The organism is Flavobacterium sp. JAS (genome assembly GCF_020991455.1).
Taxonomy (GTDB): Bacteria; Bacteroidota; Bacteroidia; order Flavobacteriales; family Flavobacteriaceae; genus Flavobacterium.
The window spans coordinates 288,358-346,028 of the sequence record NZ_JAJMOX010000005.1; the positions used below are offsets into that span (position 1 = coordinate 288,358).

Annotated in this window: 40 protein-coding genes and 1 pseudogene; 21 read left to right on the forward strand and 20 right to left on the reverse strand. The window is 36.0% G+C overall.

Going from position 1 to position 57,671, the window contains the following annotated elements; translation table 11 throughout:
• Positions 1-31 precede the first annotated feature (31 nt).
• Complete coding sequence (locus LPB88_RS09225) at positions 32-433, reverse strand: DUF5958 family protein (protein ID WP_230714811.1); 402 nt, start codon at positions 431-433, stop codon at positions 32-34.
• A gap of 1,476 nt (positions 434-1,909) precedes the next feature.
• On the opposite strand from LPB88_RS09225, the gene LPB88_RS09230 reads away from it, so the two are divergent.
• Entirely contained in the window at positions 1,910-3,805 is a 1,896-nt protein-coding gene (locus LPB88_RS09230) for an FAD-dependent oxidoreductase (RefSeq protein WP_230714813.1), read from the forward strand.
• 233 nt (positions 3,806-4,038) lie between these two features.
• Here LPB88_RS09230 and LPB88_RS09235 read toward each other — a convergent pair.
• Positions 4,039-4,685, reverse strand: a pseudogene (locus LPB88_RS09235) (IS6 family transposase).
• Positions 4,686-5,125: 440 nt separating this feature from the next.
• Here LPB88_RS09235 and LPB88_RS09240 point away from each other — a divergent pair.
• From LPB88_RS09240 to LPB88_RS09280, 9 genes are all read left to right on the forward strand, one after another.
• Positions 5,126-5,596, forward strand: a complete 471-nt coding sequence (locus tag LPB88_RS09240; RefSeq protein WP_230714814.1) for a hypothetical protein — start codon at positions 5,126-5,128, stop codon at positions 5,594-5,596.
• Between the two features lie 67 nt (positions 5,597-5,663).
• Positions 5,664-7,109, forward strand: coding sequence for a hypothetical protein (locus LPB88_RS09245; RefSeq protein ID WP_230714816.1), 1,446 nt, complete (start codon positions 5,664-5,666; stop codon positions 7,107-7,109).
• Positions 7,110-7,179: 70 nt separating this feature from the next.
• Positions 7,180-7,650: a hypothetical protein gene (locus LPB88_RS09250; RefSeq protein ID WP_230714818.1), complete on the forward strand. Its 471-nt coding sequence runs from the start codon at positions 7,180-7,182 to the stop codon at positions 7,648-7,650.
• A complete protein-coding gene (locus tag LPB88_RS09255; RefSeq protein WP_230714821.1) occupies positions 7,640-9,520 on the forward strand; it encodes a GMC family oxidoreductase in 1,881 nt (626 codons plus the stop codon). The genes LPB88_RS09250 and LPB88_RS09255 overlap by 11 nt, the downstream gene beginning before the upstream one ends.
• Before the next feature lie 4 nt (positions 9,521-9,524).
• Entirely contained in the window at positions 9,525-10,781 is a 1,257-nt protein-coding gene (locus LPB88_RS09260; protein ID WP_230714823.1) for a ferritin-like protein, read from the forward strand.
• Between the two features lie 47 nt (positions 10,782-10,828).
• On the forward strand, positions 10,829-11,191 hold the full coding sequence (locus tag LPB88_RS09265) for a putative quinol monooxygenase (protein ID WP_230714825.1): 363 nt from the start codon (positions 10,829-10,831) through the stop codon (positions 11,189-11,191).
• 60 nt (positions 11,192-11,251) lie between these two features.
• Complete coding sequence (locus tag LPB88_RS09270; protein ID WP_230714827.1) at positions 11,252-12,271, forward strand: heme-binding protein; 1,020 nt, start codon at positions 11,252-11,254, stop codon at positions 12,269-12,271.
• A gap of 18 nt (positions 12,272-12,289) precedes the next feature.
• Complete coding sequence (locus tag LPB88_RS09275; protein ID WP_230714834.1) at positions 12,290-13,027, forward strand: Dabb family protein; 738 nt, start codon at positions 12,290-12,292, stop codon at positions 13,025-13,027.
• 40 nt (positions 13,028-13,067) lie between these two features.
• Positions 13,068-14,528 (forward strand): FAD-binding oxidoreductase, encoded by a 1,461-nt coding sequence (locus tag LPB88_RS09280; protein ID WP_230714835.1) that lies wholly within the window; start codon positions 13,068-13,070, stop codon positions 14,526-14,528.
• A 774-nt stretch (positions 14,529-15,302) separates the two neighbouring features.
• On the opposite strand, the gene LPB88_RS09285 is transcribed toward LPB88_RS09280, so the two are convergent.
• A complete protein-coding gene (locus LPB88_RS09285) occupies positions 15,303-16,421 on the reverse strand; it encodes a serine hydrolase (RefSeq protein WP_230714836.1) in 1,119 nt (372 codons plus the stop codon).
• Positions 16,422-17,265: 844 nt separating this feature from the next.
• Between LPB88_RS09285 and LPB88_RS09290 the strand changes: the two genes are divergently transcribed.
• The 4 genes from LPB88_RS09290 to LPB88_RS09305 all read left to right on the forward strand — a co-directional run bounded on the left by LPB88_RS09290 (position 17,266) and on the right by LPB88_RS09305 (position 20,099).
• Entirely contained in the window at positions 17,266-17,604 is a 339-nt protein-coding gene (locus LPB88_RS09290) for an MmcQ/YjbR family DNA-binding protein (RefSeq protein WP_255673688.1), read from the forward strand.
• Between the two features lie 401 nt (positions 17,605-18,005).
• Complete coding sequence (locus tag LPB88_RS09295; protein ID WP_230714837.1) at positions 18,006-18,587, forward strand: Crp/Fnr family transcriptional regulator; 582 nt, start codon at positions 18,006-18,008, stop codon at positions 18,585-18,587.
• An 88-nt stretch (positions 18,588-18,675) separates the two neighbouring features.
• Positions 18,676-19,644: an MBL fold metallo-hydrolase gene (locus tag LPB88_RS09300; RefSeq protein WP_230714839.1), complete on the forward strand. Its 969-nt coding sequence runs from the start codon at positions 18,676-18,678 to the stop codon at positions 19,642-19,644.
• A gap of 65 nt (positions 19,645-19,709) precedes the next feature.
• Positions 19,710-20,099 (forward strand): nuclear transport factor 2 family protein, encoded by a 390-nt coding sequence (locus tag LPB88_RS09305; RefSeq protein WP_230714841.1) that lies wholly within the window; start codon positions 19,710-19,712, stop codon positions 20,097-20,099.
• A 67-nt stretch (positions 20,100-20,166) separates the two neighbouring features.
• On the opposite strand, the gene LPB88_RS09310 is transcribed toward LPB88_RS09305, so the two are convergent.
• From LPB88_RS09310 to LPB88_RS09320, 3 genes are all read right to left on the reverse strand, one after another.
• Positions 20,167-21,213 carry an alpha/beta hydrolase gene (locus LPB88_RS09310; protein ID WP_230714961.1) on the reverse strand — a complete coding sequence of 349 codons (1,047 nt, stop codon included), beginning with the start codon at positions 21,211-21,213 and terminating at the stop codon, positions 20,167-20,169.
• Positions 21,214-21,306: 93 nt separating this feature from the next.
• Complete coding sequence (locus LPB88_RS09315) at positions 21,307-21,903, reverse strand: DapH/DapD/GlmU-related protein (RefSeq protein ID WP_230714843.1); 597 nt, start codon at positions 21,901-21,903, stop codon at positions 21,307-21,309.
• A gap of 85 nt (positions 21,904-21,988) precedes the next feature.
• On the reverse strand, positions 21,989-22,867 hold the full coding sequence (locus LPB88_RS09320; protein ID WP_230714844.1) for an AraC family transcriptional regulator: 879 nt from the start codon (positions 22,865-22,867) through the stop codon (positions 21,989-21,991).
• A gap of 184 nt (positions 22,868-23,051) precedes the next feature.
• On the opposite strand from LPB88_RS09320, the gene LPB88_RS09325 reads away from it, so the two are divergent.
• Genes LPB88_RS09325 through LPB88_RS09340 form a run of 4 tightly spaced genes read left to right on the forward strand, consistent with a single transcriptional unit; the run spans position 23,052 to position 29,276 of the window.
• Complete coding sequence (locus LPB88_RS09325) at positions 23,052-23,669, forward strand: TetR/AcrR family transcriptional regulator (protein WP_230714845.1); 618 nt, start codon at positions 23,052-23,054, stop codon at positions 23,667-23,669.
• A 57-nt stretch (positions 23,670-23,726) separates the two neighbouring features.
• A complete protein-coding gene (locus LPB88_RS09330) occupies positions 23,727-25,061 on the forward strand; it encodes a TolC family protein (RefSeq protein ID WP_230714846.1) in 1,335 nt (444 codons plus the stop codon).
• 16 nt (positions 25,062-25,077) lie between these two features.
• On the forward strand, positions 25,078-26,199 hold the full coding sequence (locus LPB88_RS09335; RefSeq protein WP_230714847.1) for an efflux RND transporter periplasmic adaptor subunit: 1,122 nt from the start codon (positions 25,078-25,080) through the stop codon (positions 26,197-26,199).
• An 8-nt stretch (positions 26,200-26,207) separates the two neighbouring features.
• Positions 26,208-29,276 carry an efflux RND transporter permease subunit gene (locus LPB88_RS09340; RefSeq protein ID WP_230714848.1) on the forward strand — a complete coding sequence of 1,023 codons (3,069 nt, stop codon included), beginning with the start codon at positions 26,208-26,210 and terminating at the stop codon, positions 29,274-29,276.
• 624 nt (positions 29,277-29,900) lie between these two features.
• On the opposite strand, the gene LPB88_RS23850 is transcribed toward LPB88_RS09340, so the two are convergent.
• The 9 genes from LPB88_RS23850 to LPB88_RS09380 all read right to left on the reverse strand — a co-directional run bounded on the left by LPB88_RS23850 (position 29,901) and on the right by LPB88_RS09380 (position 44,850).
• Positions 29,901-30,107, reverse strand: a complete 207-nt coding sequence (locus LPB88_RS23850; RefSeq protein WP_370635826.1) for a DUF1254 domain-containing protein — start codon at positions 30,105-30,107, stop codon at positions 29,901-29,903.
• 84 nt (positions 30,108-30,191) lie between these two features.
• Positions 30,192-31,097, reverse strand: coding sequence for a carbohydrate kinase family protein (locus LPB88_RS09345; protein WP_230714849.1), 906 nt, complete (start codon positions 31,095-31,097; stop codon positions 30,192-30,194).
• A 23-nt stretch (positions 31,098-31,120) separates the two neighbouring features.
• Positions 31,121-32,677 carry a glycoside hydrolase family 32 protein gene (locus LPB88_RS09350; protein WP_230714851.1) on the reverse strand — a complete coding sequence of 519 codons (1,557 nt, stop codon included), beginning with the start codon at positions 32,675-32,677 and terminating at the stop codon, positions 31,121-31,123.
• A gap of 21 nt (positions 32,678-32,698) precedes the next feature.
• Positions 32,699-34,096, reverse strand: a complete 1,398-nt coding sequence (locus LPB88_RS09355) for a DUF4960 domain-containing protein (protein WP_230714853.1) — start codon at positions 34,094-34,096, stop codon at positions 32,699-32,701.
• 20 nt (positions 34,097-34,116) lie between these two features.
• On the reverse strand, positions 34,117-35,808 hold the full coding sequence (locus tag LPB88_RS09360) for a RagB/SusD family nutrient uptake outer membrane protein (RefSeq protein WP_230714855.1): 1,692 nt from the start codon (positions 35,806-35,808) through the stop codon (positions 34,117-34,119).
• Between the two features lie 21 nt (positions 35,809-35,829).
• The gene (locus LPB88_RS09365; RefSeq protein ID WP_230714857.1) at positions 35,830-38,934 is read right to left on the reverse strand and encodes a TonB-dependent receptor; all 3,105 of its coding nucleotides are present in this window, start codon (positions 38,932-38,934) and stop codon (positions 35,830-35,832) included.
• 18 nt (positions 38,935-38,952) lie between these two features.
• Positions 38,953-40,560 (reverse strand): glycoside hydrolase family 32 protein, encoded by a 1,608-nt coding sequence (locus LPB88_RS09370; RefSeq protein WP_230714859.1) that lies wholly within the window; start codon positions 40,558-40,560, stop codon positions 38,953-38,955.
• Positions 40,523-41,881 (reverse strand): sugar porter family MFS transporter, encoded by a 1,359-nt coding sequence (locus tag LPB88_RS09375; RefSeq protein ID WP_230714861.1) that lies wholly within the window; start codon positions 41,879-41,881, stop codon positions 40,523-40,525. The genes LPB88_RS09370 and LPB88_RS09375 overlap by 38 nt, the downstream gene beginning before the upstream one ends.
• Positions 41,882-42,111: 230 nt before the next feature.
• Positions 42,112-44,850: a substrate-binding domain-containing protein gene (locus tag LPB88_RS09380; RefSeq protein WP_230714863.1), complete on the reverse strand. Its 2,739-nt coding sequence runs from the start codon at positions 44,848-44,850 to the stop codon at positions 42,112-42,114.
• A gap of 305 nt (positions 44,851-45,155) precedes the next feature.
• Between LPB88_RS09380 and LPB88_RS09385 the strand changes: the two genes are divergently transcribed.
• From LPB88_RS09385 to LPB88_RS09395, 3 genes are all read left to right on the forward strand, one after another.
• On the forward strand, positions 45,156-45,731 hold the full coding sequence (locus tag LPB88_RS09385; RefSeq protein ID WP_230714865.1) for a Crp/Fnr family transcriptional regulator: 576 nt from the start codon (positions 45,156-45,158) through the stop codon (positions 45,729-45,731).
• A 62-nt stretch (positions 45,732-45,793) separates the two neighbouring features.
• Positions 45,794-46,810: an NAD-dependent epimerase/dehydratase family protein gene (locus LPB88_RS09390; RefSeq protein WP_230714866.1), complete on the forward strand. Its 1,017-nt coding sequence runs from the start codon at positions 45,794-45,796 to the stop codon at positions 46,808-46,810.
• A 254-nt stretch (positions 46,811-47,064) separates the two neighbouring features.
• Positions 47,065-47,700, forward strand: coding sequence for a LysE family translocator (locus LPB88_RS09395; RefSeq protein WP_230714867.1), 636 nt, complete (start codon positions 47,065-47,067; stop codon positions 47,698-47,700).
• 182 nt (positions 47,701-47,882) lie between these two features.
• On the opposite strand, the gene LPB88_RS09400 is transcribed toward LPB88_RS09395, so the two are convergent.
• The 5 genes from LPB88_RS09400 to LPB88_RS09420 form a co-directional block, all read right to left on the reverse strand.
• Positions 47,883-48,695 carry an alpha/beta hydrolase family protein gene (locus tag LPB88_RS09400; protein ID WP_230714868.1) on the reverse strand — a complete coding sequence of 271 codons (813 nt, stop codon included), beginning with the start codon at positions 48,693-48,695 and terminating at the stop codon, positions 47,883-47,885.
• A gap of 551 nt (positions 48,696-49,246) precedes the next feature.
• Positions 49,247-50,866 carry an alpha-L-fucosidase gene (locus LPB88_RS09405; RefSeq protein ID WP_230714870.1) on the reverse strand — a complete coding sequence of 540 codons (1,620 nt, stop codon included), beginning with the start codon at positions 50,864-50,866 and terminating at the stop codon, positions 49,247-49,249.
• 523 nt (positions 50,867-51,389) lie between these two features.
• The gene (locus tag LPB88_RS09410) at positions 51,390-52,643 is read right to left on the reverse strand and encodes an alginate lyase family protein (protein ID WP_230714872.1); all 1,254 of its coding nucleotides are present in this window, start codon (positions 52,641-52,643) and stop codon (positions 51,390-51,392) included.
• 338 nt (positions 52,644-52,981) lie between these two features.
• Positions 52,982-55,075: a T9SS type A sorting domain-containing protein gene (locus LPB88_RS09415; protein WP_230714879.1), complete on the reverse strand. Its 2,094-nt coding sequence runs from the start codon at positions 55,073-55,075 to the stop codon at positions 52,982-52,984.
• 719 nt (positions 55,076-55,794) lie between these two features.
• Positions 55,795-57,381, reverse strand: coding sequence for a glycoside hydrolase 43 family protein (locus LPB88_RS09420; protein ID WP_230714881.1), 1,587 nt, complete (start codon positions 57,379-57,381; stop codon positions 55,795-55,797).
• Positions 57,382-57,671 lie beyond the last annotated feature (290 nt).

Genomic DNA, 57,671 nt, shown 5'->3' on the forward strand with positions numbered 1-57,671 from the left:
AAAATCCGTTGTAGCTGTTGGCGGTAGTGCTTTAATTTAGTATTTTGTCTATGTTATGCCATTCGTGATTACATCCATCTTTGCACCAAGTATTTCTTCGTACTATATCGGAAACTTTAAAAACCGAAATTAAAGTTATAAATACTTTCTTATTCTCATTTTCTGGAAGCAAAACAATTTTTTGTAAAGCAATTTTAAACCCTTTAGTTTTTAATAATACAATTGGAGTTACAGTTGGTTTTAATGGAATCAATTCTAGGGCTTTTTCAATAGTTTCTGTATTCGGATGCGATTGATCTAAACACAATCTTGCTCTAGAAATTGTTTCGCTTTGTTTTTCTAGATTTAGATTTTCAAACCAAACTAAAATCTGTTCAAGACTAATTCTCTCTTGAGCAAAACTGTTTATCATTATTTCATCTTGATATAGCAAATCGTATGTTTTTAGGTTCTTTTTCGAGGAATTTTGTTGCGTTACCGCCAACTTATTTATAGGCATGATAAAACCACGCAAATTGGGGTGGATATATGTGATAATTGTTACACATTATTTATTTCAAATATATCTTTTTTTTATTATAAATCCTCAAAAAGATATTATTGGGCTTATGAAATTATTATTGAAAAACTAAAAGCCAAAACATAAAAAATGGATTCAACTTTTTAGCCCCGATAGCAGTGAAAATCCTTTTGTGCCGGGGTTCGGCACAAAAGATTGCAACGGATAGCGGGAAAAAGCTCCTAAAAAAGCATTAAGAAAGTAAAATATGCAGCACCGGTGTGAATTCCAAAAGAGACACCGCAAGACCAGGAACGGCAGAAAAAAGAGATTTTAAAAAGTAAAAATAAAATCAACAGGATAATTCTGTGACTACCAGTACAGTTGGAACAAAAGCAGAGAATACACCTAAAAACACTGACCCAGAAATTGACCTCACCCCTTGACAAATCAGCGATTTTTACCTATTTTTGCCCCATGACCCCCGAAGAAATAAAACGCTATTTTGAAGCCACTCCCCCGCCCCAGGAATTGGGCTGGAAGCCCTGGTCCAAAATCACAGATTCCCAGTTTTTCCTAAGGGCTGTTACTTAACTATAGACAATTACAAAGGTAGTCTTGATATGTGCCCGGCGTGGTGGCATCTGAAAGAGTTTTATATACTTGTAAGACGAGGTTCTCAGGAAGCCAAAAGCGAGAATCACTCGGAATAAACTTTAAATTTCAGCCCTGCTTTAAGCGCATCTTTCCCAGCTTGTCCCCACTGTGCCCTTTCTCTGCTTTATCTCCGAGGCAAGCAAAGGTGTAAACTTATAAACTCAAGACTCAATAGTGGCATGACGAGCAGAAACTCCTCGCTTTTTCATGATCTCTTGAGCATCCCGATAGGGTAATGTAAACCTAAGCCTTAAAAATGTACTGCCCTTGAGTATAATAGACTTCGCATAGCAATGCCCTTTGGTGCTGATGAGTTTTAAGAATTTAAAAAAGGCAAAGATAAAACTTAGCTTTAGATGCGACACAACCTGATATTACTTAGAAGCAGATTCAATTAGCAAAAGCTTCTGGAAATCTTTTTAAATCTAATTAAAAAAAGTAAAAGGCTGACAAAATAATTGTAGGCTTTACTTTTTATATTTTAATCTTCTTTATCAAGCCGCATTCATACAATAACCTTAAGTAATTTATTTTATTGGAATAAATCAATTTTATTCACAACAAAAAAACATCCATTCACGACAGAAAAACCTTCATTAACGACATCTTTTTCATTTTTTTTATTTTCAATCATTAATTTCATTTCAGAAAATAAAATCTAGAGTTAGAAAGCGTTTTCCAGATTAACCCAAAGAAAATACGAATACCATAGAAATCAAAATTTTTTATTTTTTAACATAAAATTTATACAAAATGGGACAGTACAAAAGTCGTCAGGAATTTTTAAAAAACAATCCAAGATCAATTGCATTCGCCGCATTGGCTGAAGCAACAAAAATGCAAGACAAGATTACCAATCAAGCGATTAAACTTAGTCCAAATCAACTAGAAGGAAAGGAGGTTATAATCATCGGGTCTGGTGTTGGGGGACTTACAACCGCGTATGAACTACTCGCTCAAGAGTCTGGTGCAAAAGTAACCATTCTGGAAGCATCTCATAAAACGGGAGGACGCTGCATGAGCTTACGCACAGGGGATACACTCATCGAAGATGCAAACAGTGATTTGTTCGATTCGAAACCTGGAAAACCACAAGTTGTTCGATTTAAACGCCCAGTGGGAGACTCAGAACCTTACCTTAATGCAGGTCCTGGTCGTATTCCAAGCAGTCACAAACGACTCCTTTCTTACTTAAAACGTTTTTCGGTAGACGTTGAAATATATGTAATGAACTCTGAATCTAATTTGGTTCAAAAGAACGAAAGTTTTGGAGGTAAGCCTATGGTTTACCGTCGTTTGGATCATAATACAAGAGGTTGGTTGGCGCACATGGTATACAAAAATGCGGAAGAATTACTTCGCAATTCAAAAGTGGGAATTAGTGAAAGTAATCTTAAAACACGCGCTAAAGAATTACAAAGTTTGATGATCAGTTTCGGAGAGCTTGATGTAGATGGGACCTATAGCGCAACGGCTGGATCACCTGGCTTCGAAGATGGAAAAACACGCGCTGGATATGAAGTATTACCTGGTGTTGCGGCTGGAATTGTAGCCGATGTTTTGAGTTTTAATAAATTGCTCGAATCAAAATTTTGGGAAGGCACGAAATTCTATCAACCTACAGATTTTCTTTGGCAACCTACTTTATTTCAACCCGTTGGAGGAATGGATCAGGTGCAACACGCTTTTGCTCAACAAGTGGCAGCTTTGGGAGGAAACATTCTTTTGAATAGTCCTGTAAAAAAAATAAAATGGGACTCAACTAAAGAGAAGTACATCATTTCGGTTGGACAAGTTGGAACAGAAGAACCGATCTATTACGAAGCTGATTATTGTGTTTGCAACCTTGCGATGCCTTTTTTGAAAAACATTCTAGATTCTGATCTCCTAAAATCGGGACTTGAACCTGAATTTAAAGATGCATTAAAAGCCGTTTTTGTGGCACAATTTGAACCAACACAAGCTCCAGGTTATAAACCGCGAGAAGACAGATACGTTCCGCGTTTTTTAGCCTGTACCTCCAAAGTGGGTTGGCAAGCAAATCGATCTTTATGGCAAGGAAGCCCAATAAATCTCAAGACAATGGCAGTTGAAAAATCCGAAGTGGGAGTTGTACCTATTTTTGGAGGAATCTCTTGGACAGACAATGAAATTCAACAAATTTGGTATCCATCTACGGCGTATCAAGACGAAAAAGGCGTGCTCACAGGCGCTTATAATTTTGATAAAGTAGCACACGATTGGGGAAAATTACCCGTTGATGAGCGACTTACCAAAGCACGAAATGATGCCAGTAAATTCGGCAAGAAATTTGCCGAAGGCTTGGAAGAAGGCGTTGCCATAGCTTGGCAAAATATGCCAAATATCAAAGGTGGCTGGGCATATTGGCAAGCCGTTGGAGATGCGAACTACTCAACGAAACAATTTAACGCTATTGCACAAGGATCCGGAATTATAGATCCGAAAACAAAAAATGCGAGCAATGCTAACTTTTTTATTGTTGGTGATCAAATTTCCTCCCTTCCTGGTTGGCAAGAAGGCGCTATTGCAGCTGCATTAAATGCAATTTCGAGAATGGCAAAACCAGAGGTTAAAATACAGCCATTGAAAAATTTACCAGACACTCGTTTGATGGTGGAAGGTATCTAAATCAATTAAATAGAAATGAATGGAACGACGTGGAAGGAATTCTACGTCGCTTTTTTTATTATACTGTTTGATTCGAAATTATTACTCTAAACAACAACCTGCTAACTCATTCATAAAATTTGATACTATATTATTCTAAAATATCTGTCACTTTCATATAATTTTATTTTTGTTCAAAAAAGGTTCTGTCGTATCTGTCAGAATCAAATGTAAGAATTTAAGTAATTTAAAATTTAGGCCGCCAATTTACAAAATGATCTAAACATAGTTATCTCTGGTCTAACCATCTGATTCTTCCTCAGCATATGTACAACTTCAATTCCGCTCAATGTTCGTCTGGCCGATTCAAAACTTTTAAAACCTAATCCATTTTGTATTCGCCACTTGATAAAACAATGATCCTGTTCTACAATATTGTTAAGATATTTACACTGCCGGATTTTAATCTTTGACAACGAACGCTTGTTATAGACTTTGATAGCGGCAGTATTAGAACCACTTTTATCAATATTTATTACTCTTGGCCTGTAGTGATAATGACTGCGCACTCATTCTCTGTCTTTTTCTGGTCAAAAGAAAGTCTACTGTATTGCCTAATTTATCTACTGCTCGATATAAATAACACCAAACACCTTTTACTTCTATATAAGTCTCATCCAATCTCCAGCTTATCCCCACTCTAACCTTTCTCTTCTTCATCTCTGACTCAATGATAGGTGTAAACTTATAAACCCAGCGCTGAATAGTAGCATGATCAACATGAACTCCTCGCATTTTCATTATTTCTTCAACATCCCGGTAACTAAGTGTAAATCTTAATTTGAAATATACTCCCCTGAAGAATTATGTATTTTGGATAACAATGACCTTTAGTATTCATTTTTTGATCGGTTTAAAATTCTAAAGATAAAAGTTATTCAAAGATGCGACAGAATCGACATTTTTCATCATCTTCAAAATTAAAAAGGAATTGTCTTTTTCCTGAAAAAATTTCATCAAATAAAAATCTACTTTAAGCCAGATTAAGTTGTTCAAACTTAGTCTGGCCATTTACTTTTATTCTAAATAAAAAGCACTTATTACACTTTAAAAGGCGAATCATTTTATTAGAAAAAATCTTACCCTCTATTTAGGTTCTCTCATGACTAATAATTCCGGTTTGGTGTCATTTTTTCATAATTGATTTTGCATCTCCAGTAATTTAGATTAGTAAATTTCAATACAAAAGTCAAGGCTATTGTATTGAATATTGGCATTTATATTACCCCGCGTCGCTGAAAACGGGATCAAAGAGTAAGCAATCCCTAAAAACAAATTACTATGCAAACCGTGAATCCATTAACCATGTATGTCCCTATTTATCAGACTCCAGAAGCACAGGCGGCGGCTAAATATGCTCAAGCGAATTTTAATAATCCAATAACTAAGGCTTCTTTAGATAATATGGCAATTGTTCATTATGCCAGAATTGCTCTTGTACCAAATAATGATAATAAAGGTATCGCCGGTATATTGGTGATAACCGAATTTGATGGTGATATGAATACGTATCTGAAGGCCTTTTTTGATAATTCGGATACGATTAAAGCTGCCTTTCTTGTTCTTATCAACTTATGGGCAAACAAGCCTGCTGACTTTCCAACCGACCCGAATAAAATTGACTTCGGTCTCTTTTCAAATTTCATTAACGACCGTAATATAAGCCAATCTAGTGACCTTTATTACGCTTATTCGCAATCAGTAGAGCAGATTGTAGCTACATTTTCAGAAGCAGAAGAAGCTGCAGAATAGAACGCATAAAATACTACAGCTGAGTCAAATGACTCGGCTGTTTTTCTATAATTAAAAACTTAATCTCATGACTTATACAGAATCTCCCCAAGCTGTTAAACCGGATTTACAGGATATACAAGGACTTATTATTAATGGCTACACGCATCCTTGTTCTGTACATATGCTTTTTAAATTCAGCGATAAACCGGATAATTTAGATTCCATAAGAGGTTTTGTTAGGGATTTGCTTCCACATCTGCAAAGTGCAGAAGACTGGGGACCTTTAAAACCTGACATAATGCTAAATATTGGTCTTACAGCCGGAGGAATTGCAATTGTGAAACCCGAACTCGATATCTACAATTCAAGTTTTCCACCAACCTTTAAAAAAGGCCCTTGGGATCCTAATGGTGCACAGCAATCCTTATTCGATGTTGATGATAAAAGCGTTCCCTCTAAATGGTGGAATGAAAAATTCGCAAACACCGATGTGCATTGTGTTGTACACGCTTATGCAATGAACCCTACTGCACAGGAAAGAATCGTTGACATTATAGTTACAGCAGCCCAAAAAAGTAATAAAGCAGTTACCGAGTTAAAACCAATAAATTCAGCATCAGGTCGATTAGAGCAATATTTGTTAGTACCATCTGATTATGTTCATTTCAGATATAGAGATTCTATTGATGAACCTGAACTTAATGATAATCCTGTCAGTAAAGACCAGCAAGATCTTAATAACTTTCTGATTGGTTACAGTACGCTTGAAAATCCTACGCCCGGTCCTCTTTTTGGTCCTGAAGGTAAGTTTGCTAAAAACGGCTGTTATAATGCGTTTCGAATTCTTTACCAGGATGTTGAAACATTTAATGATTTTTTAGAAGAACAGGCAGAACTGATCACTCCAAAAATTAATCAAACAAAAGAATATACAGTTGAATGGCTTGCTGCCAAAATGTGCGGCCGTTGGCGAAATGGTTCTCCGTTAGTTCTTTCTCCGGATAATCCAAGCCATGACACTTCAAAAAGTACTGATTTTGGATATAAGGCAGATGATATGAAAGGCGCTAAATGTCCTTTTTCGGCACATACAAGAGTCTCAAATCCAAGGGATGAAGGCGTGAAAGTTGCCGGTTCAACCCTTGTACCACGCATTATAAGACGAGGAATGCCCTACGGAGCACCAATGTCTGTTGATCCAAAAGCAGACCGCGGTTTGATTGGTTTATTCTTGTGTGGCGACATCAGCAGCCAGTTTGAAACCATTTACGGATGGATTAACAAAAACAATTTCAGCCCTGTATTTAATCCAAGAGCCAAAATAGCTCAGGATCCTTTAATCGCCAACCGCATTAAAGATAACAGTTTTGATCCAAACTTCACGATTCCTATGGAAGACGGTACAAAAATAGTGGTTCGCGGCCCTTTACCTCAATTTGTGGTCACCCGCGGAACGGCTTATTTTCTCCTGCCTTCTATTTCATCTCTTAAAGAAATTGCAGGTGTTATTAACCAAATCCCTGCAGAATAATTTTCTGAATACCCTTTTTCTCAAAAAAATAAATAAACAAATGTCTAACCCCTTAACACCAATGTAAATTATGGAACCCAATTCACATTCGAAGCTTTTTTTAAAAGTTTCGGCAATTCTTACTGGTTTCACTGAAACCGAACTGAAGGCAACTGGAATGCTGGAAAGTTATTACAACACCATTCGTCAGAATGTAAATAAAGTAGATATAGAATTCTTCTTTATTGATCTTCAAAAACTTTTTTCGGATCCGAAAGAAACGCCACAAAGTATCGAAAGCACTTTAGCTACACAATATTTGTCTGATTCGGCTTACGGCGGACTTACTAAAAACATCATTATACTTTGGTACACAGGAAACTGGAACGGTGATGTCATATCATCAGCATCATACATACAAGGCCTGATGTGGGATGCCGCACATGCACATCCGCCCGGAGCAAAACAGCCCGGCTATGGTTCATGGGCAGATCTTCCTCTTTCAGTTAAACATTCACCAGTAAAACAATCACCAGTAAAAAGCAAACCAAATGGAAAATAACAATTATGATGTAGTAATTGTTGGCTCCGGAATTGCGGGGTCAATACTAGCTAAGGTTCTTACCAATGCAGGCAAAAAAGTTTTAATGCTCGAAGCCGGTCTTGCAGCTGGTATAGCAATGGATCAGGAAGCTAATTATAAAAATTATCAGGACTACCTGACCACTTTTTATAATGCTTCGGCAAAAGTACCCAACGCTCCTTATCCTAATATAAAAGATGCTCAATCTATAAACGTTCTGGACATAGAAGTAATTGAAAAAAATGTTCCTGCTACTAAAGGATATCTGGTACAAATGGGGCCAGTGCCTTTTGCAAGTGACAATACAAGAGCTCCGGGAGGTACTACTTTGCACTGGCTTGGAACAACACTAAGAATGCTGCCAAATGATTTTAAAATGAAATCAAAATACGGTGTTGGTGTAGACTGGCCTATTAGGTATGAAGACATGTCCCCTTATTACCAAATGGCCGAAAATGAAATTGGTGTTTCCGGCGATGTTAAGGATCAGCACTATCCTATCGAACAGAAAAACATCTTTGGTAAAGATTATGTATTTCCTATGAAAGCTATTCCGACCAGTTACATGGACGGGGTAATGAAAAAAGTGATCGATGCAAACAGCAAAATTATACTGAATGGCGAACCTTATAAATTGTATTGCATCAGTACGCCACAAGGACGAAATTCAATTCCGAATACAGAGTATGATATTACTGGTGTCAAATGGAACCTTGCTACAAAAACATTAGACATTACCAGAAATGATTTAAAAAACTACAATCCGGTTGGATCAAACTGGGATCCTTATACAGGACAACGTTGCGAAGGAAATGCAAGCTGTGTGCCTATTTGTCCCGTACAAGCCAAATACAATGCGCTAAAATCACTTCGAAAATGTGATATGGGAAATCTGGATATAAAAGTACAAGCCGTAGCTTCGAAATTATTGATCAATGAAACCTCAAACTGGATTAACGGAGTTGAATATAAGACTTATGTAAAAGGTAGTTCCAAAGAATATGAAACACACGTAGCCAAAGGAACCATATATGTAATGGCTGCCAGCGCGATCGAAAATGCCAAGTTGTTGCTCGCCTCAGGAGCTGCAAACAGCAGTGATCAGGTGGGTCGTAACCTGATGGACCATATGACAGTTTTAAGATGGGGACTTTCTAAAGATCCTATTTATCCGTATCGTGGTCCGGGTTCTACTACTAATATTCCAACTTTCCGTGACGGGGAATTCCGTAAAAATCATGCGGCATGGATTCTTCCTCTTGATAACTGGGGTTGGGCGTGGCCTACAAATGCTCCGGCAACAAATGTTATTAATGCTGTTAATGAAGGACTTATTGGTAAAGCATTGCGTAGTAACATAGAAAATATCGTAACGCGTCAGTTCTTTACACATTTTGAATGTGAGCAGGCACCAGACCCAAATAACCGTGTTACTATTGATCCGGCTTATAAAGACAATATTGGCAACTACAGACCTGTAATACACTACAGCGCAACCGAATATATGCTAAAAGCTTTTGAAGCATCAGGAATTGTTTCTGAGCAAATGTTCAGCCAGTGCGATATTGAGGATTTCACATCCTATAACCCAACAGATCCTGACTATGTTACCTACAAAGGCAAGGGATACACTTTTGCCGGTGCCGGTCATATCGTAGGAACTCACCGTATGGGATTTACTAAAGAAGATTCTGTAGTAGATACTGATATGCGTACCTGGGATCACGAAAACCTGTTTCTGGTAGGTTGCGGTAATATGCCAACGCTGGGAACTTCTAACCCTACTCTAACGATGTCTGCCTTAACTTTTAAAGCAGCCGAAGCCATTCTTAAACAACTTGAACAATAACATCATGGGAAATAAATTCTTTCAGGAAAACAATCCAAACCGTCAAAAGCTAATTAAGCCACTTACCGATACGAGTATTGGTGCTGATGACATTACCTCATTTATTGCAGAAAATTTAGAAACAACTTCTGCCATAAATGCTGCGTTGCTCAAAAGCGATTCTAAACCTTTCAGTTTAAAAGCAATGCCTCAAAAAGATGTAGAAAGTTACATCAAAAGCATTGATCACCTTCAGGAATGCCTTAGAACTGCATTGCAATTAGAACTTTCTACAATTCCTCCTTACTTGTGCGGACTTTATACCATCAAGGAAGGCAGTAATGTAGAGGCAGGCGCACTTATCAGGAGTGTTGTAGTTGAAGAAATGCTGCATATGGTTTTGGTTGCAAATATTCTTAACGCCATTACAGATCCAAAAACGATAGAAGGCAAAAAACTTTTTGATGTAAAAAAAATTATTCCAAACTATCCTACTCCTCTTCCCGGCGGAATCGTTCCGGAAGTGCCTAAAGGATTTCCTCCTTTTGAAGTTCAGCTTCTTAAATTTTCAAGAGAAGCACTTGATGAATTTTCTACTATCGAAAGACCTTCTGACCCAAAAGCGCCAATCACCAAGCATTTTGACAGTATAGGTCAATTTTATGAAGCGATTCGTTATGGTTTACTTCGTTTGAATAAAGCAACCCCAGGCGGAATTTTTATTGGAGACCCAAAACGTCAGATAGGCCCTGAACATTATTACGGAAGCGGTGGCAAAATCAATAAAGTCACGAATTATGACGAAGCCGAAATTGCTATTGGAGAAATCGTTGGTCAAGGTGAAGGTATCGACGGAACTATCGCTACTGATCATGTGATGTTTGGTGAAGATATCGAATATGCACATTACTTTAAATTTCAGGAAATATGCTACGGACGCATGTATAGTGCGAACGACACCAATTTCCAGATGCCGGTAAGAAGCATTCCTACAGGCCGTCCTTTTACCGTAAGCTGGTCATCTGTTTATAATATGAAGGCAAACCCTAAGATGAAAGATTATGAAGGTAATCCTGAATTATTACAAAAAGCCATCGAATTCAATAAAGTATATGTAGCACTGCTTAACGGCATAAACGACGCAGTAAGCGGTGATCCTGACCTGCTTATAAAAGGAATTACAGTGATGTATGAACTTAAATACAAAGCACTGGAATTACTAAATATTCCATTAGGAAACGGAGAATGTGCAGGTCCAACTTTTGAATATGTAGACTTGTAATAGCTGACATCAATTTTAAATTATTTAACCAATAAAAAAACAAAATTATGTATTATCCAATAGAAGCAAAATGGACTATCCTGCCCGGAAATGAAGAAAAAGCTACAGCAGCTTTAATACAACTGGCAAAAGATGTGCAGGAAAATGAGCCTGAAACATTACTGTATATGGTACATGTTCCCAACTTTAAAGAAAAAAGTTTGCCTACACCTCCTCAGGGCGAAGTTCTTTTCTGGGAAGTTTATGAAGACCAAAATGCATTTTTTAAACATGTTAATGGTCCAATATTTACAGAATTTGTAAAAACCTACGGAGACTTATTCTTAAGTGATTTTAGTACGCCGCCACAAGTTTTCATGACTACTGAGGTACTTACTCATATTCAAGGATTTAGCCGAAAAGCACTTTAAGGCAAAACCTTCAAATATTTTATACTACATCAAAAACAAATCAATTTAAAAACAAATCAAATGGCATTAGAGCAAAATAATCCGTTAGCGAATCTAAACCTGTCCGGTTTAAATAAGCTAGAAGCAAAAATAGAAAACAAGGGACCTCAATCAAAATTTAAAGCTTCGGCTTTTGAAGCTGCGCCTGTTAATCTTGGTGTATTAAAATCTCTTATAGGAACCTGGGTTGGCCCGGGTTTTAACCTGATTGAAGTACCCAACATGAATCAGGCTAAACCAGGTCCGCCACCCACAGACAAATTCAAAATCATATTAAATTCAACAGCAGAAACTTTTACATTTTCTAACATTGGAGGCGATATTATTAACCGCGGAAATGCACAATCAGATATTGCATTCCAGGGATTGCACTATTTACAACAAGTAGATGATGTTAATCTTCCAAGCGGTCAAAACGGAATTCACCTAGAAACCGGTTTATTCTTAAATCTTCCAAGCGGTTCTGATCCTTTGGTACAGCCAAGTATTGCAAGATTGGGCTCCATTCCGCATGGTGATTCCCTTTTAGCACAAGGAACTTTTTTTACTGTTCCGGGACCTCCTGTATTTGAAGTTGCAGATCCTACACCTTTTTTTATTATAGACGGCAAAAGAGTAAACGACGTAAGCGAAACGTATTTGTCGCAATTAAAAAATGCTGTTCCTCCTCCGGGAATTCCGGCCGATGTCATTATGAATCCAAATATTCTTCTTAAAAATGCTATCGAGGGACAAAATATTATCGAAACAGTAGTTATTCTTTTAGATGCAAATCCAATAGACGGAGTGGCTAATACCGGAGTTACAGCTCCTGTTGGTGGTATTACCAATATTCCTTTTGTAAATGTGAATGCTAATGCGAATAGTCTTTCGGCTATTTTTTGGATTGAAACTGTTCAAAATCTGGACAAAACTACTTTCTTTCAATTACAATACACACAAACTGTAATTCTGGACTTTCCTGTTTTTGCTCCTGACGGATCTGTTGTCGAAATTAAATGGCCTCACATTTCTGTAGCAACACTTCGCCTTCAGGCATAACCTTAAATAAAAAATCAAATGAAAAATAATAATAAAGCCCCCATGTTGCTGCACAGTACTTATTTTAATTTAGGTACAAGCAATACTCCTGGTATTGTGGAAGCTTACATGGCCGAAGCCAGACAGTACCTTTCTGAATCACAAGGCATGATTTCTTTCTGGATAGGCACAAGAGCCGATGATATGACCAGACCTGAAAATGATCTTAAATATGATATTGCCATGCATCAGCTTTTTAAAGACGAAGCATCCTTTAATTTATACAATGCCAATGATCAAGCACACAATCAATTTGTAATAGATGTAAACAGATGGGTTCCCGGCACAACAAGACGTGTTATGGATGCAAATGTTAGCCATCTGATTATTGGAGGAAATTCTTCAGAACCACAATCTATTGGTGCCGATGGTAATTATCCGCAAAGTTTGTTTCACGATCTGTATTTCTCCCTGACTGATAAATCAGAAGAAAATATTAAAAAATTTACAGCGATCTGCGAAAAATATCTTTCTGGACATCCGGGCATCCAGCAATTTGTAACAGGCGGACTTACTGATATTAAAAGAGATGTATCGGTACGAAATTTTGAAGTTGCTGTTTCTATCATCTACGAAAGCAAAAAAGCCTACGCTGATTATCTTACGAGTAAAAAGCATGAGGAATTTTTTCCTGCAACTGCCGGAATGATTGCCAATACGTACATTTTCGACTCTTATATCAAATACCAGTCAAAAGTGTATTCCCTTACCAGATAATTTCTACTATTTCAAAAACATAACCTAAAAAAATAAAATTATGATAGGTACAGCAATACAGGAACTAGCTCGTGAATTAAGCGGTTATGTAGTTCAGCCCGGTGATGCCGAATATGAACAAACCGTACATATAGATAATGGACGCATCCAGTTCAGGCCTCGCCTTATTATTTTTCCGGCCGTAGTCGAAGACGTCAAGTTTGGGCTCAAATTTGCCATTAACCACAATCTTCCTTTGTCGATAAAAGGAGGCGGACATAGTGCTGCCGGATATTGTCTGAATGAAGGAGGTGTCGTAATCGCTATGAAAAATTTAAACAAAATTACCTTTAATTCTAAAAAAGAAACAGTTGTTGCCGAGATGGGCGTAATCTGGTATGATGTTTATAAATTCATGCAGGCGACAAATACAGGACTTATTCCTGTTGGCGGAGGCTGTCCAACTGTTGCTCCTCCCGGTTTCATGCTTGGTGGAGGATACAGTTTTGTTTCCCGTTCTTACGGAATGAGCATCGATAACCTTGAAAGTTTAAAAATCGTTACTCCCGATGGCGAATTAAGACATATTGGTGTACACAGCAAATCTCAGGATGATATTGATCTCTTTTGGGCATGCTGTGGTGGCGGTGGAGGAAATTTCGGAATTGTTGTCGAAATGGAAATGAGGGTCAGAAAACCATTAAGCAAAAAAATGCTGGTAGGACAAATTCGATATCCACTAGAAATGGCCGAAGATGTACTGGGCTATTACAATGAATGGGTAGAAACCGTACCGAATGCAATGGCTGTATATGGTTTTATGGGAAATCAAAAAGACTTAATAGATAAAACTACAAATGTAAAAGTATTAGGTCTGACCCCTGTTTTTAATGGTGATGGTGCTGAGGGCATTGATCTTTTGCAAGGACTATTGAAATTAAAACCTATTAATGCCGACTTGTTTAACATGACACTTCCGGACTGGGAATTCTACAATGGTTATACCACAAGAGTTGACGGAAGAAGTTCATATATACGTTCTACCGTTTTACCAAAACGCGGGATGAATAACAAAGTAGCCAAGGTAATTATTGAGTCAATGAACAAAGCTCCGTCTCCTGATAGCTTTGCTGTATGGACACATGCCGGAGGTGCTATCGAAAATGTTGCTTCAGATGCGACAGCTTATGTACACAGAAATAGCCGTTTTATTCCTGAAATTAAAGCTATTTGGGATCTGAATAAACCAGGTGATACACTCAAAAATGTAGAATGGGCTTACGAATTTTTCGAAAGACTGTCTGATGCCGGAAATGCTACTGGTGCTTATGTAAACTATATAGATCCATTACAGCACAACTGGACAGAAAAGTATTACGGTATTAATTACAAACGACTGTTAGCGCTTAAAAAGAAATTTGATCCCAACAACTATTTTAATTTTCAGCAAAGTGTTGGTTCAACTTTCAACCCAACTAAAGAACTTACCGATATCAGTCCGATAAACAGGACGAGAGTATAATTTAGAGTGGAAACTTAAAATCCCTGATACTGTTTCAACAGCTGTCAGGGATTTAAAATAAAAATGTACTCTTTTGCAACATAAAGTCAACGTCGTTTAATTCTTTAAGTTTAACCCTAATCTGCGCCACCATCAACACTATTAAATGTCTCTCGCTCCTTTGGTTTTATAGTATATTTTACCGATACCATTGGGCCGTAGTAAATATCGAATTGAGTTCCATTTGTACGAAGCTGCATCTGCCCAATAACTCCTGCCAAAAAAATGAATATTTGAAGTAATTCCCGCTGTATAATAAACGGATAGCCTAAAAACATCAAAATTCTCCTCGGCGTAATAGCCTATTCGGTGCCAGAAAAATCGATTTACTTTTACTTCGTAAAAAAAAGTAATATAAAATAAACCGAACAACTAATATAAAATATCAAACAGAGAATCGAGCTGATACCTTTTTACCACAATAGTTTAAATTGTTTCTTTTTCATTAAGTGAAATTTATCCGATTAAAATTTAGAGTAAAATTAGATATAAATTATATGCGTTTTTCCATCAATCCCCGACAGGACATCCAAATCAAATTCATAAAGCCAATCAAAGACAGGACCTACCAGTAGTAAGCCAATCTCTTCAAATCTTCCATAAAATTTCTAGAAATTTGTCCCGTCGAGGTCACAAAAAAATCCCATTTCTTGCGAAATGGGATTTTTTTTTAATTTTTGAAATGCAGGGTTCTAATTCACAAAACGGCTTTATATTTAAGGTTTAAATTAGTTTTTACTCAAGCAATATTTCTATAATTTGCTCCCACAATGCCAGTAACTGTTCCTCTTTTATAGTATCGGTAAGCGTTCCCACGTTTGTACACAGGACGACGCTGGTATTTTTAGAAGGAAAATAAAAAGCATAGGCACCGGCTCCGGCTCCACTACCCTCGTGGCCGATTGCCTGCAGACCACCATTGGATTTATAAAAATGCAACCCTAAGCCATATATGGGCGTACCCTGATAATTAACTGCAACCTTCATTTCTTCCAGCGATATGGGTGATAGTACCGTTTTGTCATGGAGCAGCTTGTAGTAAAACCCAGCTATATCCTGAACAGAAGCAACAATACCGTCATCACCAATGAAGGTAAGTACTGTACCAAACTGCAATTCGCTCACATCGGTAAAAGTGCCGTCTATTTCTAGATAGTTAGCCGTTGTACCTTGTGGAGCAGCAGTGCTTGCCGAGCCCGCTATGTAATAGGTGTTGGAAAGTCCAATGGCGTTAATTATTTTGTCGGTAATATACCTTCGATGTCCGTTTGGAGTGACACTATCAATAATAATTGCCAGCAAATGATAATTTATATTGCAATAACCAAATGACGCGCCGGGTGCAAGTTTTGCGGGTTGATCATATATATAGCTCAATACCTGTTCGCTTGTCATAGGCAGTGGCCCTGCAACAAGATCATTTAAAAACTCTTCGCTATCTAAATAATCAGGAAGACCCGATGTCATATTAAGCAGTTGCCTTACCGTAATGATATTTCCGTTTGGTAGCTTATTACAAATATCAGGAAGATAGGTACTTACTTTGGCATCGAGATTGATTTTGCCCTCCTCTTTCAGTTTGAGTACAGCAACTGCGGTAAAGGTTTTTGAAATACTCTGCATATAGTGAAGAGCAGAAGTGACCATCGGCTTTTCATTAATTACCGCGTTTCCTGCAACTAGGGCATAATTCTCGGAAGCTGTTTTTACACTAAGGCTTAGTCCAGGGAAGTTGGACAAAGCTGCTTCAAGTTTTTGTTGTGCCAGCGCTTTTTTATCAGGTGAGGGTTTGGAATCGTCATTGCTGCATGAGGTGATAAAAGTAACAACAGCTAGTAATAAAAACTTTTTCATAAAATGTGATCTTAATTATTTGAATGCAAACTTCAGATAAGAAAAACTAGAAAAGGTTTCAAAAGCTTAAAACTGTATAAATTGGTACTTATTTGCTAGTGTTCTTATATTCATTTGTTGTCTGACCACTAACTTTTTTGAAGGCTGCATAAAAACTCATTTTTGAAGTATGGAAACGAATATACAATTTACAGATAACTTACAGTCTATTCAACTATAAGTTACATGAATTCATATTTTGAATCGAGGTAAATAATTATTCTAATCACTTTTATTACAAAATAATTTAAACTAAATGAATTCTTACATCAATTCCCAACAGGACATCCAAACCAAATTCATTAAGCGAATGAAAGACAGACCCTACATCCAGTAAGCCAATAACTTCAAATCTTCTATAAAATTTCTAGAAATCTGTCCCGTCGTCACTTAAGGAGACAACTAGTAAATAGTTGTCTCTTTTTTTATACACAAATTTGTAGATTTTTCAAGCCTTTACGATCTAATATTTTTATGGTTCGATTTTTTCACAAGGAATCCTTAGTCTATTTGAAATAAACAGTCTAAAAGTTGCTTTATTTGAGATTTAATCGAAGCTGAACGATGGTTCGAAGTCCCGCTAAGGATACAGGATTTTTTTCTCTTTTGGTTTATTTTAATTTTTTGATACTAAATATAGTAATTCCAAAATAATTTTAGCTTCCTTCTCATCTACCTGAATGCCGTTCTTGGAAAGAATAATAATGGCTTTTTCTACTGATTTTTTTTACCTTTGAGTTAACTCTTAGGTCTGGCTGATGTTAGCTGCTAACAATTTTCACTCAAATATTTTTAGATTATTAGTATGAATGTAGAAGAGTTTAGAGATTTCTGTCTGTCCTTCCCCAATACGCGGGAAGGAATGCCGTTCGAGGGATTCTTTCGGAATTCTCGATCTATCCTTGTATTTTATGTCAACGAAAAGATGTTCTGCTTGTTCGACCTTGATAAGTTTGATCATTGTACCTTAAAATGTGATCCCAAACGCATTGATGAGCTTATGGGAGAGAAAGGCATCGACAAACCTTTTAACTTGAGTCCAAAACACTGGATAAGCGTTGCTTTAAATGGGGACATCTCCTGGGAAATAGTCAAAGATCTCGTTACTCAGTCGCACAAACTTGTTGTAGCAGGTATATCATAATAATAATACAGAAAATAGATAATCAAAGATCTACTGTTTTGTTAACATGTAAGTTCTTATAATTAATCCATAGAAAATGACTAGTATAAAATTTAAATGTCTATGAATAAAAAAAAACTATCACTACCCAAGCGATTTAAGAAAGCAGGAAATTGGTAAAACAGCTTTAGAACATATTCGTATTTCTTTCGTGGCAGGCGCTAAAATCTATTATTCAGCACAAAAAATCAAGTAGCAGAAACTGCTTATCAATTACGATTTGAGAATTTGCCCTGTTTTTCAAAATTATTCAAAACTACAAAATTCAATGTAACTGCCTTTTATCAAGATCAACACTTTATTTAAATATTTACGTACTTTAGCTAAGCTAAAAAAAATACCAGCCTTTTGCATATTGTTAAATGAAAGCACTTTTAAAACAAAATATTGCTAAACATATTTCTCTTTCAGAAAATGAAATAGAAGATTTTTGCAATTTATTTGAGCAAAAGTTAATCCCTAAAAAAAACTTTTTACTCAGAGAGGGCGAAATTTGCAAATTTGAAGGTTTTGTTACCAAAGGGCTTTTTCGGGTTTATCACATTGACAAAAATGGTTTTGAACAAATACTCTATTTTGCTATTGAAAATTGGTGGATTACTGATATTGACAGTTTTACTAATGAAGTGCCATCACAACTTTTTATAGAAGCTCTCGAAGACAGCGAAGTACTTGTAATTTCTAAAAAAGATAAGGAATTTGCCTATGCTAACTTACCTAAAATTGAAAAACTATTTCGGGTAATGACCCAAAAAACCCACGTTGCCCTTCAACGAAGAATGATAGATAACCTTAGCAAGACAGCAGAATCCCGTTATATAGAATTTACAGAAAGATATCCTCAGCTAACACAAAGGCTTTCTAACATACAAATAGCTGCTTATCTGGGCATTACCAATGTTTTTTTGAGTAATATTCGAAAGAAAATTGCTGTCAAAAAATAAGATTTCCCTTTATTTATTAAACTAGTTTAATGTTTTAAGATCGCATTTCGTTTCATCTTTGCAGTGTTAATTTAAACCAACACAAGAAATGAAATCGAAGATTATTTCATCCGTTCGCCTTACAGGCTTGGGTCACGAACACGGAAAAACAAATATTAAAACCGTGAGTAAACACACTATCTCGAGAGTATTTATAACAATTTTAATTTTATTGAATATGGAATCACAAGCACAAAGTTTCAAAACAATTGAAACTAAAGATTTAAAACTTCAGGTTTACAACGCATCAGAAAACAGCTTTGGTGTAGCATCGGTAATTGTATCGGGAAAAACAGACGCAGTTTTGATTGATGCGCAATTTACTTTGGCGGATGCCGAAAAAGTAGCGCAGGAGATTAAAGCAAGCGGTAAAAAACTAACCACAATTTATGTATCTCACGCAGATCCTGATTACTATTTTGGATTAGAAATATTTAAAAAATATTTTCCAGATGTAGTTGCTTATGCATCACCTTCTTCAGTAGAGTCAATTAAGGCTACAGCTCAAAAAAAATTAGACGTTTGGGGCGAACGATTAGGTAAAGCAATTACGTCAAATGTTGTTTTGCCGCAGGTTTTGAAGGGAAACAGCATTGAATTGGAAGGCCAGAAATTAGAAATCATTGGTTTGGAAGAATTTCCGGGTAAGACTTTTGTATGGATTCCTTCTATCAAAGCAGTTGTAGGCGGAATCAATGTTTTTGGAACTACTTTTCATCTTTGGATGGCTGATGCTCAAACTACTGAAGCCCGTAAAAACTGGATTGCCGTTTTAGATAAAATCTCGGCTTTGAAACCTGAAATTATAATTCCGGCTCATGCTAATTCCAATTCTCCATTTGATATCACTGCTGTAAATCACACTAAAAGTTACATTCAATTCTACGAAGAAGCTTTGAAAACTAATAAAACATCAGAAGCTTTAATTACGGCTTTGAAAACAAAATATCCAACACTTACTTTTGAAACTGCCTTAATGATTGGTGCAAAAGTGAATACTGGAGAAATGAAATGGTAAAATCAATCATTTACAGCCTGACAATACTCTTTGCATTGTCAGGCTGTTCTTTAAATAAAAAGACAATGACAAATCTTGAAATAGTTAAAAGTACTTACGAAGGAAAAACTTCGAAAGAAAATGGTCAAAATTTGGCTAAATATGTTGTCGAAGATATTTCGTGGACAGAAGCTAAAGGTTTTCCGTATGCAGGAACTTACATTGGTTTAGAAAATATAACCAAAAATGTCTTTAGCCGATTAGGAAGCGAATGGATTGATTACAAATTTACTCCCGAAGATTACGTTTCAAGCGATGACAAAGTAGTCGCTTACGGAACTTACACAGGCACTTATAAAATTACAGGCAAATCATTCACCGCCAGAGTGGCTCACCTTTGGAAATTGAAAGACCGAAAAATTATCAGTTTCGAACAGTTTGTAGATAGCCAAACTGTAAATGATGCTGTGAAATAAAGCCCTGTTTTTAGTTTTTAAATATAGAAACCGTTGACATTCATCAACGGTTTTTTTGATCTGGCTTTTATTTCAAATATTTTTTAAAAAAATCATCTAATTTATTAAACGGAATCACCTCTACTTTGTCATACAAATCGACGTGAACTGCATTTGGGATAATTATTAACTCTTTTGGTTCGTTTGCCTCTTTAAAAATATCTTCGCTAAAATATCTTGAGTGCGCATTTTCTCCTGCAATTAAAAGCATTGGCCTTGGCGAAATTTCTTTTACATAAGTAAGTATTGGCATATTCATAAAAGATATCGGATTGGTTACTAGCCAAGCTCCATTTGAGTTCACAGAATTAACTTGAAAACCACGCGGCGTTCTATAATAATCAAAATATTCTTTTACAAATTGCGGTTCATCGCCTTTCAATTTTTCCGGCAAATTTCTTGGTCCATCTGCTGGTTTTCCGTTTTCGGCATCTTTCCGACGCTGCTCACCTAAAGCTTCCAATGTTTTGGTTCTTTGTTCTAATGTTACGGAATCATTGTATCCTTTTGATATTACTCTGGTCATATCATACAAACTTGTTGCAGCAACGGCTTTTACACGTTTATCAATAGCAGTTGCATTTAATGCAAAACCGCCAAAACCACAAATCCCAATGATACCAATTTTATTTCTATCAACGTTCTTCTGTAATCCTAAAAAATCAACCGCAGCGCTAAAATCTTCCGTATTGATTTCCGGAGAAGCCAGATTTCGTGGTTCGCCTCCACTTTCTCCTGTATAAGATGGATCAAAAGCCAAAGCTATAAAACCACGTTCTGCCATTTGATTGGCATATAATCCAGATGATTGTTGTTTCACCGCTCCAAACGGTCCGCTAATGGCTAATGCAGACAATTTTTCGTTTCCTGCATTTTTTGGAAGATATAAATCTCCGCTTAATGTAATGCCGTAACGGTTTTTGAAGCTCACTTTTTGACGTATTACTTTGTCACTAAGCTGAAATGTATAATGTTCTTTTGATGTGTTCATTTTTTCTAAATTTGATTGTACTTTTTGTGCAGATACTTGCCCTGATATCAGAAATAATATTGCAATTGCGAATGTTTTTTTCATTTTCTTTTGAATTGCTTTCAATTTTATATTTTTCATTTGATTTTAATTGTTTTCAAATTTCACAACTACAGTTCAGCTTCATAATTATCTTTTTTAAGGTTGAACATTTTTAATGAATTTTGCAGGAATTCCACCAACGATGTTATTATCGGGAACATCTTTAGAAACTACAGCTCCTGCTGCGACAACTGCATTTTCTCCAATTGTTACGCCGGACAAAATCGTAGCATTGGCACCAATCCATGCATTTTTTTTGATGAGAATTGATTTAGCTGTTAGTCCTTTTCTTTCCTCAGGATTTAGCGGATGATTTTCGGTAATGAGACTGACTTTCGGACCAATTAAAACATCGTCTTCAATGGTAATTCCGCCCAATGCCAAAAAGGTGCAGTCAAAATTGATAAATACATTTTTACCAATTGTAATATGTTTTCCGCAATTGATATAAAGAGGTGTAAATACGGCAACATCCTGAAGTTCTTTAGCTAAAATCCTACTTAGTATCTTCGTGATTTCTTCAGGATTTACAACATTATTCATCTGATTAAGTAATGCTTTCACGGCAAAGGCTTCTTCTCTCAATCTGCCAATTTGCGAATCGTTGGGAAGTATGGTTTCACCTGCTAAAAGTCTCTCAAAAATATCTTTTTGAAATGGTGCACCATCGGAAATAAGGTTTGAATCTGACATAATATTTGAATTAAATAACCAGATACAAAGGTAAGACTGCCTTTAAGCAAGGCAGTAACGATTATCAAACCAAAGATTAAGAAATTCAAACTTCCGATTGACGAAATGCAGAAGGATTGGTGCCGGTATTCTTTTTGAAGAAATTATTAAAGTAAGTTGGATATTCAAACCCAAGCGCATAACCAATTTCAGAAACACTCCAATCAGTATGGAGCAATAGCGCTTTGGCTTCTGTTATAATCCGCTCGGCAATATGAGTTGTTGTCGATTTTCCTGTAACTTCTTTTACGGCTCGATTCAGATAATTGACATGCACATTCAAATGTTGTGCATAATGTTGTGCCGTTCTTAATTGAAGTGGATTGGAAGTTGTTTCAATTGGAAATTGTCTTTCGAGTAATTCCAAAAATACAGATGACAATCTGGAAGATGCATTCTTATTATGTTCGAAATTTTCAGAAGGTTCTATCTTTAGAGATTCGTGTATAATGAGACTGATATAATTGCGAATCAGCTCATCTTTAAAAACATAATCACTTTTTTGTTCCGAAATCATTTTATGAAAAATAGTATTAAGAAAACCTCTTTGCTCTTCTGTGATTTTCAAAACCGGTGTTCCTCCAATTTTAAAAAAAGAAGATTGCTGCAGACTTTCAGAACGCTCGGAGTTTTTAAAAAACTCTTCCGAAAATAAGATTGTATAACCAACATAAGTCGTAGAAATGGTTTCCCATGAATATGGAATATGTGGATTTCCAAAAAAGAGAATAGTCCCCTCCTGATCATAGGTCTTATCAGAATAATGAATCTTGCTTTTACCAGTTGTCAGGCAGATTTTATAAAACTCCTTTCTACTGTAAGATCTGGTTTCGGCACCATCATCCTCTATCTGAAATGCTTTAAAGCCCTGCAGTTTCAGTTCGTTATTAAACTTGGAAATTTCTCTTATTACCTTGTCTTTCATTTTACAAAGTTAAGAAATTCAAACTTGTTTAAAACACTAAAATCTTAATTCTTAATCTTTTTAAAAGCAAATAATTAAATTCTTTAGAAGAAAACGTGAAGCAAAAATGATCAAAAAATAAGCTAATTTATAAATTATTATAAAAAAATGAACACTGTTCAAAAAATATACATACCTTTGCCGCATGAGTACAGCAGAAAGAAAAGCACGTGAAAAAGAAGCCTTAAAAATGCTGATCCTAAAAGGAGCTAAAAAACTCTTTTTGGAGAGAGGCATTGAACAGACTACGATTCGAAACATCGCTGATGAAATTGACTACAGCGTTGGAACTGTGTATGTTTACTTTAAAGATAAGAATGCTATTCTTCACGACCTCCATTCTATTGGTTTTCAAGAGCTAGGCGGATATTTTACCGAATTGTTCGCCATTAAAGACCCAATGGAACGTCTTCGAAAAATGGGATTTACCTATTTGAAATTTGCCATGGAAAATTCTGAAATGTATGATTTAATGTTCATCGTAAAAGCGCCGATGGAATTTATTGAAAGTACTGAGAAAGAAGCATGGAATGAAGGAGCTGACACTTTTGGTGCCCTAAAGAAAACCGTGGAAGAATGTATGAACGAAGGGCATTTTGAAGGACATTCATTAGAAGCATTATCTTTTATGATTTGGAGTTTAGTACACGGAATGTGCTGTCTAGAAATACGCCAGAGAACAAAAGGCGTAAAATTTTCTAACCCGAATACCATCCTTTCTGAGGGATACAATGAATATTTAAAAATAATAAAGAAACTTTAAACTTTTTTTTGATCAAAAAAATGAACAACGTTCAATTTAAAAACAATGTACAATAAAATGAAAAAAGCAATTACATTAGCCATTTTTTGTTTTGGATTTATAGGATATTCCCAAAGCAAACTCGATAATTATATCCAGATTGGATTAAAAAGCAATGAGCTAATCAAACAGCACAACTTCGATATTAATAAAAGTATGTATGCCCTGCAGGAAGCCCGTTCCCTGTTCTACCCTACTGTTTCCCTGAATGCCAATTATACTAAGGCCGATGGCGGAAGAACAATTGATATTCCGATTGGGGATATGCTGAATCCTGTATACAGCACGCTCAATCAAATAACCAATTCGAATGCTTTTCCTTCTCTACAGAACCAGTCGGTTTTGATTAATCCCGATAATTTCTATGATGCTAAAATTCACACGACAATGCCGTTGCTGAACTATGAAATTATCTATAACAAGAGAATAAAAAGCCAGCAGACTTCTTTACAAAAAATAGAGCTTGAAATCTATCAAAGGGAGCTGGTTAAAGAAATAAAAACGGCATACTATAAATACCTTCAGTCAATTGAAGGAATTAATATTTATCAGGATGCTTTAGCATTGGTGAAAGAAAATCAAAGGGTTAACCAGTCTTTATTTAAAAATGACAAGATAAACCGTACGGCAGTTCTTAGAAGTGATAATGAAGTAATTCGTATCGAGGCTAATCTGGAAACAGCAAAACAAGTCAGCAATAATGCGAAAACATATTTTAATTTTCTAATTAATCAAAAGCTTGACAGCGAAATTGAAGTTGATTCGGATAAAGAAAGCCTGCCCAGTGCACTTGTACAGGAAAATACCTCAGGCAGAGAAGAACTTTCAAAGCTTACTATGGCAAAAGATATAAATGAAAATGTAAGTAAGCTCACCCAATCGTATTGGTATCCAAAATTGAGTGGTTTTGCAGATTTCGGATTTCAGGACTTTGACTTCGAAGTAAAGAAACAATCCCGATACTATTTTGCCGGTGCCGCTTTAGAATGGACTATTTTCTCAGGCAACAAAAACAAATACAGACTTAAACAGGTTCAGGAAGAAAGTAATAAAATAAACTCACAGACTGATAATGTAAAACAGCAGCTGCTGCTTCAATTTCAGGTTACCCGAAATAATTTAATAGCTGCTTTGGAACAATTCAATGCCGATAAAAATCAAAAAGCAGCGGCCAAAAAATATAATGAGGACATAACCAAATTATATAAAGAAGGACAAGCCATATACATTGAACTTCTGGACGCGCAGAATCAATGGGTAAATGCACAGCTTAATACGAATATATCTCTTTATAATTCCTGGATTGCCTATGCAGAATTAGAAAGAGCCAATGCCACTTTTACTTTAAAATAATCCAAAAACAATACTTATGAAATCGAAGATTAATTCATCCGTTCGCCTATCAGACGAGGGGCACGAACACAAAAAAAAATATTTTACGCTTGTGAGTAAAAAATCAATAGTAATATGTCTTTTTGCTTTTCCTGTCTTTTATGCCTGTAAAGAAGAAAAAAAAGAGCATAACCAATTTGAAACTGCAGATGTTGTATCCATTAAAACAGCAGCAGCCGGATCTTTAGCGCTTACGAGTAATATCAATGCTTCTGGTTTGATTACAACAGAAAACACCGCCAATTACAGCTTTAAAATTGGTGGTATCGTAAGGCACATTTATGTAGAAGAAGGTCATTTTTTTAAAAAAGGACAGCTTTTAGCCGCATTGGATGAAACCGAAATCAGTGCGGGTTTGAACCAGACTGATTTAAATGTAAAAAAATACGAGAGGGATTATACTCGAGCCAAAAATCTCTACCAAGACAGCGTATATACTTTAGAACAGCTTCAAAATACAAAAACAGGTCTTGACATTGCCAAAAAGCAAAAAGATGCCATTGCTTTTAATGCCCGTTATGCCAAGATATATGCAGCGGCAGATGGTTTTGTATCTCAAAAAATAGCAAGCGAGGGCGAAGTTACAGGTCCCGGTTCTCCTGTTTTAGCCATAAATGAAACATCCCATAACAATAATTACCTGTTAAAAGTTGGACTGACAGATAAGGAATGGGCATCGGTTAAAATTGGCCAAAAAGCATCTGTTACATTGGATGGCTATCCTGACAAAAACTTTGATGCCGTGGTTTTTAGAAAGTCCCAGTCTGCAGATGCAGCCTTGGGGTCCTTTCAGATAGAATTAAAACTGGACATGAAAAGCAGTAAACCTGCAGTGGGTATGTTTGGCAAAGCCGAAATACGTGCCGATACTGCTCAGGATTTAATCACGATCCCTTACGATGCACTTATTGAAGCAGACGGTAATAAGGCTTTTGTTTTTTTAGTTGAAAATAATAAAGTAAGAAGACAGCCTGTGACGATTTACAAATTTGAAAACAAAATCGTGTACATCAAAGACGGCCTTGAGAAAACAGATCAGATAGTGATCTCAAACAGCGCCTATCTTAACGAAGAATCAAAGATTAAGATCATTAAATAATAGGCACCATGAAGATTACAAACTTTGCCGTTAAAAACTATCAGTTCACACTGATTATATTTCTTCTCGTGTCTGTTGTAGGGTATTTAACCTTGTTTTCAATGCCGCGATCAGAAGATCCTTCTACTCATCCTCCTCAATATCTCATTACGGTTATTTATCCCGGAACCAGTCCAAAGGATATGGAAGAACAGGTAGTAAAACCTATTGAAAATAAAATTTACGGACTTGAGAATATTGATAAAATCCTTACCACTGTTGAAGACGGCGTAGCTGCCTTTCAGGTAAAATTTAAATATGGGGTTGATGTCGATAATAAGTATCAGGAAATTTCTACGGAAATGAATGCGTTGCAAAACAGCGAACTTCCTAAGGATATTTACCTCATCAAAACAGAGAAAATTGCTTCTTCGGATGTAAAAATTCTTCAGGTGGCCTTAATTTCAGAAAATGCATCAGATAAAAAACTACGTGATGCAGCAGATGAGTTGAAGACAAGACTTGAAAAAATCACCAATCTTAAAGACGTAAAATATGCCGGAATACCCGAACAGGAAATAAGAATTGATCTGCAGCTGGATAAACTCGCGCAGTTAAAAATCCCCTTGAATGTGGTCATGGGAAGTCTTCAGAGTGAAGCTGCAGATATTCCCGGAGGAAGCATCAATCTTGACAGTAAGGTGTTTAACGTAAAGACAAGTGGTAAATTTAAAAATGCCGATGATGTGGCTAATACGGTTATATACAATGCAAATGGCAAAATAATCTATATGAAGGATGTTGCCGAAGTAGGTTACAAATCTGAAACAGTAGATCATATTACCCGTATAAATGGCCATCGTTGTGTTCTGGTTACCATAGGTATGAAAGACAACGTAAATATAACTGACGTTCAAAAACAATTTTTACCAATCGTAGAAGAATTCTCTAAAGATCTGCCTCAAAATATAAAGCTGGTTAAAAACTTTGATCAGGCCAACATGGTATCGCAGCGTCTGGGGCATTTAGGCTTTGATTTTACCCTTGCGATTGTTCTGGTGATCATTACGCTTTTACCATTAGGATCAAGAGCTTCCTTAATTGTAATGATATCCATACCGCTCTCACTGGCTTTGGGACTTATTGTCATGAATGCATTCGGCTATTCCTTAAATCAGTTGAGCATTGTAGGTTTGGTGGTCGCTTTAGGACTTCTGGTGGATGATAGTATTGTGGTCGTCGAAAACATCGAGCGCTGGCTTCGTGAAGGTCATTCTAAAATGGATGCTGTTCTAAAAGGCACCAAACAAATTGGTCTTGCAGTTGTTGGCTGTACCGCTACTCTTGTTATTGCTTTTTTACCGCTGGCTTTTCTTCCTGATGTTTCAGGTGAGTTTATAAGAAGTCTTCCTATGGCAATTATTACGAGTGTCCTGGCGTCAATGATTGTGGCTATGACATTGGTTCCGTTTCTGGGAAGCCGATTTTTAAAAACGCATGAAAATGGTGAAGGGAATGTTTTTCTTCAATACCTGCAAAAGTTCCTGACACGTTCTTACAGCAGGGTTATGCCTAAAGCATTACAATTTCCAAAAACAACAATTGCTATATCCATAGCATTGAGCATAACCGCATTTGGACTTTTTAAGGCTACGGGATTTAAGCTGTTCCCAACTTCAGAGAAACCAATGTTTCTTATTAATATAAAAATGCCGCTTCAAGCCAATTTGACCGAAAGCGACAGGGTTACAAAAATGGTCGAAGCTGAATTAAAGAACCATAAAGAAATTGTATTTTATACGGCGAATGTCGGCAAGGGAAACCCACAGATTTATTACAATGTGCACCCGCAGGACAGAAAACCTGATTTTGCACAGATTTTTGTGCAGTTGGAAGATGAGGCAAAACCTACCGAAAAAACAGCTTTGATTGAAAAGCTCCGAGAAAAATTCAAAACAATGCCTTATGCAAAAATCGAAGTTAAAGATTTTGAGCAGGGAACTCCTCTGGAAGCTAATATTGTAGTAAGGCTCTTTGGAGAAGATCCGGCCGTTTTGCGTAAGCTTTCTTCTCAAGTTGAAACTATTTTACGAAATCAGAAAGGAACAGTTTATATCAACAATGAACTAAACACTTACAAAACAGATGTAAAAGTAAAAATTAATAAAGAAAAAGCAAGAACACTAGGTGTGATGACAAGTGAGGCAGATAAAGTTGTACGTCTTGCTGTAGCCGGATTAACGGTTGGCGATTACATCGATGACAGAGGTGATGCCAGAAATGTTACACTTACGCTGCCAAGAGATAAATTTTCTAATCTGGACGCTTTAAAAAATCTTTATGTAAATAATATTCAGGGAACGCCAATTGCATTGAACCAAATTGCAGAAATCTCTTTTGAAACTTCGCCAACAACGATTAATCATTTCAATAAATCCCGTTTTGCAAAGGTTACAGCATTATCAGACAAAGGTTATTATGCTAATGATTTATTAACAGAGATCATCCCCAAACTCGATAAACTTAAAATGCCAAAAGGATATTACTATAAATTATCAGGCGAAAAAGAGTCTGAAGGAGATGCTCTGGGAGGGAATTTCCTTTCGGTAATTATTTTAAGCACATTCCTTTTCATTGGTGTACTGCTATTGCAGTTCAAAACATTCAAAGGAATCATCATTGTACTTTCCATTATTCCGTTGGGAATTTTAGGAGGGGTTGTATTATTACTTATTAACGGAAGTCCTATGTCGTTAGTGGCTATTATTGGTTTTATCGGTCTGTCGGGTATTCAGGTTAAAAATTCACTCTTACTGGTAGATTTTACCAATCAGCTCCGACAAGAAGGACACTCCATAGATGAGGCAATTGCAATTGCCGGAGAAACACGCTTTCTACCGGTAGTGCTGACTTCGATAACCGCAATCTGCGGTCTTATTCCTCTAGCTTTGAATTCGAATCCTTTAATTGCACCGCTAGCCATTGTTCTTATCGGCGGACTGATAAGTTCGACCATTCTGTCTAGAATTGTAACCCCTGTAATGTACAAACTAATGCCTCCAAGTATCGAAATTGATAATAAAGAACCGCTTAATTAAATTCAGGAAGCTCAATCTATATTTAACTTTGCTAAATTCAAGATTAATAATGTTTTACTATTTCATTGTTCTAATTTGAAACTGAAATCAATATATAAAATAGATACAAATTTCCATCAATCCTCAACAAGACATTCAAACCAAATTTCTAGTGTTATTGAAAGACAGGTTCTACGTGTAGTAAGCCAATCCCTTTGAATCCTCCATAAAATGTATAGAAATTTGTCCCGTAGAGATCACCACAGCCAAAAGGCGCCAATTGAAGACAATTGGCGCCTTTTTTTATACAAACTTACTAATCAGCAAAGTTAACTTGTTTTCGTTTACATTTTTTTATACGACATTAAACCAGGAATAAACAACAAAAAACACGTATTGAAAGAGAAATTTAAAATTTAGCATAGATAGCCTGACAGGATTCGAACACTGGAATGCAACGGAAATTAACTTTAGATTCTTCTAGATTGTTTTCAATTGCTGTTCAAAGGCAAATATTGATATTTTATTTAGAAAATGGTTTATCATCTTATCATTAATGAAAACTTCCGCTGTCATTAAGCTTGATTTCCTTGATTTTATTACTGTTTAATAACCTGTGGTATTTTATATTTTCCGCTTAAAACTTCATGCGTAGGCTGGTAAAATCTTAAAATCATATAAAAACCTCCTTCTGGAACAGGTATCCCTTCCCCAAAGCCAAACTTTTGGTGTTGTAGTGATTATTACTTTAGTAACGCCTTTGGGAATGGCACCTTTCCATCCCGGAGGAACAATAGCAAATTTGCCCGGTTTTGTACCTGTAGTTCTTCTGCCTAAACAAAAAAGCCCAATATCAAAAAGATACTGGGCTCACCTTCAAAAAACAAACTTTTCAAATTAATCAAAAGTAAGTGTCAACTATTGAAACAATAGAAATTAAATTTTAATTCCTGATATTAAATTTTCAATTTTAGAATGCAAAATCTCTGGGTTTGCTCCCGGAGCTTCGGCTACTAATGCCCCCACTGCACAAGCAAAATCGATTGCTTTTTGCGGTTCTTTTCCCGTAAGTAATGAACTTATTAAAGCTGCTAAAAATGAATCTCCTGCGCCTACTGTATCGGCAACTTCAACAGGATAACCTGGATTTTCAAAGATTTGACCATTCCACATTAACAAAGCTCCATGTTTTCCTCTGGTAACACACATTGCGGTTACTTTGGTTCTTTCTGCAATAAAATGCATATTGTCTTCTAAACTGGCAAACGGTGACTTCATCTCTGCAGTAATCTCTAATAATTCTTCATCATTGAACTTAATAAAATCAGAAGAGTGCATTAATTGCTCCAGCATTTCATAAGAATAGTGCGGTTTTCTTAAATTAACATCAAAAACCTTATAGGCTTTTGTTTGCAGTAATTCTTCCAAAGATTTCCTTGAAACATCATCTCTGCAAACCAGACTTCCATAAATCAGAACATCGGCGTCCAATGCTGTTTTCTTTGCAAAATCATTTAATACAATCTTATCCCAAGCCGATGGATAACTGATTTCATAACTTGCCGAGCCACGTTCGTTTACGGTTACGTTTACCAAACCAGTTGGAAATTCCTCCGATTCAATAATCGCAGCTGTTTCAAGACCTAAACTTTTTACCTGATTTATAATTGCTTTTCCATCTTCATCATTCCCTACACAGCTAATCATGGCTACTTCGCAGCCTAGTGTCTTCATGCGCAGTGCTACATTGAGCGGTGCGCCGCCAATCTTTTTTTCATTGGCAAAAACATCCCAAAGCACTTCTCCGTAGGCCACCGCCTTAAGGTTTTTTCCGTTATTCATTCTAAAATTATTTTATATTAATGTTATTCTGGTCTTGTAATCTGAAGATTAGAAAAGGTACTGTTTTGTCCTTCAGCAATTAATCCCCATTTATTTTGATCTCTTCCGTAAATACGATTCGTTAAAGCTATTTTTCCGTTAATGTAAAGTACTAAAACGCTTCCTTCTGTAATTATTTCAATATTATATTTGGTACTCGTCTGAAATTGAAATGGCATTTCGGTTACTTCCTGTCCTGCAGAGTTATAGCCTACAACTTTACCTTTTGCCATATCAAAAACAATCTTATAATAACTTCCGGCATCATTGGTATGGAAAACAAATCCTGTAGTTCCTGCATCATTTGAGAATGTAACTTCTGCTTTTATTTTGGCTTTTTTACCTAAAGCTTTAAAAGTTGCCATTGCTTTTTCTGTTGTGCCTGATAAAGTATAAGTTCCATTATTTGCTGTTACATTTGTTGTCATTGCATCAACTTCGACATTACCGCTTTTTTTCGAAAATAAATCTTTAACAGATTGTGGTGCCTGAGTTCCTAATGTTCCATCGCTATTTTGAATTAGTTCGTGAATCACCATATTCCCAGCCCAATCTTTATTTCCTAAATCATTTTCGGGTGTTTTTCTGGCATTCCATCCAAAAACATATCTTTTATTTCCGTCAGAAGCGGTCTTACCGGCATAAAAATACTCTCCGTCAATCCTATCATTTTCAGGTTTGATCCATGGTCCGTTGATAGAAGCTGCCATTCTGTAATGTGTTCCTTTATTAGCACTCCAGTTTTCAGAAAACATCAAATACCAATAATTCCCTATTTTAAAAATATCGGCACATTCCATCATCAAATAATTATCCTGCGGTGTTGTGGTATAAATTGGCACCTGAACATCCCATTTTCCTGATGCCGGATCAGCAGTTGTAAAATGCAGTAAAACCGCTTTTCTACCTGGCTCCGTCTGTGTACTAACCAACATCGAGTACTTTTTTAGCTCATCATTATAAAAAACATGCGGATCCCTGAAATCGTAATTATAATATCCTGCCGGCGCTGTAATTTTAAAAGCCGGCAGTTTAGTCCAATTTTTCAAATCAGAACTTGTTGCACACAAAACACTTTCTCTGGCATTTGATTGTACAAAAGCCGGAGTTTCATTATGTCCTGTATAATAAAAGTAATACAAAGAGCCCTCTCTTACTACTGATCCTGTGCCAATGGCAAAATCAGGATCAGTAGTTTTTCCATATGGAATCATTTGCCCTTCATAGGCAAAATGAGCCAAATCGGTACTTAAATATTCATGGATATCATGAAAACCTTTTCCAGCAGGTTTATTCTGCGCGTCATGAAGGAAATAAATATGGAATTTTCCATTGTCGAAAAAAGGCATAATATCTCCTGTATAACCCGCACTGTAATACGGATCACTTGCCCCCATCCATTGTGAGGGCGGAACGGGGAAAATGCTTGTTATCTCAGAATTTCCTCCTGAGATAGAACCTCCAATATACTTATCGTCCTGACTGCAGGAAACAAGCGAAAAGAAAACAGAGGCTATGGTTATTATATTTCTATATTTCATTTTTGTTGATTTCAAGATAGATTAATTTTTAGCCAAATAGTTGATACTATTTTGCGTTAAAAGCTTGATATTACCAATGAACTCATTTGCTTGACTTGGAACACCGCTGCTGTTGGTTTCGTTATACCAATCATAAGCTCCCATCGAAATCACGATTACATTTTTATTAGTTCCTGTATTTGGGAATTCCGCAATGGTAACCCTTCCGTCAAGATTATTATCCCAGGCTTCACTCGCTAAGTTGGTTCCGCCAGTTTGGTTTCTCCAGCCTTCTCCGTTAACATAACCACCCCATTCCGGTACAAACCACCATGCGGTATGATTTAGTCTGAAAGTTCCGCTTTGTAATAAATTTGCTTTTCCGGTTTCATACGTTGTCAATCCTTCAAAAATTGGGTGATTCTCGCGTCCTACAAAAGACATTCCCCAAGAGTTTCCATCAACAAATCCATTAGGTGGAAAATCTCCAAAAACATTATTCGGTCCTTTTCCTGAAGGAACAATTCCTAAAGCATCTACATATTGTGAAGCAAAAGATGTCAAAAGTAAATTTCCTCCGTTAGCTCTAAAATTCTTTAAAGCAGCAGTAACAGCAGGTTTATAGGCAATTGCGGGTAAATTAGCTGCTGAATCAAAATGCCACCAAATTACATCAACAGTACTTAAATCCACTCCATTTTGAATACTGTCAAACGAAATGTATTTTGCTCCAGTAAAAGTGGAGAAGAACCAATCGGCGGCAGTAATTTCATCCAGATTTGTAATTTCGGCTCTTGTTGCGGCAGTTCCTAAAAAAGCAACAACTAAACCTGTTACCGGAACTCCAACATTAGCGGTATAATTCACGCTTTTTCCATTAGATGTTATTACAAAAGTTACTGCGTTTGTAAAATCAATTGTCGCTCCGGAAGCAGGCGAAATAGAAACACCATCTGTTACTTCGATAACTGGTTTTAAGGCGGTTAAATTAGTGCCTTCCGGTAAGGTCATGGTAATAGTTTTATTACCATCGTTTACGGTTGCTACAACTCCATTAATGGTAAAGCTCTTAATTGGACTTAAAACTACTGTCGTAACGGTGTAGTCTTTGTACAAATTGCCATTTGTAACTCTAAACTTTACAGCATTTGTAAAATTAGCCAATACTGTTACATCTAAATTTGATGCTGCACCTTGTTCAAGTATCATTTCAGGTTTTACCGCTGTGATGTCAGATCCATAAGGCATCGTGATATTAATTTTCCCTGTTTTCTGATCAATTTGACCTGCTACTCCATTTATTTTAAAAGAAGTAACATTAGACGGTGAATTCACATCAAAACCGCCATTCTCAAAACTGTTTTCACAGGCAGTAATCGTAAAAATAATTACCAATACTACAGACACTTTCGCCCAATATTTATATATAAATTTTCTCATATTGATGTTCTTAAAATAGATTAATAACCTGGATTTTGTTTGTATAATCCCTGGCTGAAATTAATTTGTTTGAGTGGAATTGGACAATATTCTTCTTTATGCGCATCAAAAAAGGCATCTTGATAATAAGTGCGTTTTGTTTTTTCGCCTGCATAAAAGTCATTCATTACCTGATCTGTAACACCCCAACGAACAAGATCAAAGAAACGATTTCCTTCCATAGCCAATTCTAAACGACGCTCCCAACGCAAAGCTTTACGGGCGAAATCCTGTGTCCAATTGCAATTAACTCCATCCACATAAGTATTGATTTTAAAATTGTGAACGTACGGAAGTCGTCCTGTACTTTGAGCTGCGCGTTCCCTAATCTGATTAATTAATGGTAAAGCTTCCAATTCTCTTCCCAATTCAATTAAAGCCTCAGCGCGGATCAAAATCACATCTGCGTAGCGAATTTGAATTCTGTTTTTTGAATTTCCATAAAATGGATCAATATTAACCACACAACTACAAGTAGGTGCTACATTTTCTTTTAATGAAGCAAAATATCCGTAAGTTCCAGGAGATCTAACCCAAGCCTCAACGTATAAAAGTTCAGGGTCATATTTATAAGGTAGTCCCGGCATAGCAACGGTGTGATACAATCTTGGATCAACTGTATTGGCGTCTATATTTTTATAATCAAAATCCTGATTGTTATAGGTATCAAATTCAGGTAAACCATTAGCACCTGTTTTAAAAGCATTCACTAAGTTTTGACTTGGTTTATGAAAATCACAGCATCCTAATCCCTGAGGAGTTGAGAGCACATCTGAAAAGTTTAATCTTCCGTATAAAGTTCCATCATTATCTGAAAATTGAATTGAGAAAATAGATTCAGGGCCATTTTCATAATTTCCCGGTAAAAAATTATTGGCAAAATCAGGTTCTAAAGTTGCTTTTCCAATTACTTTATCAGTTGCTGTAATTACTTCCTGTAAATGTTTCTGATTGATTCCTGTAACTGCAAACGTTTCATCTTGCGTATAAGCCTGATATAATCGAGTTTTTGCCAAATAAGCGTAAGCAGCTTTTTGAGTCGCACGTCCAACTTGTGGTTGAGTTTCCGGCAAACCGTCGGCTGCAGCCTGAAAATCTTCTGCAATTTTGTTCCAAAGGTCTTCGTTTGAAAGTGCTTTATTGGAGATCGTTTTATACTCTTCTACCGGAATATCCTCTGTGATATAAGGGACATTTCTGAACATAATTTTTAGCATAAAATAAAAATGTCCTCTTAAAAAACGCATCTCAGCCATACGTGTTTTCTTTAGCGGATAATCTGCTTCTGAAATTTGTTCTAAGGCTTTCAAAGCTTTATTAGCTCTTGAAACGCCCACATAACTGATGTACCAAAAAGAATCTAATTCGCCAAAATCCGATCTGATATTATTCGAAACTTCAAAAAAGTGAAAATCCTGAATATCGTTAGTTCCGCTTCCGCCTTTGTAAGCATCATCAGAACGCACATTTCCAAAAGGCCACAAACTATATGGCGAATCATAGTGATCGTTACCTAATTGCGCATAAGCGGCATTCATAAATCCTTCTACTGTTTCCGGTGTCACAATATCTTTTTCTGACAACACTCCACGCGGATCATTTTCCAGAAAATCTGAGCAGGAAGCAAATATCCCCAGTACCAAAAACCCTGTTATATATAATATCTTTTTCATGTTTTTTGATTTAATCTTTTATTATAAAGTAAAATTAAGACCTGCTGTAAAAGTCGTTGGCTGCGGATATCCAAATCCTGCATTCTCAGGATCTACACCCGTGAAACTCTTAGCATCAATGATCAATAAATTTTGTCCGCTTATGTAAAATCTAAAGCTATCGAAATTGATTTTTTTCAATAAATCTTTTGGTAAACTGTATCCAAATTGCAAAACACGCAGTTTAAGATAATCTCCTTTTTCTACATAATAAGTTGAAAATCTTGATTCGGCATTTCTATCAACCGTCGTTAAAGCCGGAATAGTAGAATTTGGATTATCCAATGACCATGCATTAAGCAAACGTGTTCCTTTATTAGATCCTACATCATCAACACTCCAGAAATCAGTTTGATATTTGGCATTATTGATTACATCAACATCACTTGCTCCTTCCCAGAAAGTGGTAAAATCCCAATTTTTATACCCTAAACTTAAATTAATTCCATAGGTTAATCCCGGATTTGGATTTCCTATCCAAGTACGATCTTTATCTGTTATGGTTCCATCTCCATTTAAATCTTTGTAACGAATTCTACCAAGGCCTTTTCCTTCCTGATTGGCCGAATTATCAACTTCGCTCTGACTTTTAAACAATCCATCAGTAACATAACCGTACATAGAGTTAAATGGACGTCCCAGAATATTATCATTTAGTCCGTCTCCTCCATAATTATTTTTTACCTCATCCGGTAATTGTGTAATCTTATTTTTGTTTGCCGAAATATTTCCTGAGATATCATATTTCAATCCAAATGATGTTTCATCATGGTATCCTAAAGAAAATTCCCATCCTTTATTTTCCATTGAAGCACCGTTTACCCAACGATTTCCTCCTTCACCAATTACTCCTAAATAAGCCGGCAAAACCAGGATATCATCAGTTTTCTTGCTATAATAATCAATAGATCCACTTAATTTTTGCTTGAATAAACCAAAATCTAAACCTATGTTGGTTTGAGTTGTAGTTTCCCATTTTAAATCATCATTTCCGGATTGCGTTGCTATAAAACCAGAAGGAAGCAAACCGTTTCCGTTTCCTGCAATATCATAAGCGGTACCGTAAGACGTTGCCCAAGTTGGGCTTCCTCCTGCGTAACTAGCTAAGTAAAGACTGTAAACAGCAGTGTTGCTGATTTCCTGATTTCCAGTCTGCCCCCATCCTGCACGAAGTTTTAAATCAGAAAAAACAGGTGCATTATTTTTGATGAAATTTTCATTAGAAATTCTCCATCCTGCAGAGACTGCCGGAAAGGTTCCGAATTGATTGTTTTTACCAAATCGAGAAGAACCATCACGACGAATTGTAGCCGAGAATAAGTAACGGTTATCAAACTCATAATCTGCTTTTCCAAAATAAGAAAGCAATGAATATAACGTAGAAGTTCCGCTTGTAAACGATTCTCCTGTTCCTGCATCAGGATACATATAATCAGGCGTTTCGATCAAAAAGTCATTTTTACGCAAAGTTGTCGTGTCAAAAACGTCTTTATACATCTCTGTTCCAGCCATTAAATTCACGTTGCTTTTCCCGAAATTCAAACTATAAATTGCCGTATTGGTCCAAGTCCACTTATCACTTACAGATTGGTCAATAGTAACCGATGTCTGATCGTTTTGCAGATATCCGGACTTATAACTTCTTTGCAGCGTACGTTTTTTATAAAATCCGTAATCAATACCAAAACTACTCTTGATATGAAGATTCTTGATAATCTCTAAATCAGCATACATATTTCCAAAAAGACGTAAATAATCATACTTATTGTCTTTGTTATATTCTAAAAGACGAACCGGATTTTGTCTGTCATTCATTCCACCAACTGGTCCTCCCCATCCTTTTCCGTCAACAGTGTGTACGGGAATAATTGGCAAAGCACGAAGCGCCGGATCTAAAACTCCCGGATCTGTAATTTCATTAGTACGAGTCATCGAGAAGTTTTCTCCGATAACCAATTTCCCGCCAAAATACTTATAAGAACTGTTCATTCTTGCAGAAATTCTTTCAAAATCAGTTGTTTTTACAACACCTTCATTTCCATAATAACCCAAAGAAAAAACGTAGCTTCCTTTGTCTGAGGCATTAGAAACAGATAAATCATAAGATTCTGCGACTCCTGTTTGCGAAATTGCATCGTACCAATCTGTATTAGATGATTTCAAAGTTTGAGCAGCATCTAAATATTCCGGAACCAAAACTTTGTTTAACTGTGGTTTGTTATTGTTTACAGTCCAGTCAAATTGATAGCTCACGTTATTATTATTCGGGTTCAATCCATCGTTAATATTTGCCTGCCATAAAGCCTGACCAAATTGATCCGCATTTAGCACTTTTTGTTTTCTGGAATAATCAGAAATTGAAGTATAGGTACTGAAATTGATTCTCATTTTACCTTCTTTTCCTTTTTTGGTTGTGATGATAATTACTCCGTTTGAAGCACGAGAACCATAAATACTTGCCGAAGATGCATCTTTTAAAACCTGAATGGATTCAATATCATTTGGGTTCAATTCATGCATTCCTGATTTTGTAGGCATTCCGTCAATTACATAAAGAGGATCTGTGTTGTTTAAAGTTCCAACACCACGAATTACCACTTTTGTATTAGCTCCACTTGGAGATCCATCAGAAGAAACTTTTACTCCCGCTACCCTTCCTTGCAGCGCTTTAATTGGATTTGGTTCTGGCTGTTTCATGACGTCCTTCATGTTTACAACAGCAACCGCTCCGGTAATATCTGTTTTCTTTTGTTTTGAATATCCTGTTACAACAACTTCATTAAGCTGATTGTTATCAACTTTTAAAGTTATATTTAATGTTTTTTGCCCTTTTACGGAAATGGATTGTGGTGCATATCCAATAAAAGAAACAACAATTATAGCATCTGAATTTATATTCCCGAAAGAAAAATTTCCATCAAAATCTGTTACTGTACTGGTATTTGTACCCGAAATGAGTACGGTTGCTCCCGGAAGCGGCATTCCGTCATCTGACGAAATTACTGTTCCTTTAATCCCGCTTTCCTGCGCTGTCATCATCAGCATTGGAAAGAAGAAAAATAGAAAATAAATTATTTTACTTTTCATGAGGTTAGTGGTTTTTAGTTAGTTTATATTTAATTGGTTAATTACTAGGTTGCTCAGTTCAACTCCTTGGTTTGAAGAAACTGATAGAGAAGTAAATGGCTGGTTTGTGAAAAAGATTTCGGTTATTACTTTTTCGCCATTATTGTAAAATATTTCAATAGATGTTTTGTCTAAAATGATTTTAAAAAAACCTTCTTTTTGGTTTCCATCTAAAATTGCTTTGGTAATTGTTGAAGCAAACTTTTCAGAGAAATCATTTTTTCCTGCTTTCGAGCGATCTGTAAATAAATAGTGCTCTGAATTATTGATCCCGAAAGTCAACGATTCTCCAATTGCATTTGAAAGTGTAAAAGTGTACGTATCCTGTTTTAAGTTTTTTAAATTAAAATTGACAATTGCCTGAGTCAAATCAATTTTTCCTGCTTCAAGAATTGAAAGTTTTCCTTTTCCTTTCAGACTCTTTTCTTTGATTGTTTTAGAAACATATTTATTGATTTCTTTCACGGGATTACTGATCAGACTATAATCATTTCCTTTTTTTACCAACTGAATTTCGCGGGCAATTGTCGTGCTGCTTCTCCATGCAAATGTTGGAACATCTTGCGCATACTCCCAGTTAGACATCCACCCGATAAATAATCGACGTCCGTCAGCACTTGGAACATTATTCCAGGTTACACCGGCATAATTATCTTTTCCGTAATCGATCCAAACAGCTTTTTCCTGTTCTACCCTTTTGGCAAAATTGGAATCTAATGTAAAAATCATTCCATCAAAATCTCCAATAAAATATTGTGTTCCGGAACCTCCGTTAGCGCCACCCGGATTTAAACTCTGAATTAAAACCCATTTGGTTTCATTGGTTCCTTTAACTTTTATCGGAAAGAAATCCGGACATTCCCAAACACCTCCGTGAGCTCCGATATTTTTTCCGAAATCAGATAAATATTCCCAGTTTTTAAGATCTTTAGATTTATAAAACTGAGATCGGTCCTGAGCTGCCAAAACCAATATCCATTGTTTATGGTTTTCATCCCAGGTCGCTTTTGGATCACGAAAATCACGAATTCCAGGATTTTTCACGACAGGATTTCCTTCCTTAAATTTCTGCCATGTAAAACCATTGTCATTCGAATAGGCAATATCCTGCTGCTCAACATCGATTTTGTTTTCTTTTTCTTTTATCATGTCATGCAGCGTATAAATCGCCACAATCGGAGCTGTTTTTCCCGTTCCTAAACCAGAAGTATTCTTTGTATCTACAACAGCACTTCCTGAGAAGATGTATTTATCTTTATCGGGATAAATCGCAATGGGCTGTTCTTCCCATTTAATTAAATCTTTACTAATAGCATGTCCCCAATGCATTGGTCCCCATTTATTTCCGTCAGGATAATACTGATAGAACAAATGATAATATCCATTAGAATAGAACATTCCGTTAGGGTCATTCATCCATCCTTTTTTTGGTGTAAAATGAAAATGAGGACGGTACATTTTTTCTTCTGCAGAAGTTGAAACTGTAGCTTCTGTTTTTTGAGCCACAGCCGAATATGGTTTACAGCCTACTATTGAAAGTACGAGTGCACTATAAAATGTCAGCGATAGATGTTTCTTTGATTTCATGTTTTTTGATATTTTTTTTGGTTAGATTTTCACTTAATACTTCTAAGGATATTCCCTTAGTTTCGGGCATTATAAAAATTACAAACAGTAATTGTAACACCATCATAAGCGTAAAAATTAAGAATACAACATCAGGCCCAATTTCTGAGAATAACATTGGAATTAAAGATGGAATAATTGCTGCCAAAACCCAATGTACTGAACTTCCAAAAGCCTGTCCCGATGCACGAATGTGATTTGGAAAAATTTCTGAAATAAAAACCCAGATCACAGCTCCCTGACCAATGGCGTGAGAAGCAATAAATAAGAAAAGGAAAATAGGTACTGATAATCCTCCCCAATTGAAATAAAAGGAAGCTGAGACTAATCCTAAAGATATAATATATCCCACAGAACCAATGTACATTAACAACTTTCTTCCTAATTTGTCAATTAATGCAACTCCGATTAAAGTAAAAATTAGATTGGTAATTCCGATTCCGATACTACTCAATAAAGCTGTATTTTGTCCTAAACCTGCCTCTTCAAAAATTCTTGGTGCATAATACAAGAAGGCATTGATTCCTGAGAACTGATTAAAAAATGCTATTAAAAAAGCCAGCATTAAAGGAAAACGGTATTTTTTCATGAAGATATTTTCATGCTTGGTAACGCCATTTTCTCTGGAATCATCCATGATGTCTTTAAGGTCTGCAGATGGATCAATTTGAAACAACACTTTACGTGCCTCTTCATCTCGGTTTTTAGACAATAACCATCTTGGGCTTTCCGGAATTGTAAGTATAAAAAGAATATAGATTAAAGATGGAATTGCCTGAACTCCTATCATCCAGCGCCAGGCGTTTTCTCCGATATCTTTTAAAAAGTAATTGGATATAAAGGCAATTAAAATTCCCAGTACAATATTAAACTGATACAAAGCTACTAAGCGTCCACGTTTGTCAGCCGGAGCAATTTCAGAAACATAAGCCGGAGCAGCAATAGTTGAAGCGCCTACACCTAAACCTCCAATAAATCTAAAGGCAGCAAAAACATAAGGATCGTTTGCAAATGATGCGCCAATGGCTGAAATAAAATATAAAATCCCGATCCAGAACAGTGTTTTTTTACGACCTATTTTATTGGTTGGAATTCCTCCAAAAATAGCACCTACAACTGTTCCCCAAAGCGCCATTGCCATAACAACGGATCCATGAAAAGCATCAGATGAATGCCAAAGAAGCTGCAATTGTTTATCAGCTCCAGAAATAACTACGGTATCAAAACCGAATAGAAAACCTGCCAGTGCAGCAGTAACAGACCAAATCAATATCTTGTTCATTGTAGATGTATTAAAAACTTATCGCTAAGATATCCGCAAAAAAAACAACTTATTTTTAATGATGTTACAATTTAATTCTATAAATACTGATAGTTTGGCATTTAAACAACAAAAGCCTTATTTACAAGGCTTTAGACAATTTAAAATTTATTTACGAAAACCGTGTAGTTTCGATTTTGTTACATTAGGTTTAAAATTGATACCTGTTTTGTATCAATTTTAAACCAATATCAATTGGAAGATTTATATTCCTTTGGTGAAATTCCAAATTTATTCTTAAAAGCTGTAGAAAAATAGTTTGGAGAAGAGAATCCAAGTGAGTATGCAATTTCTGAAATATTCATATTATTGGACTTCAAAAGCTCTGCTGCTTTCTCCAATTTTACATTATTAATATGATCACTGATATTAATTCCGATGATTGCTTTTACCTTTCGATACAACTGAACTCTTGAAACTCCAAGTTTATCTGCTAAATCCTCGACAGAGAACTTAGGATTTTCGACATTCATTTTAATAATATCATTCATTTTAGTAATAAACGACTGTTCCTGATTGCCAAATTTAGATTCCGGTTCAACACGATAAATGTTATTGGTATAATAATAACGAAGCTTTTCTCTGTTGAAAAGCAAGCTGGAAATAGATTGTTTTAAAATAGAAAGACTAAAGGGTTTTGTCAGATATTGATCAACACCGCTCTGTAACCCTTTTAAAACCGATTCTTTGTTACTTTGAGCCGTTAAAATAATAATTGGAATATGTGATGAGCGTAAATCCTTTTTCAATTCTTTGCTAATTTCATAACCATCTTTGTCAACCAGATTAATGTCGCAAATGATAATATCCGGAACAATCTCCATTGCTTTTTCAATCGCATCGCTGCCATCTGAAGTATAAACTACGTATTCACCAGATAATTTGGATTTTAAAAAGGTAACTAAATCTATATTATCTTCTATAACTAAAAGTGTATGTTTTTCTGATTCAGAGATTGCAATGCCTTGATTTAAATCTGTTTCAATATCTAAATTATCTGATATTAGATTTGGAGTGCTATTTAGATTTTCAGCTTTATTCACGATTTCAGAAGGCTGTAAATGACTGTTTCCTTTCAATAGCGTAATTACAAACTCACTTCCTTGTTTCGATTTTAATTCGATTGTTCCCTGATGCAAAAGCACAAATTCTTTTGAGAGATGAAGTCCAATTCCTGAACTGTTTTTATTATTATTTGATGCTCTGAAAAAAGGATTAAATACATTCGACAATTCATTTTCAGGTATTCCAATTCCGGAATCTTTAAAACTAATTCGAACTGTATTGTCCTGATTTTCTACAATCGAAATATTAATTTTACCGTTATTCGGCGTAAATTTAAAAGCATTTGAAAGCAAATTGAAATATACTTTATCCATTAATCCCCTATCGATAAATAATTCCAGATTTTTGTTTTTGCAAATAAGCTGAAAATCAATATTTCTGCGGGCAGCTTCACCTTTAAAGTTGGTCATTACTTCGTTTGTAAAATCATAAATTTTAGTATTTGAAGCTCTTAAGGTAAATTTCTGCTCTTCAATTTTTCTAAAATCCAGCAATTGATTTATTAATCTGAGTAATCGATTTGAATTTTTATGAATTAGTTTTACTTCGTCAATAAGCGCCGTTCCTTTAATTTTTTCATTTTCAATCAACGATTCCACATAACTCATAATAAGGGTTATAGGCGTTTTAAATTCATGTGAAAGTCCGGTAAAGAAATTCAATTTTGCTTCGTTGCTTCTTTGGGCAATTTGAGCCATTTCCTGAATTTCATTATTCTGATCAATTACCGTTTGATTGATTCTTTCGAGTTGTTTTTTCTTTCTTGAAATAGAAATAGTCGAATAAATACTGTAAACGGTCAAACTCAAAATAATCACAAGGAAAAAACTCAATAAGCGAACCAGATTATTCTGTGAGGCATATTCTCTTTCCTGAACTTTTATTGCTCCTTGCTGTGACTCAATAACGACTTGCTGCTGATCTACTTTATCCATTTGGTTTTCGATGATCTCAGCGTTATTTTGGTCGATTACAATGGTATTGAGAATATTGTTTTTAGAAATGGGTTCTTTATTATACATTTTCAGAGCCAGTTTCAATGCTTCGTTTCCTCCTGTTGGATACAAAATAGTTCCATTTAAAACACCACTTTTTACTAATTCTATACCACCATTCACAGAATTCAATCCGTCAACTCCTAAAAACTTAATTTTCTTTTCGAGTCCTAATGTTTTAGCAGTTTCCCATGCACTTAATGCCATGCGGTCGTTATGGGCAAAAATGTATTCAACATCAGGATTTTGTAAAAGAATCGCTTTTAGTGGTGCTTTAACTGATTCTCCCTCCCAATCGCCATGGATAGTATTTTCGACTTTGAAACGTTTGTTTTCATTGATGATCTGATCAAATCCAAGGCTTCTTTCATAAGCAGGTGAAGAGCCGTTTGCTCCGGTAATTTCAATAATTTTACCGGAACCTTTACTGTGCGAAATAATATAACGAGCTGCAATTCTCCCAATTTCAATATTATCAGCACCTAAATAAGCAGTATAATTTTCTCCTTCAATTTTTCGATCCACAACAAGAACCGGAATTCCGGCTTTAATCGATTTTTCGACAACTGCTGTTAAAGGTTTAGATTGAATTGGAGATACAATAATAACGTCAACTTTATTAGAAATAAATCTTTCGATGTCTTCTATTTGCTTCTCGATATTATTGTTCGCATCTTTAATCGTCAAATCAACTTCTGGTCGTAAAGAGGCTTCTATTTTTATAGAGCTGTTCATTTGCTTGCGCCAGTCATCAGTGGTCATGGCCTGCGAAAATCCGACTTTAATTCTATCTCCCTGTTTTTGCTTACAGGAAACTAAACTTAATGATGCTAAGAAAAGCATCAAAGTATATTTTACAAATTGATACATGAAATTATGAGTTTATGTAAATGAAAATGAGTTTTCAAAAAAAAACCTTCTTAGACCAACAACCTGTCAAAATAATTAGGAAGGATTATTTTGTACTGACAAGCGAGAAGGCAATATAAAAGGTAAAATTAAACTTTTATTTGATGTACGCAAATTACCGGTGCAATATCTTAAATTCAATATTATTAATCCTATTTTCGCTTAGTCGAAAATACTTCGCTATTAAATCCGCAACCCATCGAATAGCAGGAGCGTTAACAGCAAACAATAGACTAAAAAGCAACAGATATTCTAAATATTAATAAATGTACGACCAATTATTGAATCTGATAAGCACTAAAATTGTACTTACTGACCCAGACAAAGAATTATGCAAAAAGTATTTTGAACCCGTATTATTTCCTAAAAATCGGATTATTGAAGAAGAGGGTAAAGTCCCAAAATATCTTTATTTTGTCCTCTCGGGTTTTATGAGACTGTTTTATTACAATAATTTAGGAGATGAAGTTACCACCCATATTAACTGCCCGCCAGGATTTTTTACTTCTTATACCAATTTTATCAACCAGACAAAATCTAATGAAAATGTAGAATGCATTACTGAATGCGAACTTTTGAGAATTGCAAAAACTGACTTGGATTTTCTTCTTCAAAGTAGTGTAGCATTTAAAGATTTTAGCATTTGGGTGTTTGAACAATCACTTACATACAACGAAAACCGCTCAAAAGATTTAGCAACCTTAACGGCAGAAGAGCGTTATAAAAAATTGGTTGAGAATTATCCTGAAATTATACACAATGTTCCTCTTCAATACATTGCTTCGTTTTTAGGAATGAACCCAAAGAGTTTGAGCAGAATTAGAAAGCAAATGATTAGGTAACATTTGCGAAGCATTTTAAAAAAAACATCTCCCAATTTTGTGCCTTAATAAAAACAAATAAAATGGCACAGAAAAATTTAGCACTCGTTACAGGGGCAAATGGGCATCTCGGCAACAACTTGGTAAGATTGCTTATCAGCAAAGGCATTCCGGTAAGGGCTTCGGTTCGTAACATCAAAAACAAAGAACCTTTTACTGGCTTAAATTGTGAAGTCGTACAATCTGATATTTCCGACAAACAGTCCTTAGTAAACGCTTTACAAGGTGTAGAAACTTTTTACGCAGTTGGTGCGGTCTTTAAACTTTGGGCCAAAGACCCCAAAAAAGAAATTTATGATGTTAATATTCAAGGCACCAAAAATATTGTTGAAGCCGCAGCAGAAGCAGGTGTAAAACGAATTGTCTACGTAAGTTCTATTGCAGCTTTAAATTATTCCAAACTCCCTACTAAAGAAAGTTACGGACAGAATCCTGATCGCAGGGATATGTACTACAATTCAAAAAATGATGGCGAAAAACTAGCTTTTGAATTGTCCCGAAAGCACAACATAGAATTGGTTGCCGTTTTACCATCTGCAATGATTGGCAGCACCGCTTTCAAACCTTTAAGTGTTTCTTATAATATTATTTCTTTAATTCTCGAAAAGCAAATACCAGTTGAAACGAACATCACTTTAAATTGGATTGATGTAAAAGACGTTGCTCAAGGTTGTTATTTAGCGGCTACAAAAGGAAAAAACGGCGAACGTTATATCTTGGCAAATGAAAAGTGCACTTCTATAAAAGAGACAACACAAATTGCACAGGAGTTATTTCCAGACTTGAAAATAAAACTTCCTATGGCAGTTCCAAAACCAATATTATTTACCATTGCCTGGTTTATGGAAATTGGCAGTAAGATAAATGGAAAAGCTCCTTTATTGAGTACCAAAGATATTGCCATGTTTTCAGGACTTCAACAAAACTTCGACATCACAAAAGCAAGAACTGAATTGGGTTTTCATCCAAAAAATTCAATACAAGCAGTCAAAGAAGCAATGTTGTATTTACAAGAAAATCAAAAGCATTCAAACCGATAAACACTATCTGATTTGCGTCGGTTTTGTGCAAGTTGAGTTCAGAGAATAGATTAAACTTTCGTAGTTTTATACCGTTTTTGCACTAAATTTGAGTTGGGCAATTCTAGTTCCCTAATTGCATAAAGTCAAAAATGTTAGTAGTATAACCTGATAAAATCAGAATCTTAGTAAGTAATCTTCTGGTTAAGAATCGATATTTTTAACCAGAAGTACTTAAAAAAAAGTATTTAAATTTAATTTATAAACAATAAAACATGATACCCTTTAATGAAATTTTACTTTTTTCGCTGGCCGCATTTGTACTGGTTATTAGCCCTGGTCCAAATATGCTTTATTTGATTTCACGTTCCATTACACAAGGAAAAAAAGCAGGTATAATATCGCTTGCCGGAGTAATTTGTGGTTTTTTATTTCACATTACTATGGTTTCTTTTGGTCTGACTGCGATCCTTTTTGCCGTACCAATAGCATATACCATTCTAAAAACAATTGGAGTTGTTTATCTTTTGTATTTGGCATTTCAAGCCATAAAACCAAATAGTAAAGGAATTTTTGAGACTTCGAATAATTTATCACCGGATAAACCAGGCAAATTATTCAGAATCGGTTTTCTAACCAATGTTTTGAATCCAAAAGTTGCCGTTTTTTATTTATCCTTTTTTCCTCAATTCATAAAACCTGAATATGGTTCTATTTTTACCCAAAGTATTCAATTAGGTATTACACAGATCATAGTTAGTTTTAGTGTCAATTTTATAATCGTTTTAACGGCATCAAAAGTTTCAGTTTTCTTTTCAAATAATCCGGTTTGGGTCAAAATACAAAAATGGTTTATGGCTGGAGTTTTAACAGCTTTGGCAATTAAAATGTCGCTTACAAAAGCCCAATAAGTACTTTTAAACAGTTTGTCTCTTTTATACTACAAAGTCTCTGTCTGCATAATTTCCTTACCCCATATCAGCCAAATTTTTATATAATTAAACTATTGAGTTAAAATACTAAATGACCTAACCTTAAAATCCGGATAATTTTAAAGGTCAGGTCATTTTGATTAAAAAAAGCTCGTTTATAGCTATTGGTTAAAATAGTTTTCAAACAAAACCAATTGGTTCGATAGCGATTTGTTCCAATACTTTGGATCATGTCCGCCAAGAGATTCAATATAGAGATGCTCAATTTTTTCATTTGTCAGAAGTTGATGAAACTCTCTGTTCATACTAATCATTTGATAATCATCTATACCACAATCTACTATATAAAGCTGATTTGCTGAGGCCATTTGATTTATCTTATCAAATGTGAAATATTCCTTAGGCAAGCTTTTAAATTCTCCTAAAACTTTATCTGCCTGATAAGTATGGAAATTTTCTCCAAAGCGATTAAAATCTAATGCTCCACAAGAACTCCCCACGATAGAAAAACTATCTTTATAGACAACTCCGATATTCAGTGCTCCATAACCTCCCATACTCCAGCCAAGAATCCCTCTAAATTTTCGATTTTGTATTGTCGGATAATTTGCATCCATATATTCGACCAGTTCCTTTCCAATAAAAGTTTGATATTGGGATGATTTATCTATTGGACTGTCTACATACCAGCTATTAAAATTACCATCAGGCAAGACATAAATGGTGTTGTATTTTTGAGATTTACCGGCAAGATCCTGGATATCTTCTTTGTAAGTTCGATCGGGGTTTCCGCTGTAACCATGAAGGATATAAATAGTTTTATATTTTTTCCCTTTTACCAATTTTGGAGTAATGACTACGATTTCTATTTCCTTATCCATTTTTTTGCTAAATACCTTTTTGTGAATAATATCCTGTGCCGAAATAGATAATGATAATGCCAGCAGTGCAACTGTACTAAATAATGTTTTCATTTTTTATATTTTTTATGATGGAGCAAAAGTCACCTATAAAAAATTTAAAAACATTTACATTTGTTGATGAATTAAAACTTTATTTCTTTACGTATTCGACTCAACTGAGTTGGTGTTATACCTAAATATGATGCTATATGATGCTGTTTTAATCTCGAAAACAAAGATTTGTTTTGAGATAGCTGTATATATCTTTCGCTTGCAGATTCCCATTTTAAGTTTATTTCTAATGGTTCTTTTTTTACTACCCAGTTTTTTTCAAGATATACGATATGAAATAAGGCTAAATCGTGATGTTTTTTAACTAATTCATGAAATGTATTTGCCGAATAAGTAATTAATTGAGCTTCCTCTAAGGCTATAATATTAAATTTACTAGGTTTATCTTCAATGATTGCAACTGTAGAAGCTACAAAACTATTTTCTTCGAAAAAAAAGTTATAAATAATAGCACCATTTTCATCAATCGCATAATACCCCAGTAAGCCTTTCTGAACAAATTAGAAAAATTGTATCTTTTTATTGAGACTATCATTATAAATTAGAAACAATTACTTCATAGCTATTTTAAAGACAATCGCAATATCATTCGGAATAGATTTTGGTTGTATAATTACTAATGAATCTGCTTCTTGTTTCCAAGAAATTTTTTCTTTACTGCCAAGAAGTTCAATTTTTTTGATTTTTCCTGTTCCTTCTTTTTTTGCCAGCGACTTCAATAAAATATTTTCTGTTGGTTTTCCCATCACCGTAGCATACAATACATTTCCTTTCTGATTGTATCGAATATCTTTTGCTGAGTATTGTATTTTTCCTTCATTAAATCCCTGGCTATTAATAGGGTTCGATAGATCAACGGCTGGTCCTTCACCGTACAGTTTCCATGGGCGGGTCTCGAAGATGCTTTCTTTGTTTATGTTCATCCAGGCTGCAATACCTTCAAGAACAACAATTTCTTTGTCATCAATTGTACCATCTCCACGCACAGGAATATTAAGTAATAAATTTCCATTTTTACTGACAATATCTACTAAAGCACGAATGACACTCGCAGCCGATTTATAACGGTTTTCATCATACACCTTTCTATTATAATGCCAATCACCTATACAAGTACAAGTTTGCCATGCTTTTTCTTGTGGTTTGTCAGGTGCTCCACGTTCTACATCCCACACCATACATTCCTTTTGTTTATCTGAAAGTATTTTGCCGAATAAGACAGCTTCTAGTTTATTATTATGGGTCATCATGTTATGATTGTAATAATGAGCAGCTATTTTTAAACCAGCATCGCTAACCGGATATAATGGGAGTGCTGTGTCATCAAAATATAACAGGTCGGGGTTGTACAAATTAATAAGATCCATAGTGCGGTCATAAAAATTTTCACAGTACGCCTGAGAAGGCCATGAGCTTTTATCTTGCCATTCCCAATTCCATCCCTTTCCGTTGCTTAATTCATGATTTTGTGCATACAATCCCTGAGGGTCCAATCCTTCCCACCAAGTACCTTTTCCAGCTGCTTTTGTAAGTTTTCCATCGTACGGAATACCCATAAATTCTCCAGATTTATCGGCTCCTTGTGCTGTTTCGTACCACATCCATGCATGGGCAGCATGTACACTCAATCCAAAAGGAAGCCCCTGTTTTTTAGCAGCTTTCGACCAACCATTTATAATATCCTTTTTAGGACCAACACGAACAGAATTCCATTCTTGGTACTTGCTGTCCCATAAATCCAGGTTGTCGTGGTGATTGGCCATCGCAACGAAATATTGGGCACCAGCACGTTTGTATAACTTTACCAATTCTTCAGGATTCCAATTTTGAGCTTTCCAATCGTGTATTACATCTTTAAAGCCTACTTTAGAAGGGTGACCATAATGTTGCACATGCCACTTGTAGTAATCAGAACCTTCTTCATACATGCCACGTGCGTACCAGTCGCCCTGTTCAGGCTGACACTGTGGCCCCCAATGTGCCCAGATACCAAATTTTGCATTGCGAAACCAATCGGGAACTTTGTATTGGCTAAGAGATTCCCAAGTTGGCTTAAACTTTCCAGTGGCAACCTGTTCCTTACCTTCTCCCACAGGCAACGGAAAATTTTCCTGAGCCTTCAGGAAACATGAGGATAGCATAAAAACTGCTATGGATAGACTAACTTTCATTGAAATTTTTAAGTTCATAATAATATTATTTTGCTTTTTACTAAACGGATATCTATTGATAACTCTGTCTATGTTAGTTAATTAGATTATATTTAATTTTTTTAAAACTACTTTTCTTCCTCCAAAATACAAAGACCTGCTTGTAAACTCAAAAAGGTGAATCAAAAAAATTGTTATTAACCTGAATTCAATGGTTGGTCCTCTCAGAAGATGAGAAAGTCCATTACACACTTGCAAACGGTATATTAGACATTATACTCAGGTTATTATATTATTTTTAATGGTTTATAAAATAACAACCGTTCTGCCATTTTTTACAAATTCCCGAATCTTAGCAGCGGTTTTTTCGTGCATCACGGTTACTCCTGATACAAAAAGTAACTTATAATTCAGGGCACTTTTGCTTATCTCTAAGATGCAGGCACCATGTTGCGGAAATAAAACAGGTCAAAGCAAGCCTTAAGCCGGTCATCGTGTTTTTCAGGAAAAGCATCGCCTGACATAATTATACAAAACAATGACTTTACTTAACTGCTGATCCTGCCTTTTCTCCCGGAGCAATTTGATGTAATAATCCATCACCTATAAAAGGATTTCCCCAACCATTTCTTGATGTTGGATCAACAACAATTCCGGTCATTACATTCGCCATAAGTTTAGTATAAGAAGTCGTTGTTGGCAAACGATTCAATCGATAATAAGCATGATAAATCATATTACATACTAAACCTTGTGCTGTAGGCTGACCTCTATTTGTATCCGAAATTTTAGCCCATGGTCCCCATCCCGCTCTACATCTGTAAACAGATACGTCAAAAGGTACTTCTTGTCCTAAATTATACTTACTCCAGTATTCCACACCAGTCAACAAACGATTTGATCCCAAAGTATATGGATCTAATCCTTGATGATATGCAATTTCAGCAATCCCTGCTAAAACTTGATAAGATGACCAACTATGTACCTGATCACGTCCCGATTCTACATTTTGTCCATTTTCTGCTATATTCTTATAAAGAGAATAATCATTTGGGCATCCACTTTTTGAATTAAAGGCTTTCCATGCTGCATTGAATCTTGTCAAATCATCAGTAAATACAGCCATTGCCATTGAAGCATACATACATGATGTGCTAAAATTAGCTCCATCGGCCGGATCAAAACCATCAATAGCAGGCTGGAAAATATTAGTCATCATATTCTTAGCTCGTGTGATATCTGCTGCTTGCCATCCTGAATTGGTATAGGCAAGGATTTCACCAGCCTGTGCCCAAAGTGGAGCCTGAATCCCTACAAGAAGTTCTACATCTGCTCCCCCAACAGAAACCAGAGTAGTTGACCAAGAATTAATGATGTTTATTGCATTTTGAGTATATTTAGTATCTCCTGTAATATATCCCAATAATGCCTGTAAATAACAGGCTGTAGCATCTTTACCATGTTCAGACCAACCAGTAAAGTTACTGGTCTCTCCTGAACCAGTACGAGAAATATTTGGGAAAGGTCCTTTCATTTTATAGTTTATACTACCTGATGCAGATGCTTTAAGGGCTGCTAATTCAGATTTCCAAGGTTCACTGTTTTGATTATCCTTAACAATATTTAATTCATAAAGAGTGGTTAACAAACCAAGGTGAGTAATTTTTGTTAATGTAGTTACTTCTGTACTAGTTTCTCCCTCGCTACCACCATTATCTGTTCCTTCATCATTACTTTTATCACAACTAATAAATACAATAAGAAAACTTAAAAAAATTGTGGTTAAAATCCTATTCATAATTTTTCTTTTTGTGTATTATATCTCTTTTTAAAATAAAACCTCATATAAAGTTACTTTTTTATATCTAATTCTTTTTTGAATTTCCAATCATCCCTACTCTTCTGGCTTTAATAAAATCTCTCAATATTTTACTAATGATTTCTATTTAGTGTTTCATCCTATTTACAATCACCCAAATAATAATTGATTCTGTTTGATTGCCCAATAGAAAAGAAAAAGCATAATAAAAATGCCAGCATTTTAAAGTCATAACATAAACTTTTTATAATATTCATGTTATGACTCTACTTAAAGCTTTATCTATTCCAAAATAAATTACGAATAAAAACAATTATCTATTTTTTAATAATCTTAAATGATTTTGAGAAATTTGAGTTTACTCCTTTAACTTTTACTATGTATAATCCGGGTTGCAATGAAGACCCCATTAACAATTGCCCTGATTCAGGAGTGGATTCTGCTGTTTCTACTTTTTTTCCTGTAATATCGAAAATACTAACACGAATTGGTTCATTCGATTTTGCATCTCCAACCTTAAAACCATCAACAAATGGATTTGGAAAAAAATTTATCAAAAAGTTTGACTCCTTCGAAATATCATCTATAGACAAGGTAACAGAAGCATCCCAGTAAATTAAACCTCTTCCTCCACTAGCGCTCATGTATACTCTTCCACCAATATTCATATCTCCAATCAGCATTGGTGTTCCTCCAAACTCATGGGCATCATCATTCATTCTGAGCCATGAAGCACCCTTATCACTTGATCTGAAAAGACCCGTAACGCCTGACACGGTTCCCCAGATAAAAATGGTAGGATAGCTGGCTCCTGTTATTGCTTTTCCTATCCCAACCGTTGTGCAGTAAGCTACATTGGAAAGAGTAGTATAAGTCGCTCCATGGTCGGTAGAATATTTTAAACCATTGCCACCAAGAGGCACCCAAATATGTCCTTCAAAGCCAGGTATCGAGCGGATCAGGGTTGTTAATTCCCAAGACCCAAATGTATTGGTACCAGGAGTACCTGCTACCGAAAAGCTGACTCCCTTATTGGAACTTGAAAACATCTGTCCGTTAATTGGATTATAAATATAGAAGTAATTTGAATTTACCTGGTCGGCCACAGGAACGGCGTCTGAAGACGACACCCCCGAACAACTTGACCAACTTGCTCCATTGTTGGTCGTGTAGTAGGTAGTTGTGGAACCTCCAGGGCGGTGCAGAATTGTACCTCCATCGGCGCTGATGGTCACCCTACCGTTTGCACCCATATTAGTAGCAGAAGCCGTCCATGTAGCCCCCTTGTTGGTAGAATAGTAAATAACGTTTCCGCCACTCGAAGCTCTTACTACTTTGTTTGTGTTGCCGGCAGCGTAAGCAATACTCTGATTATTTCCATCTGTAGGAGAAAGTTTTGCTGATGGAAAAGAAGTCAGCGGATCATGTACAAATCCACATACGTCTCCGAAAGAGGAAATAAACGGTCCTCCGGGTATACTTATCCCATCGAGAAATGCAGTCTCTTCAATTCCGATCACATCACACTTCCATGAAGGATTCGTAGCTGTAATATCGGAACAGGTATATACACCACCACCGCCTATTACCTGTACTATTGAAGGATTAACAGGGTCAAACACAATACAGTCCATCCAGTTAACCGCTCCATCGCCTGTCCATGCCATGCCGTTATTGTTATAAGTGGCATTAGTGCCATTCTTAAGGGTCCAGGTCGATCCTCCATCGGTAGAGAGGAAAATAAAGTCTCCCCAGCCACCACCGTACTGGTTGTTACTATAACTACCACAAGAAGAAACTATTACCCGGTTTACATTAGTTGGGTCTATACTTACTCCGCCGTATGAATGGTCCTTCCAACTAACAGGGGTAACGTTTGTCCACACTCCTGTAGCCGTGTTGAGCTTATATAACTTCCCATCGCCATTGGTGGCCGGACCTGCACCATCCGCATAGGTGGCATACATGGTAGTTCCCTGCAAAGCAACCCGATGCGGCATAAAACCAGTGGTTGCGGAAATGTCTGTAAAGGTGGCACCTCCGTCTGTACTTTTATAAATGTTTCCTCCCCCGGTGCGGGAAACGCCAATATAAATAGTTTGAGTCGCCCCACTTACTAAGCTGCTTGAAGGATCAAATTGAACAAAACATATACCGTTTCCACTGGAAGTGGTGGTTACATCGTTCCATGCTTGATTCCATGTAACGCCACCATCTGTACTCTTCCATAATCCATTGGCTCTGGTTCCGCAGAATAATATGTTGCTGTTATGAGGATCTACGGCAAGGCGTTCTCCGTTCCCGCGTCCATTCCCATTTCCATGTGTTTTAAACTTAGCCGTAACATCTGTATAGGTGAAAGTATTTCCTTTGTCTGTAGATTTCAATATAGCCGTTCTTCCCTTGCTCATATACTCAGTACCACAAAGCATGTAAACATTATTAGCATTCTGCGGATCAAGTGCCAAAGCATCCACGCCAATAAATCCACTTTCGGACTCGTTGAGCCAGTCGAGTAGTTGAATCCATTTATTGTTGGCTGCATCCCAGCGGTAGGCTCCACCCACATCCGTTCGGCAATACTTATCGCCGGATGTTTGGTGAGTAATGATTCCCGTCACAAACCCGCCGCCGCCTATGGGGGCATTCTTCCATGTATATTGGGCATAAGATTCATAAGGGGAAATGAAGCAAACCCATACAAATACCAACATTTTAATAACTTGATATTTATGAATATTCATAAGTTTTAATTCTTTTAGCATAAGCTTTAATTTTAGTAGGTTAAAATTATTTTTTGTTCTTTGTTTTTTATAGTAAAATCTTCCCCGCCCTTGTAAGTGTTATCACCAGCAAGAAGATAGGATAAATAAACGCTGCTGGCCATACACCGTATTTGCCAGGATAAGCATAAATAAAAACGGTTTCATCCCAACTTATTGGAATGTTTTTCAAAAATCCAGTTCAAATGCTGGGGCATTTGCTTTGAACAGGATTTTGAAAAAGAACGCTTATTATCAACTGAAAAGCATCAGTTGACAATCGTTCCCTTTCCTTTTGCATTTCTTTTATTAAGGTGATTCTAATCCGAAATTCACTTGTAAATTTTTATCTATTATCATAACTTACCTTAATATTTAATTCTGAACCAATTAAAATCAGCATAACCGCCTATTTCTTTTGTGGCGTAGTTGAATAAAGCAAAACGATAGCCCATAAAATGCGGAATGCTGTATTTCATCTTCAAAGGTCTGCCTATTGGTTTCCAAACTTTTCCATCAAGGCTGTAAAAGAAACTAGCTTGATCTTTCCCATTAAGAGTGTAAAGATTATTAGCTTCATCATTCATGCCGGTAAAATCGCAATCGATTCTGAAGTAAATTTGGTCCTGATCCAACGCAATTCGCTCTACTTCGACGGGCTTATCATTATCAGTAGTAATCATTACTATCGACTTTTGACCCGCGTCAATTTTAACCCCTACTGATCCATACTCTTTTTGGAAAGCTGAGAATCCGGCAAAATCGCCGTCTTTCATTTTGGAAACCTCCAGAGCAACAGAAACTGAGCTAGTTGGACCAATAGTGCGTTGTGTAAGTGTGTTTCTGATCTGAAGAAAATCAGTGTCGATTCTTCCTGTTTTGAGGCGCAAAAATCCTTTTCTTTCAGTTACAGACCACAGCGCATTATCCGGATTATGATTCCATTGCCATACTAAAGGAAGTGCTGCTTCTCCTTTTTTTCGATTGAATTCATCAGAAGCAACCAAATTCGGAATCAAACCTTTACTGGCTGGCAGGTCAAGCTGTTGCGGGACTTTTCCGTTTTCTCCTAATACAGGCCAACCGTTTTCCCACTTTACAGGAACGAGATAAGGAACGCGGCCAACGGCAGCGAAATCGCGGAAAAGATAGGAGAACCAACGTCCATCGGGAGTGTCTATCAATCCTCCTTGAGCGATTCCTCTATCCTGTAAGCCAACTTTTCCTTCCCAAGGGCCGTTGATATTATCTGCCCTATGTATAATTACAGTTCGCATTTCACCGCGTGGTGCACAAATATTAAACAGATAATATTTCCCTTTTACTTTAAATAATTGAGATCCTTCAGCTCCAAGCCCCACTTCTTTTCCTGTTGGTGCGCTGCCGTTCTCGATAAGAACCCTCTCCGGAACGCCTTGTTTAACTCCTGTCAGATCCTCATTTAATTCAACAATTTTTAGTTTTTCTGCGTTATGAATTAAATATACCTTGCCATCATCATCAAAAAACAAGGAATTATCATGATATGATGGTTTAAAAGAAATTCGTTCCCAATTTCCTTTTTCTATGTCTTTTGTTTTAAAAACATAGGTTTCACCTGTGGTGTATGCAAAAGTGGTTACATAATATATCCCCTTATGATAGCGCAAGCTACTCGCCCAGGAGCCCTTGCTATATGCATTTTGACCGTCTGTCAAATTTAGCGCCGGCAGATCAGCCAAAGTATCATAAGCATAGTTGATGATCTTCCAATTGACAAGATCTGTAGATTTCATAATAGGCACACCTGGGTTCATGTGCATCGTGGTACTGCTCATATAATAATTTTTACCAACTCTGATCATAGATATATCTGGCACATCGGCAAAAATGATTGGATTTTGGGCTTGCGCAAAACCAACGGCCTGAACAAGCAAAACCAGAAAGGCAAAAAGGAACTTAATTTTTTTTTTCATGAATAAAATAATAATGGAGAATAGAACTTACTTGATTTTTCTGAGAGCTTCAAAAGATAAATATCCAAAAGCGACGAGTAGTTTTTTTCTCATGGTTTAAAAATGGGTCAATGGTTAGTAAATGTTTTCTTAAGTAAACAAAGTAATAGGAAAACAATACCACATAACGTTTCCTTTTGTATCACAAGAGTGCACCAATTGTATTAAATGAAAAACCTATACCATCAAATACATTTATAAATCAATTCGTTAGAAAATTATAATCAATTATGATATAAAAGAGTATAATT

Bases quoted from the DNA above. Each gene is read 5' to 3' on its own strand.
- LPB88_RS09250 (WP_230714818.1), top strand. From the start codon at position 7,180: ATGGAACCCAATTCACATTCGAAGCTTTTTTTAAAAGTTTCGGCAATT.
- LPB88_RS09230 (WP_230714813.1), top strand. From the start codon at position 1,910: ATGGGACAGTACAAAAGTCGTCAGGAATTTTTAAAAAACAATCCAAGA.
- LPB88_RS09260 (WP_230714823.1), top strand. From the start codon at position 9,525: ATGGGAAATAAATTCTTTCAGGAAAACAATCCAAACCGTCAAAAGCTA.
- LPB88_RS09330 (WP_230714846.1), top strand. From the start codon at position 23,727: ATGAAAAAAGCAATTACATTAGCCATTTTTTGTTTTGGATTTATAGGA.
- LPB88_RS09285 (WP_230714836.1), bottom strand. From the start codon at position 16,421: ATGAAAAAGTTTTTATTACTAGCTGTTGTTACTTTTATCACCTCATGC.
- LPB88_RS09320 (WP_230714844.1), bottom strand. From the start codon at position 22,867: ATGAAAGACAAGGTAATAAGAGAAATTTCCAAGTTTAATAACGAACTG.
- LPB88_RS09355 (WP_230714853.1), bottom strand. From the start codon at position 34,096: ATGAGAAAATTTATATATAAATATTGGGCGAAAGTGTCTGTAGTATTG.
- LPB88_RS09385 (WP_230714865.1), top strand. From the start codon at position 45,156: ATGTACGACCAATTATTGAATCTGATAAGCACTAAAATTGTACTTACT.
- LPB88_RS09325 (WP_230714845.1), top strand. From the start codon at position 23,052: ATGAGTACAGCAGAAAGAAAAGCACGTGAAAAAGAAGCCTTAAAAATG.
- LPB88_RS09245 (WP_230714816.1), top strand. From the start codon at position 5,664: ATGACTTATACAGAATCTCCCCAAGCTGTTAAACCGGATTTACAGGAT.
- LPB88_RS09275 (WP_230714834.1), top strand. From the start codon at position 12,290: ATGAAAAATAATAATAAAGCCCCCATGTTGCTGCACAGTACTTATTTT.
- LPB88_RS09270 (WP_230714827.1), top strand. From the start codon at position 11,252: ATGGCATTAGAGCAAAATAATCCGTTAGCGAATCTAAACCTGTCCGGT.
- LPB88_RS09315 (WP_230714843.1), bottom strand. From the start codon at position 21,903: ATGTCAGATTCAAACCTTATTTCCGATGGTGCACCATTTCAAAAAGAT.
- LPB88_RS09345 (WP_230714849.1), bottom strand. From the start codon at position 31,097: ATGAATAACGGAAAAAACCTTAAGGCGGTGGCCTACGGAGAAGTGCTT.
- LPB88_RS09310 (WP_230714961.1), bottom strand. From the start codon at position 21,213: ATGAAAAAAACATTCGCAATTGCAATATTATTTCTGATATCAGGGCAA.
- LPB88_RS09255 (WP_230714821.1), top strand. From the start codon at position 7,640: ATGGAAAATAACAATTATGATGTAGTAATTGTTGGCTCCGGAATTGCG.
- LPB88_RS09360 (WP_230714855.1), bottom strand. From the start codon at position 35,808: ATGAAAAAGATATTATATATAACAGGGTTTTTGGTACTGGGGATATTT.
- LPB88_RS09350 (WP_230714851.1), bottom strand. From the start codon at position 32,677: ATGAAATATAGAAATATAATAACCATAGCCTCTGTTTTCTTTTCGCTT.
- LPB88_RS09240 (WP_230714814.1), top strand. From the start codon at position 5,126: ATGCAAACCGTGAATCCATTAACCATGTATGTCCCTATTTATCAGACT.
- LPB88_RS09390 (WP_230714866.1), top strand. From the start codon at position 45,794: ATGGCACAGAAAAATTTAGCACTCGTTACAGGGGCAAATGGGCATCTC.
- LPB88_RS09375 (WP_230714861.1), bottom strand. From the start codon at position 41,881: ATGAACAAGATATTGATTTGGTCTGTTACTGCTGCACTGGCAGGTTTT.
- LPB88_RS09380 (WP_230714863.1), bottom strand. From the start codon at position 44,850: ATGTATCAATTTGTAAAATATACTTTGATGCTTTTCTTAGCATCATTA.
- LPB88_RS09365 (WP_230714857.1), bottom strand. From the start codon at position 38,934: ATGAAAAGTAAAATAATTTATTTTCTATTTTTCTTCTTTCCAATGCTG.
- LPB88_RS09340 (WP_230714848.1), top strand. From the start codon at position 26,208: ATGAAGATTACAAACTTTGCCGTTAAAAACTATCAGTTCACACTGATT.
- LPB88_RS09420 (WP_230714881.1), bottom strand. From the start codon at position 57,381: ATGAAAAAAAAAATTAAGTTCCTTTTTGCCTTTCTGGTTTTGCTTGTT.
- LPB88_RS09300 (WP_230714839.1), top strand. From the start codon at position 18,676: ATGAAATCGAAGATTATTTCATCCGTTCGCCTTACAGGCTTGGGTCAC.
- LPB88_RS09405 (WP_230714870.1), bottom strand. From the start codon at position 50,866: ATGAAAGTTAGTCTATCCATAGCAGTTTTTATGCTATCCTCATGTTTC.
- LPB88_RS09265 (WP_230714825.1), top strand. From the start codon at position 10,829: ATGTATTATCCAATAGAAGCAAAATGGACTATCCTGCCCGGAAATGAA.
- LPB88_RS09335 (WP_230714847.1), top strand. From the start codon at position 25,078: ATGAAATCGAAGATTAATTCATCCGTTCGCCTATCAGACGAGGGGCAC.
- LPB88_RS09295 (WP_230714837.1), top strand. From the start codon at position 18,006: ATGAAAGCACTTTTAAAACAAAATATTGCTAAACATATTTCTCTTTCA.
- LPB88_RS09395 (WP_230714867.1), top strand. From the start codon at position 47,065: ATGATACCCTTTAATGAAATTTTACTTTTTTCGCTGGCCGCATTTGTA.
- LPB88_RS09280 (WP_230714835.1), top strand. From the start codon at position 13,068: ATGATAGGTACAGCAATACAGGAACTAGCTCGTGAATTAAGCGGTTAT.
- LPB88_RS09415 (WP_230714879.1), bottom strand. From the start codon at position 55,075: ATGAGCAAGGGAAGAACGGCTATATTGAAATCTACAGACAAAGGAAAT.
- LPB88_RS09410 (WP_230714872.1), bottom strand. From the start codon at position 52,643: ATGAATAGGATTTTAACCACAATTTTTTTAAGTTTTCTTATTGTATTT.
- LPB88_RS09290 (WP_255673688.1), top strand. From the start codon at position 17,266: ATGAATGTAGAAGAGTTTAGAGATTTCTGTCTGTCCTTCCCCAATACG.
- LPB88_RS09400 (WP_230714868.1), bottom strand. From the start codon at position 48,695: ATGAAAACATTATTTAGTACAGTTGCACTGCTGGCATTATCATTATCT.
- LPB88_RS09305 (WP_230714841.1), top strand. From the start codon at position 19,710: ATGACAAATCTTGAAATAGTTAAAAGTACTTACGAAGGAAAAACTTCG.
- LPB88_RS09370 (WP_230714859.1), bottom strand. From the start codon at position 40,560: ATGAAATCAAAGAAACATCTATCGCTGACATTTTATAGTGCACTCGTA.